A 57,671-nucleotide genomic window follows, 5' to 3' on the forward strand; every position below is an offset into this window, starting at 1 on the left:
GATGCGGGAGCTGCGTTCGGCCTCGGACACCTTGCCGGCTCGGCGCAGGATCGTGCGCAGCCGGGCGATGACCTCTTCGAGGCTGAACGGTTTGGTGACGTAGTCGTCGGCGCCGAGCGTCAGGCCCACGACCTTGTCCTCCACCGCATCCTTCGCCGTCAGGAACAGCACGGGCGCGTCGATGCCGTCTGCGCGCAGGCGACGCAACATGCCCATGCCGTCCATCCCGGGCATCATCACGTCGAGGATCACCGCGTCGGGCCGGAAGCGACGCGCCTTGTCGAGTCCTTCGGCGCCGTCGCTCGCGGTCTCCACCTCGAAGCCCTGGAACTTCAGGCTCACGGACAGCAGTTCGACGATGCTCGGCTCGTCGTCGACGACGAGCACGCGCGCTTCGGGAATCCGGTCGGTCACGCATCGATTGTCGCGGGTGAGGCTGACGCTCCGCTCGAGGAAGCCTGGCAGTTTCCTGTGAGGCTCCCGATTGCCAGGAAACTGCCAGCAAACCTCCAAGGCTCCTCGAGGTGACGGGTGTGTGCTGTTCCGGTGACCAACGGCTTCCAACAGACCGCGAGCAAGCTGCACGCGTTCAACCGGTACGAGATCAAGTACTTCGTCGACGAGATGAAGGTGCCCGAGTTGCGGCACGAACTCGCTGCCCGGATGGACACCGATCCGTACTCACCACACGGTGGGTATCCGGTGACGTCGCTGTACTACGACACCCCGGATCTGCGGTTCTACTGGGAGAAGATCGAGGGCCTGAAGTTCCGCCGCAAGGTGCGCATGCGGCTGTACGGGGATCCGTCCGCGTGCACCGACGACACTCCCGTGCAGGTCGAGATCAAGCAGCGCGTCAACCGCGTGACGCAGAAGCGTCGCACTGCCCTCCCCTACAGCGTCGCCCTGCGGTGGTTGAACGGGCGCGAGGACATCGAGTGCGACGACTCGCAGCGGTCGTTCGTCAACGAGGTCTCCAGCCTCGTGGGGAATCTGGATCTGCGACCGATCGTGACCACCGGTTATCTACGCGAGGCGTTCGTCGGACGCGACGCCGATCTCGGCCTGCGCGTGACGATCGACCACAAGGTGCACGGCCGCGACCGCGACTTCCACTTCGCGTCCGGCGCCGAGAACCGCTTCATCATCCCGCCGAAGCTGGCCGTCGTGGAGCTCAAAGCGAACGAGCGGGTGCCCTACTGGGCGACGGATCTGACGGCACGGCTGGACATGTCGGTGATCCGGGTGTCGAAGTACTGCCAGTCGGTCGAGGCGTTCGGGCTCGCACCCCGGTCTCGTTTCGGCGCACCGGAACTGGTGCTGCCGGACGGGTTCGACGCGCGGGTGCCCGCCGACCTTCTTTCCACCGAACCGATTCCGGTTCGCTGACTTACTCGTTTCGAATCAAGGACGGATATGAATTTCGATTTCCAGGACCTCAGCGGCACGTTCACGACCTTCGACATCGTGGTGTCGCTGGCGTTGTCGTTCGTGCTGTCGAGCGTGATCGCGTGGGTCTACCGCTACACGCACAAGAACGTCTCCTACAGCCAGTCCTACGTGCAGACGCTGGTGCTGGTCGGCATGGTCATCGCACTCATCATGCTGGTGGTCGGATCGAACATCGCCCGGGCGTTCGCCCTCGTCGGCGCGCTGTCGGTGGTGCGATTCCGCAACGCCATCAAGGAAACCCGTGATGTCGGGTTCATCTTCCTGGTGATGGCCATCGGCATGACCACCGGTACCCGCTTCTACGTGCTCGCCATCGCGGCGACCGTCGCGATCTGCCTCGTACTGCTGATCATGAACAAGTTCAACTGGTTCAAGCTCGACGTGCAGCGTCAGGTGGTCAAGGTGCAGGTGCCGCCGGAGCCCGCCTACACCGCCACCGTCGAGGACGTTCTCATCAAGCACTGTAGTGAATACGAGTTGGTGTCCACCGAATCCGTCCGCGCCGGTGCCCTGGTGGAGCTGTACTACACGGCCCAATTGAAGAAGGGCATGAGCTCGAACGACCTGATCGCCGCGCTGAGCGCCGTCAACGCCGGCCAGCGGGTGAGCGTCCTGACCGGATACGACCAGACCGACCTGTGATGACGGCACCGACCCCACGGCGACGTCTGCGGCACCGGATACCGACATCGCTGCGTCGGCACTGGACACTGCCGGTGACGTTCATCGCGTTCGTCGCGATCGTGGCCACGGCCTTCGGAGCGACACGCGTGCGGCCCTACATCACGGGCGAACCGACGATCATCTCCTCGGAGATCACCGAGAACGTCGCCGGCACAGTCGATCTGTTCGACACCTCCGTCACGCACGAGTTGTCGCTCGAGATCGGCGACGCCGAGTACGACGACATGATCGCCGCATACGAGAAGGACGGTGACAAGGAGTGGGTGGTCGCCGATGTGGTCATCGACGGCACCCGCATCGACGACGTGGGCGTGCGTCTGAAGGGCAACTCGACGCTGCGCGGTCTGCAGGGTGAGAACGGTGAGGGGCCGGGCGGTTTCGGACCTCCGGAAGGATTCGAACTGCCCGAAGGTTTCGAGTTGCCCGAGGGTGTCGATCCGGCGCAGGGTCCGCCCGGGATGGACGGCATGGCGCAGGTGGACCCGGAGGATCCGACCTCGCTGCCCCTGTTGATCCGTTTCGACGAGTACGTCGACGGTCGCGCGTATCAGGGCATGACCGAACTGTCGGTGCGGCCCGGTTCGCCGGTGATCAACGAGGCGATGGCGTTGTCCCTCACCGCTGAGACCGATCAGCCCACCCAGCGGTACGCGTACACGGTCTATTCGGTCAACGACAGCGCCACCGCGACGCGACTGGTGCTCGAGCATCCCGACGAGCTGTACGCCAATTCGCTGTTCGACTCCCCCGGTTATCTCTACAAGGCCGATGCATCGTCGCGGTTCGAGTACGTCGGCGACGACCAGTCGGACTACGCCGACCAGTTCAAGGAGATCAATGCCGCCGATTCCGGGACACTGCAACCGATCATCGGCTTCCTGAAGTGGATGGACTCTGCCGACGACGCAGAGTTCGACGCCCATCTGGCCGATTGGGTCGACGTCGACTCCTTCGCCCGGTACGTCGCCACCCAGAACCTGCTCGTCAACTTCGACGACATGGCCGGGCCCGGTCAGAACTACTACCTCTGGTACGACCTCGACACGAAGAAACTGTCGGTGGTCTCGTGGGATCTGAACATGGCCATGCAGGGCGACACCACTGCCGGCCCGGACGACACCATCTCCATGATGGGCGGCATGGGACCGGGCGGTCCCCCACCGGGTATGCCGGGCGGCGCGCCACCGGAAGGGATGCCCCAGGGCATGCCACCGGGGATGCCGGGAGGTGACGGTGAAGGTCGTGGCGCGATGGGTAGCAACACGCTGAAGACCCGTTTCCTCGACTCCGCCGCCTTCACGGAGCTCTACCACCAGGCGTACCGGGAGCTGTCCGAGCAGATCTACGGCAACGGTCTGGCGCTCGAGGTCCTCGACGAGGTGGCAGCGTCGGTACCGATCTCCGACGGACTCACGGCCAAGGCGCTGCAGGAGAGCGTCGACTCGATGCGTTCGTGGATCGAGGAACGCACCCAGGCACAGCTTCAGTGGATCCAGCCTCGCTGAGCGGGGCCGGATCCACCGAAGTTACGGATACTGTCTGGCGATGACTTCCGAAGAGATCCTGCTCGTCGAGCAGCGCGATTCCGTCCGCATCCTCACCTTCAACCGCCCGGAGGCGCGGAACGCGCTGAGCTCGGCACTCATCGATGCTCTGCGCACCGAGATCGCCGCCGCAGAAGTGGACGACGAAACGAACGTCGTGGTCCTCACCGGCACCGACCCGGCCTTCTGCGCCGGACTCGACCTGCAGGAACTCGGAGAAAGTGGAGGCAACCTGTCGCTGGTGTCGGGCGCCGACCTCCCCGTCGGCCATCCGTGGAAGCCCATCTCCAAGCCGATCATCGGCGCGGTCAACGGGGCCGCCATCACCGGTGGCCTCGAGATGGCGCTCGCATGCGATTTCCTCATCGCATCCGAGCGCGCCCGTTTCGCCGACACCCACGCCCGCGTCGGCGTCCTACCGGGCTGGGGACTCACCCAGCGCCTGCCCGCGGCAGTGGGTCCGGGTTTCGCGCGTCGCATGAGCCTGTCCGGAAACTTCGTCGGAGCCGAGGAAGCACTGCGGGCGGGACTGGTGACGCAGGTCGTCGCGCACGACGAACTGCTCGACACGGCCCTGGAGGTTGCGCGGACGATCGCCGGCAACGACCAGCCGGGTGTGCGGGCGCTGCTCGCGTCGTACCGGCGCGCGGAGGAGCACGTCGTCGAACCGGCCCTGCAGGTGGAGCAGCAGACCTCGGAAGCGTGGATGCGGGAGTTCTCGCCGGCACGGGTTGCCGAGCGACGAGCCGCGGTGATCGAACGTGGAAAGTCCCAAAATGCCGTGAACCTCAAGTCCTGAAACGCCCACAATTAGGGGGCATTTCGGGCTAATCGGACAGTTTTATCACGGAACGATAACAACTAGTGACGGCAGGTAACAGGCTTTGGTGCCTTCGCGAAGTATGGGACGGAAGTGAACTTTCCCTTGCGGATTTTTCACTTCCCACGCTTGTTCGCAGGCGTGCCCATTCACAACAACATGGAGGTATTTCTATGCTGCTCGGATCTCTCGCACTGACCCTCGGTGGACTCCTCGCTGCCCTCGGCATCATTCTCTGATAGCAGGGCCGATCGACTCCGCGCCCGCACCACCCCCTGCGTGCGGGCGCGGTTCGGTCTATTCGGACGTATCCACTTCGGGGGTTCGGAAAACCGTTTCTTCACTGCGCTTTTCGGACATCCGCTTCTCGAGTTCGTCCTTCTCGCGTTGCGCCATCTCGGGGTCGACGTCCTCACCCGGCACAGGTCCGGGATCCGTAGCCGGCGCGCCCTGACCGGGATCGGCTGCGTCGATCTCGTTCGAGCCGGTGTGCTTGATCGGGAGAAACGGTTCCATACTTGCCATGAATTCGGATTCCCGACGCTCATGCGCGCAAACAACTACTCCGGCAACAGAATGTTCTGCAGCCGCAGCCGACCACGAGCGAGACCCTTGCCGGTCCGTTGAGGCCGAGTCAGTCGCAGACCCGGGCGGAACCGGCCGCGCGAAAACTCCCCGAGAGCACGAAAACATAACGAAGTGAATTTTCGATCCTCGGGAGTGTTTGACGCTGAGGCGACGGGTATTCCTGGCTCAGCGTCCCGGTGCGGACGCAGTCCTATAACCCGAATGACAGGAGGAATTCATATGCTCCTTGGATCTCTCGCGCTGACCCTCGGTGGACTGCTCCTAGCACTGGGCATCATCCTCTGAGCCTGCGCGCGCCGCGTCCGCATCCGTCACGGGTGCGGACGCGGTCGTATGTGCGATGAATTTTCCGGGTGGCTCGGGTCGGTATGGTCACCGACCCAGAAGGAGCCGACATGCCCGAACCCGTCACCCGCACGATCGACGTCCCCGGCGCGACTCTCGTCTACGACGTCCGCACCGTCCCCGGCGGCGCGACACCGCTTCTGCTCGCCGGATCCCCGATGGACGCGAGCGGCTTCACCAGTCTCGTCTCCTACCTCGACGACCGGACCGTGATCACCTACGACCCGCGCGGCACGGGCCGCGGCACGCGCACCGACACGTCGATGCAGTCCACCCCCGCCCTGCACGCCGACGACCTGCACCGGATCCTCGCCGAGCTCGACCTCGGTCCCGTCGATGTCTTCGCCAGCAGCGGTGGCGCGGTCAACGCGCTCGAACTCGTCTCGCGGCACCCCGAACAGGTGCGCACGCTGGTCGCGCACGAACCGCCGATCGTCGAGCTGTTGCCCGATCGCCTCGGAGCCGAAACGGTGCGCGACGACATCCACGACACCTACCAGCGCAGCGGGCTCGGACCGGCCATGGCCAGGTTCATCGCTCTGGTCAGCTTCGAAGGGGAGCTGACCTCCGACCATCTCGACCGGCCCGCTCCGAACCCGTCCGATTTCGGCCTGCCGGTCGAGGACGACGGGACCCGCGACGACGTGCTGCTGGGCCAGAACTGGATGTCGTGCACGGGCTACCACCCCGATCTCGACGCCCTGGCGAACGCGTCCACGCACATCGTCGTCGCCGGTGGTCGCGAGTCGGTACGCCAACTGTGCGGCCGCGCTGCGGCAGCGCTCGCCGACCGGCTCGGCACAACTCCGACGTTGTTCCCCGGCGATCACGGTGGCTTCATGGGGGCCGCGGAGGGCATGCCCGGCGATCCGGAAGCCTTCGCCTCCGTGCTCCGCGAGGTGCTCCAACCGAGCCGCGTGTAATCCGTCCGATCCTCCGGGAGGTCACCATGACCGAACCTCACTCCGGCCGTCCACCCGTCGTCGATCTCGCGACCTGGCAGGCCGCGCGCGACGAACTCCTCGTTCGGGAGAAAGCCCACACCAAGGAGGGCGACGCCATCGCCGCGGCCCGCCGACGACTCCCGATGGTGGAGTTCGACGGAACGGTCGAGGTGGTCGGGCCCGACGGCTCGGTCCCCTTCCTCGACCTCTTCCAGGGCCGCAACGAACTCATGGTCTACAAGCACATGTGGTACGACGGTGCACCCCCGCAAGGACAGTGCGAGGGATGCACCACCACGGCCTGGCACGTCCGCGACGCCGTCTACCTCAATGCTCGCGGGGTGTCGTTCGTGTTCGTCACCACCGGTCCGTGGGAGGAGGTCGCGGCGTTCGTCGAGTTCATGGGCTACACCCAGCCCTGGTATTCGGTGCGCAACGTCGACGAACCCGTGGGCGGGGCGATGGGTTATCTCACCTCCTACCTCCGCGACGGTGACCGGACCTTCCTCACCTACTCAACGACGGGTCGCGGCACCGAACGGGCCAACAGCTCGGCCGGCCAGCTCGACATGACCCCGTACGGGCGTGGCGAGAGGTGGGAGGACAAACCCGAGGGGTGGCCGGAGGGAGACGACCCGTGCTGGTTCTGGCGCGCCGACGCCGACGGCAATGCGACATGGGATGAGACGAGCCGCCCGGTGCCGCAGTGGACCCGGCCCGGCGCGACTCCCGTCGAGACCCTCGGCAGGCAGAGCAACTGGCACTGACCACCCGCAACCGGCACCGATCACACCGCCGGTGCCGCACGCCTACCGTGGAACGAGGTGTTCCCGACGAAGGAGGGTGCGTGGCGGAACGGTCCGGGTCGACTCGTCCCGAGTCCGAATGGAACGGCCGGGATTGGTACGTGAACTTCGGTGAGCGCAGCCCGTCACGCAATTGGGACGACGGTCGCCGCTACGGTTTCCTCGCCGCCGGCGGCGGCCGCTGGTATTCGGATTCCTTGCAGGAGTTGCCCGCCGGTGGCCGCGTCTTCGTCTACATCCCGAAGAGCGGGTACGTGGGCATCGGCGTCGTGACCGGTCCGGCGGCTCCGGCCGACGAGGCGACGCTCGTCGTCGACGGGCGGCCGGTGCCGTTCCGCAGCCTCGACCTGAAGGCACCGTACGTCCACGAGAGCGAGGGCACGAACCCGCACGAGGACCACCGCGAATGGATCGTGCCCGTGCAGTGGACGCACACCGTCGCGCGCGAGGATGCCTTCCGCATCCCGGGTCTGTTCGCGAATCAGAACTCGGCATGCCGCCTGCGTCACCGCTTCACCGTCGACACCGTGACATCGTTCTTCGAGAGCAATCAGGATCGGGACGGGTGACAGCAGTAGCTCTTTCGCTCGGTCACTCCGTGTCGCGCAGCGCGCTCCTGCGTTCGACGCGGCGACGATCTGCCAGGTGGGCGTCGCGCAGCGCTTCGAGGAGACGCGGCGTGGTCCGCTCCCCGGGTTCGACGACCGCCACCCATCCCAGTGAGCCGTAGACCGGGTGCGGGACGAACACGTCGGTCTCGGCGAAGTCGATCGTCGAAGGGTCGACGGACCGGGGCGGGCAGCCGAGCAACTCGGTGAACAGCTGCGATCCCGCATGGACGTTCACCCGCCATCGTCCCGGCTCGTCGAGGTGTGAATCCTCGTCGTCCGGATAGTTCTTCGTCACGATCGTCGCGTAGGGCTGCCGGTTGTGCGGGACCTCGCCGTCCGGGGCGTAGTAGAAGAAGTGGTCACCCCACGAGATCTCGGGATGCCCACTTCCCTCCTGTGGTGCGAGCTCGAGGACACCGTCGAAACTCCGGATCTCTGCAAGGATCTGTTCCATCGTCATACTTCGAGTGTCGCCTTGAAGTGCTTGTGGAGGGTTCGGCTGTGGAGCACACGATGACGACGGGGCGTCTGGCCGCTGCCGCCGGATACTCCGTGCAGCAGGTGCGCGATCTCGAACGTCTCGGGATGATCCCTCCCGCAGCACGAATGACCAACGGCTATCGCCGATTCGGACCCGAACACCTCACGGCGCTGCGCGCGTACCGCGCTCTGGCTGTCGCGGTCGGGCCCGTGGAGGCGCGCAGCGTCATGCACGATGTGCAGGTACTCCCCTACGACGAGGCGCTCGCCCGTGTCGCCGAACTCCACAGTGGGCTCGCGCGAGCCCGCGACGAGTGTCTCGCCGCGCTCCGCGCACTCGACGTGATCGTCGACGAGGCCGCCCACGATGCGCCTCCGCTGCCCGGCGACGCCATGAGCATCACCGAGCTGGCGAACGCCATCGGGGTGCGATCGTCCGCCCTCAGGTTCTGGGAGAAGGAGGGATTGGTCGCGCCCGAACGGATCGACCGCAACAATATTCGGAGCTACTCACCCGCCGCGGCGCGGAACGCGCGGATCGTCGCTGCACTGCGCGCAGGTGGCTATCGCATCCCAGCGGTCAGGGCCGTGATGGCATCCATCGGAACCGACGGCGAGACCGATACCGCTCGGGACGCACTTCACGAGCGGCTGCGCACCGTCGCCGTGCAGTCCGAGGCGTTGCTGCGGGCCGGTGCCGACATTGCGACCCTGATCGGGAACGTGGCTCCGCTCTCGACTATCTCGAATCCGACGAGTGCAGTCGCCACGGCACGCTTGTCACCATCACCCCGGGCTGGAACAACAGGCGGCTCTTGAGTCTGAGCGCGCTCTGGTTGTGGAGCAGGTTTTCCCACCAGTGACCCACGACGTACTCGGGGATGAAGACGGTGACCACATCGCGCGGCGAGTTGCCGCGCACCCGTCTGACGTAGTCGAGCACCGGTCGCGTGATCTCCCGGTACGGCGATTCCAGCACCTTCAGCGGAATCGTGATGTCGCTGGCCTCCCATTCGCGCACGAGTGCGCGGGTGTCCTCCTCGTCGACGTCGACGGTGATCGCTTCGAGGGTGTCGGGATGGGTGGCCGTGGCATACGCGAGCGCCCGACGTGTCGGGTGGTGCAGCTTGGCCACGAGCACGATCGAATACGTGCGGCTGGGCAACAGACCGTCCCAGCCACCGGGGTCGAGTTCGACCGCCACGCGTCGGTAGTGGTGGCCGACGGCGCGCATCGTCACGAAGACGGTCACCATGGCGAGGATCGCGATCCACGCGCCGGCAACGAATTTCGTGACGAGCACGATGATCAGGACTGTTCCCGTCATCGCCAGACCCACACCGTTGACGACGCGCGAGCGCTGCATCTTCCGGCGATGACGTGTGTCGGTCTCGGTGACGAGCAGGCGGGTCCAGTGCCGCACCATGCCGGTCTGGCTCAACGTGAAGGAGACGAACACCCCGACGATGTAGAGCTGGATGAGATGGGTGACCTCGGCGTCGAACAGCCAGACGAACACGATCGCCGCGAGGGCCAGGAAGACGATGCCGTTGCTGAACGCCAACCGATCACCTCGGGTGCGTAGCTGCGTCGGCAGGTGCTTGTCCTGCGCGAGCACCGACGCGAGGACCGGGAAACCGTTGAACGCGGTGTTCGCAGCGAGGACGAGGATCAATGCAGTCACGGCGGTGACGAGGTAGAAGCCGAGGGGGAAGTCGGTGAAGACCGTCTCGGCGACCTGCGCGACCAGCGTCTTCTGGTGATATCCCTCCGGTGCCCCGCGCAGTTGCGCTGCGGGGTCTGCGGCGACGACGACGCCCAGCCGCTCGGCGAGCACGATGATGCCCATCAGCAGCGTGATCGCGATGGCGCCCAGCATCAGCAGAGTGGTGGCTGCGTTGTGCGATTTCGGTTTCCGGAAGGCGGGCACCCCGTTGCTGATGGCCTCGACTCCCGTCAGGGCCGCACACCCCGACGAGAACGCGCGGGCGAGAAGGAACGCGAAAGCCAGTCCGGTCAGGTGGGATTGTTCGGCGGCGAGTTCGTAGTGCGAAGACTCGGCGCGGAGCGGGGCGTCGAACACGACGAGGCGCACGAAACCCCAGACGAGCATCACCCCGATGCAGAACATGAAGGCGTAGGTGGGGATGGCGAAAGCTGTGCCCGCCTCGCGGAGTCCGCGGAGATTCACTGCGGTGAGAAGGGTGATCGCGGCGATCGCGAACAGCACCTTGTGGTGTTCGACGAAGGGAATCGCCGACCCGATGTTCTGGGCGGCCGACGAGATCGACACGGCAACCGTCAGCACGTAGTCGACGATCAACGCGCTGCCCACCGTCAGGCCGGCCATCGCCCCGAGATTCTTCGTCGCCACTTCGTAGTCGCCACCCCCGGAGGGGTAGGCATGCACGTTCTGCCGGTAACTCGCGACCACCACGACGAGCACGCCGGCGACGGCGAGACCGATCCAGCCGGAGAACGCGTAGGCGGACAGGCCCGCCACCGACAGGACGAGGAAGATCTCCTCCGGGGCATAGGCGACGGACGACAGGGCGTCGGACGCGAACACCGGCAGGGCTACGCGTTTCGGTAACAGGGTGTGGCCGAGGGTGTCGCTGCGCAGCGGTCTTCCCAGCAACACTCGTTTGGTGACGTTGTCACGGCCCTTGTGGATGGTTACGGCCATGACCACCGCTCCTGTCCGGCGCATCCCTGCGCACGCAGAAGCGAACGTACGCTTGAATCACGAGGCTTGCCATAGGTGCAGATCGGGCAAATTCACCCCGCCCATCACCCTCCGGTGAGGTTGGCAGATGAAAGAATCGTCGGTAGCGTGGAGACGTTGTTGCTCCTCGCAACAAAGCGTGCCGTGTCTCCTCCCCTTTGACATGGCACGGACGGACCCCGTCGGCCCCTCCCCTCGTTAAGCCGACGGGGTTCTCTCATCTGTTCCCCTCTATGCGGTGGCTCACACGCTTTCGTACAGAACGGCCCGTTTTACGGATTTTGCGGTGATCCCGTACAGCGGCAACAGAACTTGACTCGTTCACCGTGTGCGCGGTCGACTATTTCTTTCACCACGCTCACGATCCGGAGAACCCTGATGACCGATTCCATCCTCGAGCTCTACGTCAACGACGGATTGTCCGACGAGGAAGTCGATCAGCAGAGGGACACCTACGGTCCGCTCACCGAGGACGTGCGCGAGCTGATCCAGCTCGCCCTGCAGACCCGCGTGGATGCCGACGACGTCGCGCGGGCGCGGGAACATCTCGCGGCTGCGCGCGAGATTCTCGAACGCGACCGGGAGGACGGCCCGTACGGCACCCGGTTCAACGATTCGGGCCGATTCCGCAACTGGGGCAACGCCGCAATCGGCCTGCGCAACGCCATCGCCCCGATCGGCGACATCCACGAGGACGACGACGGCCGCGTGTGGACGGACATCCACCTCGGCCCCGTCTACGAGGGGCCGGCCGGACACGTGCACGGCGGGGTCTCCGCCCTGTTGCTCGACCAGATCCTCGGCGACGCCGCGCGCATCTCGGGATATCCGGGGATGACGGGCACGCTCACCATCCGCTACCGCAAGCGCACTCCCCTCGGAGCTCTGCGCGTGGAGGCGAAACTCGACCGCGTCGAAGGACGTAAGGCGTTCGTCGTGGGGCACATCGCCGACTCGGAGGAGGTCTGCGTGGAAGCGGAAGGCATCTTCATCGCCCCGGTGTGGATGGTGCAGCAGCGCGACTCGTTCGCGGAGACACCGAGGCCCGAATAGGCTCACAACCGAGAAGTGAGGCTCACAACGCCCATGGTCGACCATCAGGGTTGTGAGCCTCACCTGTGCGTTGTGAACCTCCGAACGACGTAACCTTCCGTCGTCGACCACAGAATGGCAATATCACTCTCATGAGCGAGAATGGCATTTTTACCAGTCAGCGGCCGTCGGTGTCGATGAATCAGCGCACCTTCACCGCCGACTTCGGCCTGACGTCGCTCCAACTGAGCAAGGAGCGCGCCATCATGCGCGCCGACCTGCACGACAAGCTGCGCAACGACGCCGGCGCCGCAGCACTCGGGATGCTCACCACCGTGGTCGACATCGTCACGTCCACCCCACCGCTCGCCGTGTGCAGCCCGGACTGGGTGGCCACCCAGGACCTGTCCATCCACACCGCCGAACCGCTCACCGAGGGTCCGATCGTCGTCGACACCCACCTCGTGCGCGTCGGCAAGAAGACCGTGCACGTCGCCGCGCAGATCTTCGACGGGCGCGGCAGCAGCGGCCTCGAGGAACTCGTCGCCGCCCTCGACGACGGCGCGTTGCAACCGGCGGGGCGCGGTCTCGTCACCTTCGTGCGGCTTCCCCGTGCCGCAGCGGCCGGTTCGGGCTACTACAACCCCAGCGAGTGGGTGGGCGCCATCCACGAATTTCCCAGGGAACACATCGACGGATCGATCTACTCCCGGCTGGGGATGCGCACCCTCGACGCACGCGCCGGCGTCCTCGAACTCGACCTCACCCCGTTCGTGGCCAACATGATCGGCACCATCCAGGGTGGCGCCCAGGCGCTGCTCGCCGAGCACGCCGCGCACACCGTTCTCCCGGGTTTCGTGGCGACCGACTTCCAGGCCCACTATCTGTCGCAGGTGAAGGTGGGACCGGCCCGGTCCCACGTCACAGTTGTCCGTGAGACGAAGGACCATGCGATCGTCGACGTGCGTCTCGTGGACGCCGGAGCCGACGATCAGGTGCTCGCCCTGACGACGGTCACCCTGCGACGCCTGCCGTTCTCCTGATGCGCGTGTTGTCGGAGTCACCACATGCGACCCGGTAGGCCCGGCTCCTCCGCCAGTACAGTTGATCGAAATCCGGCAGGAGCGAGAGGAGTCGACCGTGCAGAACGCCGTGTTCTACTCGCTCGTCGCGATGTGTTCGTTGTTCGCCGCGTCGACGTGGTGCCTCTCGCGCCCCCACCTGCTGTCGAGCTCGGCCGCGTTCGTGGCCTCCGGACTCTGGGTGCTGATGAACGGCCCACTCGAAGGTCGCGTGCTGTACTCGGTGACGCCGAACCACGGATTGACCGAGGCCGACCTGCTCTCGGGAGTGGGCGTGTGCATCGCAGCCTGGGGGTTCTGGACGACGCGGAACCGCCGGCGCCGTCGGCGTTCGCAGCGGCCGGCGTCGTACCGCAGGCATCCCGACGGGTCCCGAGCCATGCCGACCCCCGTCTTTCCTGCGGGTAGCGACGTCGAAACAGGCCCCATCCGCCGCAAAGCAGGCTGAGCGTTCCGGTTCGACCCCGAGAAGATTTTTCAGGTCTCGTTTCAGTATCGGCTCTGGACGAGTGACCAGTCGTCACCTAAGCTCCAAAGCGGCCACGGCGTAGGTGGCCGTGTCTCCCTAGAGTCCTCCCCGACACAGGAGATACAGCGCGAGGCCCCGCCGGCTCCTCCCCTCGAATCGCTGGCGGGGCCCTTCCCTGTCTGCCTCCCCGACGACAGGGGCAGATCGAATGGTAATCAGGTCCCGATGTCCGATTCGTCCTACATTCGAACGAAACTCCGGGTAACCCTTGTGACCTTCGTCTCTGCGGCGCTGTTCACAGCATAGAGCAATCTGCTCACTCGCGTGCATAGATCTTTCTGGAGTTCACCGAAAGATCAACTGGCAGAGTGCGCGCAGTAGTCGACGGCAACCACCCGAACACACGAGCCCGCCCGCACCGATTCGGTGCGGGCGGGCTCGTAGGCGACGGAGCTATACCGGTTCGGGTTCCTTCACCTCGTGCGTCGCAGCTTCCTGCTGCGCGGCCTCGAGCTTCAGGCGCTGTCCGAGGACCGACTTGCGGCGGCCGTAGACGAAGTAGACCGCCACGCCCAGAACCATCCAGACCGCGAATCGGATCCAGGTCTCGACCGACAGATTGAGCATGAGCCAGCCGCAGGCGAGGACCGCGAGGATCGGGACCAGCGGCACGAGCGGCACCCGGAATCCGCGGGGCAGATCGGGGCGGGTGCGACGGAGCACCATCACGCCGACGCAGACCAGGACGAAGGCGAACAGGGTGCCGATGTTGACCATCTCCTCGAGCACACCCATCGGGAACACCGCGGCGAGGACGGCCACCACACCACCGACGATCAGGGTGATGCGCACGGGCACACCCTTGTGGTTCGTGACGGCGAGTTTGCGGGTGACGAGTCCGTCGCGGGACATCGCGAACAGCACGCGGGTCTGGCCGAGCATCATCACCATCACGACGGTGGTGAGGCCGGCGAGACCGCCGATGTTGATGGCCATCTGCGCCCAGGTGACACCGTGTGCTTCGAAGGCCGTGGCCAGCGTGGCGCTGCCGTCACCGACCAGTTCGCTGCCGGTGCGCAGATCGGTGTACTTGACCATGCCGGTGAGCACGAGGGTGACGCCGACGTAGAGGACGGTGACGATCGCCAGCGAACCGAAGATTCCGCGGGGCAGTGCCTTCTGGGGGTTCTTGGTCTCCTCGGCGGTGGTGGCGACCACGTCGAAGCCGATGAAGGCGAAGAAGACCAGGCTCGCCGCGGCGAGGAGGCCGTACCAGCCGTAGGTGCTGCCGCCCGCACCGGTAAGCGCCGAGAACAGCGACTGGTGCATGCCGGACGCGGTGCTCTGGGCCTCCTCGGCCGGCGGGACGTACGGGGAGTAGTTGGACTTGTCGATGTAGAAGATGCCGACGACGATGACGAGCAGGACCACCGCGACCTTGATGGCGGTCACGACGGCGGAGACCCGCGACGACATCTTGGTGCCGACGGCGAGGATGATCGTGATGGCGCCGACGATGAGCAGCGACCCCCAGTCGACCGTGATCGGTCCGAGGTCGATCGACGCATTGCCGCCGAACATGCCCCCGAGATACATCGACCATCCCTTGGCGACGACCGCGGAGGCGAGGGCGAACTCGAGGATCAGATCCCATCCGATGATCCAGGCGACGAATTCACCGAAGGTGGCATAGGAGAAGGTGTAGGCGCTGCCGGCGACCGGCACCGCGGAGGCGAACTCCGCGTAACACAGCGCGGCGAGACCGCACGCGATCGCGGCGAGGACGAACGCCAGCGAGATGGACGGTCCGGCGAGATTGCCGGCGGTGCGAGCGGTGAGGGTGAAGATTCCGGCTCCGACCACGACGGCGACGCCGAACACGGTCAGATCCTTGGCGGTCAGTTCTCGTCGTAGCCGCGAACCGGGTTCGTCGGTATCCGCGATCGACTGTTCGACGGATTTGGTCCGCCAGATGCCGACTCCGGGCATTGTGTGCTCCTCGGGGTGATTGCGGCGCCCGCCACGCCCGGTCCGGGCGAGGGGTAGGCATGTCGCTCACTTCGCGCGCATTACGTTGCAGCAAGCCGTGTTTGCGTGAGCATTTGATGCAGCAATCATGGCACTGGCTCGTGAAGTGTCAATATCTTTCTGATCAGTTGAGCATTATGCTCGAGTGGTGACGCGCATCACAACGGAAAGGGTGTCATCGTGTTCAGTCTCGACCGGCTCGACGCAGCTCTCCTCGGAGAGCTCACTCGCAATCCCCGGGCAGGAATCGTCGACCTGTCGGCGAAGCTCGGTGTCGCCCGCAACACCGTGCAGTCGCGCATCAGGAAACTCGAGGAGTCCGGTGCCGTCACCGGATACCGACCGGTCGTCGACCTGCCGAAGCTGGGTGTGCCGCTGCAGGCGTTCATCGGCGCCGAGCTCGTCCAGGCGCGGATGGGGCATGTGATCGCCCAATTGGGCCGATTCCCCGAGGTTTTGGAAGTACACGCGACGACGGGCCGGGAGGATCTCCTGATCCGGATGGCCGCGCAGTCCCAGGAGGACCTCCTGCTGGTCCTGGAGCGGCTCCACGCCATCGAGGGCGTCGCGCACACCACCACGACGCTCGCGCTCACCACGCCGATCGAGTACCGGACGCAGCCGCTCGTCGAGCACATCACCCGCGATGCGGGGCACGGGCGTTCGTCGTCGGCCGGAAATTCCTGAAGACACGAGAAGGGGAGGCACCTCGCGGTGCCTCCCCTTGTTCCCCTGTGCGGATCAGTTTCCCTGTGCGGACCAGTTCCCTTGTGCGGATCAGACGGTATCGATGCGCCGCTCGGCGATGCGGTTGGCGGCCGCGCCCGGCGTGACGCCGAGAGTGCTGGAGACGTCGAAGATCTCGGCGGTGCGGTCGAAGATCGACTCCACCCGCTCGCGGACGACGTCGGCGGCGGATCCGTCGACCTCACCGGCGACCTGGATCAGTCCGCCCGCGTTCGCGACATAGTCGGGCACCCAGACGATTCCGCGCTTGCCCAGCAGTCCCTCCACCTCGGGCTGCGCGAGCTGGTTGTTGGCCGCACCGCACACGAGACGTGCGTCGAGGTGGGCGGCGGTGGTCGAGGTCAACGTGCCGCCGAGGGCGCACGGGGCGTAGACGTCGGCGGACGAGGCGACGACGTTGTCGGTGACCTGCGCCGGGAACTCGTCGACCACGCGGGCGATCGCCGCGGGGTTCACGTCGGAGACGATCACCTCGGCACCGTCGGCGACGAGCAGCTTCACCAGCTCGTATCCGACCTTGCCGAGACCCTCGACACCGACCGTGCGACCCGCGAGAGTCGTTTGTCCCCAGACGGTCCGGGCGCCGGCACGCATGGCCTGGAAGACACCGAGCGCGGTCAGCGGCGAGCTGTCGCCGGAGCCGCCGGCGGCGACGGTGCGCCCCACGGCGTGGGCGGTGTGCCGGCCCACCACGTCGAGGTCCTCCGCGCGGGTTCCCACGTCGGCGGCGGTGATGTAGCGACCACCGAGCGACTCGACGAATCGTCCGTAGGCGGCGAGCAGTTCGTCGTTCTTGTCCGTCTTCGGATCACCGATGATGACGGCCTTGCCGCCACCGAGGTTCACACCCGACACCGCGGCCTTGTAGGTCATGCCCCACGACAGTCGCAGCACGTCCTCGAGCGCCGACATCTCGTCCGCATAGGGGTAGAAGCGGGTGCCACCGAGGGCGGGTCCGAGTGCGGTGGAGTGGATCGCGACGATGGCGCGCAATCCGGTGGCCGCGTCGTGGTGGAAGACGACCTGCTCGTGCGGGCGGTCGGTCAGGCGGGCCGAGCGGCCGAACACTCCGTCGGACGTGGTGAACTCGGGGAGGTCGAGGGCAGAGGTGGTCATCGGTGGGTTCCTTTGCAGCAGAGGGTGTACGTGCGTCAGAAGTCGGTGTCGATGCCGAGCTCGGCGAGGCGGGCCCGGTACTGCTCGACGGAGCGGAGCTTGACGTCCTCGTAGCCGCGCACCATGTCGGGCAGGGCCGCGATCTCGGCGGCGCGGTCGTAGGAGTCGACGTCCAGGTCGGCGGCGAGTCGCTGGACCGTGTCGGTGTAGTGGGCGAGCAGAGCACGCTCGACGCTGCGGACATGGGCGTAGCCGAAGGGATCGAGCTTCGTGCCACGCAGACGCTTCGCCTTGGCCAGAGCCTTCAGCGCGACATGCGATTTCGGTCCGAAGCCGACCTTCTTCTCACGGCCGAGTGCGCGCAGCGCCGGCGGGTGCAGGCGGTAGGTGAGCTTGTGGCCACCGGGAACCTGGCCCTGCACCTCGTCGAGGAAGGCCGGGTCGACGAGCATGCGGGCGACCTCGTACTCGTCCTTGTAGGCGGTGAACTTGAACAACCCGCGGGCGACGGCCTCGCTGAAGTCCGTGCGGTTCGTGACGCGACGCTCGGCCTCCCAGGCTGCCTGCACCTGCCCGATGTAGCGGGCGGCGAGGGCTTCGCTCTGGAAATCGATCAGCGACGCGGCGCGGATCCGCACGAGCCGCTCGACCTCACCGGTGAAGGTGGTGCCGGCGAACAGACGCTCGGGTGCGACGGTGGCGGCGCGCTCGGTGCGGGCCGGTTCGGTCGCGGCGGCGAAGGCCGCGGGATCCGCGACGGCCACCCGGCCCCAGCGGAAGGCGGCGATGTTGGTCGCGACGGCCACCCCGTTGATCTCGATGGCCTCCTCGATGGCGTCGGCGGGGATCTCGAGTCCGCCGAGCTGGTGGGCGGCGCCCACGACGAGGAAGTTCGCAGCCGAGGTCTCGCCGAACAGTGCCTGGGCTGCGGCGAGGGCGTCGAACGAGACGGTCGTGCGGGTCGCGGTGTCGAGGCGCGCGAGCAGGTCCTGCTCGTCGGGGTGCCGGACCGAGCGGTCGTAGACCATGTCGCCGGTGGGGACGCGGCTCGTCGACGCGACCGCCACGGTCTCCTCACGGTTCGCGTAGGCGAGGTTCTTCGGCTCGGTCGCGGTGAGCAGGTCGAGCGCGAGCAGAGCGGTGGCACCGCCCGGGCCGACGCGGTTGCCGGGCTCGAGTCCGTCGGCGGCGAAGCGCAGGTGGGAGACCACCGGGCCGGCCTTCTGGCTCATGCCGATCTGGTCGAGCGACTCGACCTCGAACCCGGCGCGCAGCGCGGCCGTAGCGAGCACCTGGTTGACGGTGACGATGCCGGTGCCGCCGATGCCCGCGAGGAAGACGTTGCGGGTGCCCTTCGGGGTGTCGATGGCGGCGTCCGGGATGCGCGGCGGGGTCGGAGCCTTGCGGCGCTTCGGCTTCTCCGGCGACGTCTCGACGGTCACGAAGGACGGGCAGTCGCCGTCGAGGCACGAGTAGTCGGTGTTGCAGGAGGTCTGGTCGATGCGGGTCTTCGAACCGAACTCGGTGTCGACCGGCTGCACCGACAGGCAGTTGCTCTTGACGCCGCAGTCGCCGCAGCCCTCGCACACCGCTTCGTTGATGACGACGCGGGTGGTGCGGGCGGGCAGGGTGCCGCGCTTACGCTGACGGCGCGCATCGGCGGCGCAGTGCTGGTCGTAGATGAGCACGGTGACGCCCTCGATCTCGCGCAGCAGCTTCTGCGCCTCGTCGAGCCGGTCGCGGTGCCAGACCTCGGTGCCGCGGGCGAGGGTGCGCTTGCGGAGGCGCTTCGGTTCGTCGGAGCAGATGATGATCTTGCGGACGCCCTCGGTGGTGAGCTTGTGGGTCAACGCCGGGATCTTCAGGGCGCCTTCGGCGTCCTGCGCGCCGGTCATCGCGACGACGTCGTTGTAGAGCAGCTTGAAGGTGATGTTCACGCCGGCGGCGACGCACGCCTGCACGGCGAGCTGGCCGGAGTGGAAATAGGTTCCGTCGCCGAGGTTCTGGAACATGTGGCCGATGTCGGTGAACGGCGCCTGGCCGATCCACTGCGCACCTTCGCCGCCCATCTGGGTCAGGCCGGTGACGGCGCTGTCCTTGCGGCCCGAGAGTGTGACGAGAGTGTGGCAGCCGATGCCGCCGCCGCCGATCGAACCCTCCGGCAGAGCGGTGGAGCGGTTGTGCGGGCAGCCGCTGCAGAAGTAGGGGGTGCGCTGGGTCGACAGCACCTCGAGCGACAGTTGCGGCAGGGGCGCGGGGCCGAGTTCGACGTGGTCGCGGAGCACGCGACGCAGCGGGCCGCGCAGGCGACCGGCGGTGAGCTCACCGTCGACAGGCACGAGCGGGCGGCCGTCGGCGTCCTTCTTGCCGACGATCTGCGGGGCGTTCGCGGTGCCGTAGAGGATCTCGCGGATCTGGGTCTCGACGAAGGCGGTCTTGTCCTCGACCACGATCAGTTCGTCGAGGCCGCGGGCGAATTCGCGGACGATCTCGGGACCGATGGGGTACGGCATGCCGATGCGCAGCAGGCGGATGCCGGCGCGGTGCAGCGCGGCGTCGTCGACACCGAGGTCGAGCAGGGCCTGGCGCAGGGCGTCGAAGGTGGTGCCGGTGGCGGCGAGGCCGACGCGGGCCTGCGGCGGGTCGACCTCGATCACGTCGAGGCCGTTGAGGCGGCCGTATTCCTGGACGATCTTCCAGCGCGGGCCGTAGAGGTCGGCCTCGGCGATGACGCTGTCGCCGGGCGCGGCCATGGGACGCTGCTTGTAGACGAATGGCCGTCCTTCCCATTCGATCTCGGGGACCGTGATGGGCAGGTCGGAGATGGAGCCGTCGACGGACCAGGCGCCGTCGGCGACGTCCGCGACGATCTTGAGGGCGACGAGGCATCCCGAGGCGCGCGACAGCGCGACGCCGTGCAGGCCCATCGTGACGATCTCGGCGGCGTTGCGCGGGAACAGGACCGGGATGCCGAGGGCGGCGAGGGATCGCTCGCTGACGGCGGGCACGGTCGACGACTTCGACGCGGGGTCGTCGCCCACCATGAGCAGCACGCCACCGTTCGGGTTCACCCCGTACATGTTGGCGTGACGCAGCGCGTCGGTGGCGCGGTCGAGTCCGGGGCCCTTGCCGTACCAGACGCCGACGACGCCGTCGTGGGTCGGTGTGCCGGCGCCGAGCTGTCCCTGGCTGCCCCACACGGCGGTGGCGGCGAGTTCCTCGTTGAATCCGGGCACGAAGGTGATGTCGTGCTCGGCGAGGACCTTCGGCATGCCGTGGAGCATCTTGTCGAGACCGCCGAGGGGGCTGCCCTGGTATCCGGAGACGAAGGTCGCCACCCGGCGACCGTCCCGCATGGCCCGCACCTGCTGCTCGACGAACAGGCGGGCGATGGCCTGCACGCCGGTGAGGAGCACGGTGCCGGAGCCCGAGCGATATCGGTCGTCGAGGTCGTAGGGAAGTCGTTCGCTCTCCCGGATTACGGTCTCGGTCATTGCGTACCACCCGTTCTTCGTCGCGGCGTTCGATTGTGTCTGCGCCACTTCGATCGCGTCATTTGGTACAGCAATGGTTGATTGAGCTAGGCGATCTCGTCAACAAAAGATTTTCGAGCGCATCATTTCGCTCAAATGTGACGCACCGCACACACCTGAAGTGTGCACGGTGCTCAGAATCACCACCCGCCGCGAGCACGGGTGGTTCCACCTCTCCCCCGGTTCACGGACCCGCCGGAGGCGCGGACCGGGTTGCCGTCGCCGCCGGGAGGGTAGCCCTCGGTAGCCGGTATCGGTGTCCGGACGCCGCACCCGGTGAGGTGCTGCCGGTTCAGACACAGAGCCGGCAGCACCGTCCGGGCCCCTTCATTCCGGGTTACTGCATCCGGGGTTACTGCGCCGTCAACGCGAACGGTTCATCATCCCGGTCCCCATCGCGGCCGTGGCCAGACCGAGAACACACACGACCACGCCCACGATGATGTGGGACCAGATCATGGATGTACTGGTCTCGACGCCACTGACCAACCACGGCGAGAAGATCAGCCACAGACCGAGCAGCGGCGCGACGAACGCCAGGCCGTGGGTGCGGCCGTAGGCCGAACCGAGCGCCATGGCGAGCAGTGCGACCGCGAGGCCGCAGATCAGATTGGTGGTGGCGAGTGCGGTCTGATCGGCGAATCCGATGATCCAGGCGGATGCCGCCGCGTACAGACCGGCAACCATCATCAATCCGTCGGTGACCTGGACTGTGGGCTGTTCGCCCATCCGGTCGTAACGTTCGCGCATCTCGACGATGTCGGGATGGGTGTGCATTGCAGAATGAGCCGATGATGTCGACATTGTCCTCATCTCCTCGTGGGTGAGAAGTCCGAGGGGCCCTCCTGGGTCCGACACCATTATCGTCGTCCTGGGCGGGATGTTGCCGTAGGGCAGAAAGTCCCTACTTGGTGATCTCGGGCATGATCGACGGCGTCAGTCGGGTGTCGCGTCGGGGACGAGGACGGCAGCGCCGCGCACGCGGTCGCCGGCGAGATCCGCCAGCGCGCGGTCGGCGTCGTCCAGCCCGTATCGCATGGTCGCGACCCTGATGCGGTGCTGCCCGGCGAACGCGAGGAACTCCCGGGAGTCCTCTCGGGTATTGGCGGTCACCGACCGGATCTCGCGCTCGTAGAACAGGTGCCGCTGATAGTTCAGCTGTGGGACGTCGGTCAGGTGGATGCCGGCGATCGAGAGGATGCCGCCGCGGTCGAGCGCTTCGAGCGCGGGCGGCACGAGGTTGCCGACGGGCGCGAAGAGAATGGCGGCGTCGAGGGGCACCGGCGGTGCGTCCGCGGCGCCCTGCACCGACGCGGCCCCGAGTTCGCGGGCAAGATCGCGCGCGTCCTCGCTCCTCGTCATGACGTGCACCTCGGCACCTCGCGCCAGGGCGACCTGCGCCGCGATGTGGGCGCTGCCACCGAAGCCGTAGATGCCGAGCCTGCCGCCGTCGGGGACCGAGGCGCGCTTCAACGCGCGGTAGCCGATGATGCCGGCGCAGAGCAGCGGGGCGAGTTCGACGTCGTCGTATCCGTCGGGCAGCGACAGGGCGAAGGCCGCCGGTACGGCGACGAACTCGGCGTACCCGCCGTCCTCGTCCCATCCGGTGTATCTCGAATTCGGACAGAGGTTCTCGTCGCCCCGGCGACAGTAGCGGCACTGCCCGCAGGTCGAGCGCAGCCAGGCCACGCCCACGCGGTCGCCGACGGCAAAGCCCTCGACCGCCTCCCCCGCCCGATGGACCACACCGACCACCTCGTGCCCCGGGACGACACCCACCCGGTGGACGGGGAGATCACCCTCCGTGACGTGCAGGTCGGTGCGGCACACACCGCACGCCAGCACGCGCACCAGCAGATCGTTCGGTCCGATCTCCGGCAGCGGAACGGATTCGAATCGCAGGGGGTGGCCGGCGACGGGGCCGGGTTCCACCACTCGCCACGCTCGCATCGATCGGGGTTCGTCCACGGCTCTCGCCTCCCGTGTGTTTGCCGATCTCGACACCGGTGAACCCCTTCTTACATGAGCAGCACAGAAGGTTCCGCCGATTCGCACGACACCGCTCAGGATGTCGTCACCATTCTCACCGAGGACCATCGGGAGATGCTCGAACTTCTGGGCCGAGCGGAGACCACCCTCGACGCCGAGGAACGCCGCGATCTCACCGACTCCGCGATCGCCGAGGTGATGAGGCACTCGGTCGCCGAGGAGATGTTCGTCTATCCGGAGATGGAGAAACATCTGCCCGGGGGCACCGAAGCCGTCGAACACGACAAGAAGGAGCACGACGAGATCGTGCAGGTGATGAAGCAACTCGAGGGAGCGGACGCATCGAGTGCGGAGTTCACGACGTTGGTGAAGAAGTTGCAGGATCTTCTGCGCCACCACGCGGACGACGAAGAGTCGGAACAGTTCCCGGAGTTGAGGGCGCATCTCGGGCAGGAGACCCTCGTGGAGGTCGGCACCAAGGTGCAGGCCGCCAAGAAGCTGGCACCGACCCGACCGCATCCGTCCGCACCGCATTCCGAACTGTTCCACAAGACCGTCGGTCCGGGGGTCGGCATGGTGGACCGACTGCGCGACGCACTGACCGGCCGCAGTACCTGAGCGTGAGGACGGCGCGTCACCCCGTCACCCCGGCTCCGGTTCCTCCGGCGCGCCGTCCTGAGCTCTCGTCCGAACGAAGAAGGAGATCTTCCCGTTCGTCTCGAGCACCGCGAGGTCGATGTCGGCGAACCGGCGGATGCCCTGTTGACGCGCGGCGGCCATGAGGTCGTCGAGGGACAGACGTTCCCGTTTCAGGTTCCGCAGGTCGGGTTCGCCGTCCCGGACGATCACGACGGGGACACCATGGGTGATCCCACGCATCCGCGGAGAACGAGCGTTGATCAGCGAGAGCGCCAACGTCAGCACCGCGAAGACACCGATGGTGAGGACCGCGCCCGTCATGGACACGTCGTCCTGCGTGATCCCCTGCTGTACGAGATCACCCATCACCACGAAAAGCACGAGTTGGAAGGTGCTCAGTTCGCCGACGCTCGACCGGCCGACGAGACGGGTGATCCCCCACAGGAACAGGAACAGGACGATCGCGCGGATCACGATTTCCATCAGGGCACCAGCCAGGTATCGAAATAGATCGTCACTGCCGATTTCTCGCCGTCCATCACCGAGACGGAGCCCGATTCGCCCCATTGCCTCCCGGCCTGGATCCGTACATCGAGCGCGAAGGTGAACTCGTCGCCGGGCGGCGGATCGAAGGTCAGGTACGCCAGTCCGTCCCCGGCGGTCTCCGCGGACGGTTCGGGCAGCCGGCCCCGCATCTCGAGGATCTCGAAGTAGGACGTGTCGATCGCCAGGACGATCTCTCCGTCGAAGCCATCCTCCCGGTGCACCGTCACCTTCCAGGGGACGTCGAGGCCGGCGCGTGCGATACGCGGGTAGGTCAGGTCGAGTTCGTACCCGCCGCCCTGCGCGGTGGCCGTCGAACTCCGTACACCGAGGAAGCCCAGTATTCCGGCCACCAGCACGAGCACGAGCAGGGCCGCTGCGGTTGTCCGCAATCGCGCCACGCCCTTGCTGCGAGCCACCTCCCCGACGTCGTCGAGCGTGGAATCCGGCCTGTTCTCCATCTCTCCACGTTGACACAGCACCGGTGACAAAAGGTGGATATCGACAGGGTGTTTGAGCTGCTCGAGCACGGGTAGTCGCACGTAGCACCACGGGCCAACCGAGGCGGCGTCGAGACCAGGCGCCACGGGTGTCTTCACGGGCGCGTCTTCACGCGCGACGCGTCCTCGCACGACAATCGGCATTCGAGGGAGCAACATGTTTCGTCACACAGACCATCTGCAGTTCGACGTCAAGCCGGAGAAGCCCGATCCCGTCTACGCCCGCAAGCTCCAGGAGCTGATCGGCGGTGCGTACGGCGAGATGACCGTGACCATGCAGTACCTGTTCCAGGGCTGGAATTGTCGAATGCCCGGCAAGTACAAGGACATGATCATGGACGTCGCCACCGAGGAGATCGGGCACGTCGAAATGATCGCCACCATGGTGGCGCGTCTCCTCGAAGGCGCACCTGCCACGGAGTCGACCAAGAACGCCGCCGCCGACCCGGTGGTCGCAGCCGTACTCGGCGGCATGGATCCGCAACAGGCCATCGTCTCCGGTGGCGGGGCGACTCTCTCCGACAGCAACGGTGTGCCGTGGAACGGTCGGTTCATCATCGCCAGCGGTAACCTCCTCGCCGACTTCCAGGCCAACGTCGCCGCCGAAGCGCAGGGCAGGGTCCAGACCGCCCGGTTGTACAACATGACGGACGATCCGGGCGTCAAGGACATGCTCCGGTTCAACCTCGCCCGCGACACCTACCACCAGAACCTGTGGCTCGCCGCCATCGAGGAACTGAAGGCCGACGGCATCGAACCCGGACCGATCGCACCGAACGCACTGTTCGACGAGGAGCACTCCGAGCACGCGTCCAGCCTGTGGCACCTGTCCGACGGCGCCGCCGCCGATCAGGGTCGCTGGGCGCACGGCACCGGCCCCGACGGCACGACACCCATGTCGTTCCTCGCCGACCCGGTCCCGCTGGGCGACGTGGCGAGCGCACCGCCGCCGGACCCCAAGCTGTACGCGACCTACGACGGGTCGCAGGGCAAGCCCCGTTCTGCCGCAATGGGAACGGAGAAGGGACTCGTGGGCAAGGTGAAGGACGCTCTCGACCCCGACACCCCCTGATCCATCCTCGAGGCGACCGCCCCGGCTCCCCGCGAGCCGGGGCGGTTGCGCGTGAAAGTACCTTCCCTGCGGTTTGTTTCGTTACCGGATTGTTTTGTGCCGTAGGGAAGCGGGAAGGCTTCACACATGAGCACCAACATCTTCGTCCTCGGACTCACCGACATCCAGCGCAAGGAACTGGAGACCGTACGCGGCGCCGACCAGCTGAGCTTCCACGGCCTCCTCGACTACGAAACACTGGTGGAGCCCGACGAATACGTGTTCGACGATCTTCTCGACGCCTGCCGGCGCGAACTCGACGACTTCCCCGGCAGCGTGGACGGGATCATCGCCCACTGGGACTTCCCCACCAGCGTGCTCGCTCCGATCCTCGCCGCCGAACGGAACATCCCCTCGCCGTCGCTGCGCAGCATCGTGGCCACCGAGCACAAGTACTGGAGCCGCCTCGCGCAGAAGGAATCGGTTCCCGAGTGCGTCCCGCAGTTCAACTCGTTCGATCCCTTCGACGACAACGCCCTCGACAGCATCGACCTCGAATTCCCCTTCTGGGTCAAGCCCGTGAAGTCGCATTCGTCGCAGCTCGGATTCGAGATCCACAACGAGCAGGAGTTCGCCGACGCCCTCGTCGAGATCCGCGAGAAGATCGGACTTGTCGGTAACGCCTTCGACGAGGTCCTGCGCCGCGTCGACCTCCCCGAGGAGATCGGGAAGAGCTCGGGCACCACCTGCCTCGCCGAGCAGGTTGTCAGCGGTATCCAAGCCGCCCCCGAGGGCACGATGTTCCAGGGGCAGTTCAACGTCCACGGTGTCTTCGACATGCGCAAGGACGCCGCCGGGCACAGCTTCGAACGTCTCGACTACCCGGCGAGCACCGTGCCCGAGGAGGTTCAGGCACGCATGATCGACATCACCGAGCGCTACCTGCGCCACGTCGGCTTCGACAACGGCTGCTTCAACTCGGAGTTCATGTGGGACGAAGAGAACGACAAGCTCTGGCTGATCGAGGTCAACACACGGATCTCCCAGTCGCACAGCGAATTGTTCGCCAAGGTCGACGGCAGCTCCAACCACGAGGTGGCCATCGACATCGCCCTCGGCCGGCAGCCCCGGATGCCGCATCGCCAGGGCGAATACGCCGTGGCGGCGAAGTGCATCATCCCGCACTACGAGGACGGCATCGTGACCTCGGTGCCCTCGGACGCCGACGTCGCCCGTCTCCGCGAACGGATCCCCGGTGCCCTGGTGTGCATCGACGTCGCTCCCGGTGACCGGCTCGCCGATCTGCCCAACCAGGACGCCTACCGCTACGAACTGGGCACGATGTACATCGGCGCCGACAGTGTCGAACAGCTCGAGCAGCGCTATCGCGAAGGCCTGAAGGCACTTCCGTTCGCCTTCGATCCGGCGCCCGAGGACTAGGAGGAGCACTACATGCGCACGATCACAGACCTCCCCCATGAGGTCCGTGTCATCGAGAACGTCTTCATCACGATGCGCGACGGCGTTCGGCTCGCGGCGCGGATCTGGCTGCCCGTCGACGCCGAAGCACATCCGGTACCTGCTGTGCTGGAATACATTCCGTATCGGAAGCGGGATTCCACGCGCGGACGTGACGCGCTGAACCATCCCTACATGGCCGGCCACGGTTACGCCTGCGTGCGGGTGGACATGCGTGGCAGCGGCGATTCCGACGGCGTGCTGCGCGACGAGTACCTTGCCGACGAGCACGACGACGCCTGCGAGGTCATCGAATGGATTGCGGCGCAGCCGTGGTGCGACGGTTCGGTCGGCATGATGGGCATCTCGTGGGGTGGCTTCAACAGCCTGCAGGTCGCGGCACGCCGGCCGCCCGCCCTGAAGGCCATCGTCAGTGCTTCCGCGACCGAGGATCTGTACGTCGACAACATGCACTACATGGGTGGATGTCTGTTGTCCGACAACCTGTCCGAAGCGACGGTGATGTTCGCCTTCAACAGCCTGCCTCCCGATCCCGCCATCGTCGGCGACCGCTGGCGCGAGATGTGGCACGAGCGTCTCGAGGGCAGCGGCCTGTGGATCGAGAAGTGGCTCGAACACCAGCACCGCGACGACTACTGGAAGCGCGCCTCCGTCAACGAGGACTACTCCTCCGTGCAGTGCCCGGTCCTCGCCGTGGGCGGCTGGGCCGACGGCTACACCAACGCCATCTTCCGGCTGATGGAACATCTCGACGTGCCCCGCAAGGGACTGATCGGACCGTGGGGCCACAAGTACCCGCATCTGGGGGTCCCCGGCCCGGAGATCGGCTTCCTGCAGGAGGTCGTGCGGTGGTGGGACCATTGGCTCAAGGGCGTCGACACCGGGGTGATGGACGAACCGATGGTGCGTGCCTGGATGCAGGACTCCATCGCGCCGAACCCGTCCTATTCCGAACGCCCGGGTCGCTGGGTGGCCGAACCCTCGTGGCCGTCGCCGAACATCGAGAACCGTCGCTACACCTTCGACCGGTACGCGCTGCATCCCGACGACGACGGCACCCTCACCGTCGACGAACGGCCCCTCGCTCTGCAATCCCCCTTGAGTGTCGGCATGTTCGCCGGCAAATGGGCGTCGTATGCCGCGACTCCCGACCTGCCGTCGGACCAACGCGAGGAGGACGGCGGTGCGCTCGTCTTCGAGACCGAGGCACTCGACACGACGACAGAGGTCCTCGGCCGACCCGAGTTGGAGCTTGAGGTCTCGTCGGACAGGCCGGTGGCGATGCTCGCCGCCCGGTTGTCCGACGTCGCGCCCAACGGTGAGGCGACACGCGTGACCTACGGGTTGCTCAATCTTACGCACCGCGACAGCAGCGAGAAGCCGGAAGCCCTCGAGCCGGGACGGCGCTACCGTATCCGGATCGAGCTCAACGGCATGGCGCACGTCTTCCCCGCGGGGCATCGTCTGCGGCTCTCGCTGTCCACCTCCTACTTCCCACTGGCGTGGCCGTCGCCGACACCCGCCGAGGTCACGGTGTACACCGGCGGTGGGCTGCATCTGCCGGTGCGCCCGCCCCGACCCGAGGACGCGCACCTGCGCGAGTTCGGCGAACCGGAGGCCGCCCCGGAACTCGGCATCACCCTGCTGAAGCCGGGGGAACACCACTGGCGGACCACCCGCGACCTCGCGACCGGTGTGTCGACCCTCGACATCCTCGACGACCAGGGGTCGTTCCGGATCGACGAGACCGGCACGGTCATCCGACGTCGCACCCAGGAGTGGTTCAGTTTCGGAGGCAACGATCCCAATTCCGTGCGCGGCGAGACGCAGACCCTGCGCCGCTACGAGCGGGACGACTGGCGCACCGAGGTCCGTACCCGCACGATCCTCACGTCCACCCCGGAGGAGTTCGTGATCAACGCGGAGCTCGACGCCTTCGAGCTCGACGACGACCACGGAGATCGACGGGTCCACTCGGAGAGCTGGCAGCGCCGGATCCCGCGTGACCTGGTCTGACGGAATCACGATGGAAGCCCACCCCGCGACGTGGCGGGGTGGGGTGGGGTTCCTGCGTTCTGCGCGAACGGTGTTCAGGCGCTCCTGCGCGAATCACCGCCGACGTCGAAGTGCTCCTCGTACCACCTCTCGGCCTCGTCGAGCACATTCCTGCCGAGCCGGGCATGGGGCCGGACGTCGACGAGCAACGGTTCGTGGCCGGGACCGCGCCCGACCATCCTGCCCGTGAGGATCCAGACGAACCGACCGTCCTCCTCACCGGACCCGGTGCACGTGCAGACACGGCGGGCGACCCAGTCCTTGACGGGCCGGCGCCACCACGGCTCCGGAGCGAGGGTGGTGGCGACGAGCCCGGGCAGGGTCACGTTCGCCTCGCGATCGCGACTCGGCCCGTCCTCGGCGTCCGCCGCCGGACCCTTCGAATACCGCAGGTAGAGCAACGGATCCGTCGCGACGTCGGCGAGCTGGTCGAGGGAGGTGATCAGCGGGATGTCGTCGGGGTCGGGTTGGAAACCCCGCACGGATGTGTTCACCTTCGACTCCTCCTGCAGATCCCAGGGCGAAGTCGAAGGGTTCCCTGCCCACCGGCTACGAAACCCCGCACTGCGGTGGGGTCAGTAGGCGCCGTCGCTCGCGAGCACCGCCCGCACCGTCTTCACGACGATGAGCAGATCCTGCACCATCGACCAGTTCGCCACATAGAACAGATCGAGGCGGATGCGGTCGGCCTCGGACAGATCGGATCGGCCGGAGACCTGCCACAATCCCGTCATGCCGGGTCGCACGAGGATGCGGCGCGGAACGAAGCCCGGAATCTTCTCGCCTTCACCCACCGCGAGGGGACGCGGCCCCACGAGACTCATGTCGCGGGCGAGGACGTTGAACAGCTGCGGCAGTTCGTCGATGCTCGTGCGGCGGATGAACCGTCCCACCGGCGTGATTCGCGGGTCGCGGGCGGACTTGTAGAAGGTCGCGTCCTCCTGACCGGTCTGCGCGCGGACCGTATCGACCATCCGGTCGGCATCGACGACCATGGACCGGAACTTCCACATCCGGAAGACGGTGCCGCCCAGGCCGACGCGTTCCTGCCGGTAGAAGACGGGGCCGCCGTCCTGAAGCTTGATCAGCGCGGCGACCACGAACATGGCCGGCGCCGCGATCGTGAGGGCGAGGACCGCGCACACGAGGTCGAAGGTCGTCTTGGCGATCCGATGCGACCCGCGGTACTGCGGCTCCTCGACGTGCACGAACGGCAGCCCGCCCACGGGGTGCATCGACAGTCGCGGCAGGGCGATGTCGGTGACGCCGGGAGCCACCACGAGATCGACGCGATACGGCTCGAGTTCCCACGCGAGCTCGCCGATATCTCCGTTGCCCCAATGGGTTCCGGCAGCGATCGCGACGGTGTCGGCCCCGGAGAGCTTGACGGCGTTGATCACGTCGGTCTCCGCGCCGAGTACCGGGATCTCCTGACCGGCGACGGTGATGGTGCGCCCGCTCTCCCCCGTGTATCCGGTGGTGCACACACCGACGACGCGGTATCCGGCCGAGGTGTCGCGGACGAACGATCCGACCATCGCGTCCACCGCGCGTTCGGAGCCGACGACGAGCACCGAGGTCCGGAACTCACCCCGTACGCGACGTCGTTCGATCGAACGACGGCACCAGCGGCGTCCGAGCGGCAGGACGACCAGGCCGACCGGCATGGCCAGCAACAGGTAGACCCGGATCGTGTCGAGGTCGGTGGCGAACGAGTCGACGAGGAACGAGGCGATCGCGAGCAGACCGAAGGTCTGCAGGGTCGCCCTCGTGACGAGCCGGTACTCCTCCTCGCCGCTGCCCACGATCGGCTTCTTGCGAGTTCCGTTGAGCGCCAGAATCGCAAGCCACAGGCCGGCCACCACGATCGCCGAGGCGAGTCCCTGGGTCACCGAGGACCCCGGGTCGACCGGTCCACCGATCATCGTCCCGGCCCCCTGCGCCAGGACGACGGTCGTGACGACGATCGTCGTGTCGGTGATCGCCAGCGACCGGAGATAGGTGCGCTGCCATTGTCTGCGCGGGACACTTCCGTGACCATCGCTCGTGTCGTGGGTCGGCGCGTTGCGGCGCGCCAACTCGGGTCCGATCCCCATGCTTCTCCTGCTTGCCTACTCCACGCGAAGTGGCCCCGACAGCCAGATGAACGATTCGGTGATTATGTCCGTTTTTTCCAAGGAACGCGAATCCTGTTCCAGTGCAACGGATCACAGTGACGTGGGCGATTCCGCCCCTGAAGCGAAGAAGCTACGCGTAACTCGAATTACTTGTGCGCGTAGTTACTTCAGCAAAGAACACATTCATGAAGCGGCGACGAACGCAGCTCGGTCGGCGGCAGTGAGCCATGACGATCCCCCATCGAACCCCATCAACCCCATCAGCAGGCTCCCGACCCGGGAGAAAGGTACAACAGGGACGAACCGGCGACAAGAGTTCGTCTACTCGTCGGTAGTATGACGTGAGTCACGCCGTTCCGATCCCCTCCCCGACCCAGTCGCGGATGCGCTGCCGGAAGTTCTCCGAGGACAGCGCGGCGACGGCCTCGTTACGCCCCTTCGGCACACCGTCGATCGCGGCGATGCACTCGGCGACCGCCTCCACCCTGTCCTCGCGGAAACACAACCCGTCGACCCCCTCGGCAACCGTCTCACCAGCACCTCCGAGCGCGTTGACGACCACACGCGCCCCTGCCGCGCGCGCCTCGACGGGCATGATCCCGAAGTCCTCCACCGCAGGAAAGACGTAGACGTGGGCCTGCTGGTAGAGCGCGTAGAGCAGGGCGTCCGACGGCCGCGCGAGCACATGGACCGGTACCGTCGCCTCGTCGGCGAGCTGCCGCAGCCGGCTCTCCTCCGGTCCGGATCCCGCGATCACCGCCGGCACCCCGGCGAGGTCGGCGGCACGGATCACCCAATCCAGTCGCTTGTACGGTACGAACCTCGACGCCCCCAGCACGAAGGTCTCCGGAAGTCCCTCCAGCAGGGCGGATTCGGCTGCGGACAGTTCGTCACGCCAGTCGGGCACCGACGAGATGCGGGCCGTCTCGACGGGAGGGAAGATCACACGCGCCTCGACATCCCAGGCCCGCTCGATGCGACGACGCACGAAATCGCTGTTCGCGGCGAAGTGTGCACCCTCCCGCGCGCGACGCCGATCGAGGGCCCGCAACGGAGGTGCCGCGCACCGCACCGCGAGCGAGGCACCCCGATCGTCGAGCTCCGGATTCCACAGGTAGCGCGCCGGAGTGTGTACGTAGACGAACTTCTCGAACCCGCTCGGTGCGCCCCGGAAGGTCACGTGGTGGGCGAAACAATGCGAGCTGACCAGGGCGAAGTCGTACGAACCGGGTCGGCGACGCCAGACGTACGGCATGGCCGACAATGCCAGCGCCTTGCTCCTGCGCAGAGGTGTGCGCGCCAGACCGCTCTCGTGCACCGTCCGCCCCGGATACCGGTCGGCGTCGTCCCACAGGCACAGCACGTCGGCCTCGGGAAAGGTGCGGACGAACTCGTCGAGAACCTTCTCCGAACCTCCGTCGCGCGCGATCCATTCGTGCACCAAGATTCCAGGCACAGCCATCCCTCCGAAGACCCCGAGCCGATCGGGAGGGTACTTTATGACCCTGCCGACGCCGAGAGGTAACGGGTCGGCACAATCCCTCGATACGAATGCGTCCGAACGGCAAGAAGATTCAGGGTCCGAGACGGGGTCGGGAAATCACCCCCTCTTTCACCCCCTCGACAGTGGAGGTCACGGAGTGGATGTGCGACACGCGTCGTGGTTCGGCGACCCTGCGTCCCCGATCCTCGGGCACGTCCACCTTCCCGCCGACCGCCGCGCGCGCGGCGCGGTGGTGCTGTGCCCACCCCTCGGCAAGGAACACCTCGACACCTATCGAGGCGTCAAGGCTCTCGCCGAGCAACTCGCCGAGCGCGGACTGGCGGCAGTGCGCTTCGACTACACGGGCACCGGAGACTCGGCCGGCGATCAGGATTCGCCCGACGCGGTCGCGGCATGGCAGCGCAGCGTCGTCACCGCAGTGGAGACGGCCCGCGCGAGCGGCGCCGAGCACATCACCGTCGTCGGACTGCGCGCCGGCGCACTGATCGCGGCGACGGCACTGCCGGAGTGCGGACCGGTCGACGCCGTCGTGCTGTGGGATCCCGTCGTCTCGGGCCGGGCGATGTTGCGCGAACAACGCGCCCTCTACCGTCTCGCCCTCGGCGCCGACGATCCCGAAGACCCCCGGGTCTCGATCGTCGGCGGCGTTCTCGCCCCCGAAGCCGCCGACGCACTCCGCGCCCTGAAGATCGATCCGAGGTCGCTGAACGGCACACGAACCCTGCTCGCGACCCGGCCCACAGCCCGCGAGACCGCCGCGGTGTCGGCGCTCGCCACCGCACTCGGCGGTGACGAGCTCTCCCTCGACGCCCACGAATCCTTCGTCACTCCCAGCACACTCCACTCCGCGATCCCGACCGAGCAGCTCACCCGGATCTCCGATTGGGTAGCCGCGGGCGCGCCGGCCGCCACCCGCGAGGTCCACTTCCCCGAGCGCGACCGCGCGGTCGTCGCGACCACCGACTCCGGGCTACCGATCCACGAGAGCGTCGAATATCTCGGCCCGAACGAGATGTTCGCGCTGCGCACGCACGGTGTCGACCCCGAACGGTTCGACACCGAGGGGTTCGGCGCCCCGCGCCGGTCCACCCCGACGGTGTTGTTCTTCGGCACCGCCTACGAGCACCGGCTCGGCCCGAGTCGTCTCTGGGTCGAGCTCGCGCGCGAGTTCGCCTCGCACGGCATCTCCACGATCCGGTTCGACCGGACCGGGGTGGGTGATACCGGCACGGCGCACGGGGCGACCCCCACCCCGCTGTACTCCGACGACTCCGACCGCGACGCCCTCGATGCTGTCGCCGCCCTCGGCATCGATCCGCAGGACCTCGTGGTGATCGGCCTGTGTTCGGGTGCGTGGTACTCGTCGTGGGTCGCCCTCCGGGGTGCAGCACATTCCGCCGTGCTCGTGAACGTGATCCTGTGGTGCACCCACCGCCGGAAGTCGTTGCGCGCCGATCTCGGTCCGAACGCACCCGACGTTCCGGCGATCGCAGCTCCGGCGGAACCGCAGACGATCTCTTTGCGTGCCCGCATCAAGCCGTGGGCGCAGAAGTACCTGCCCTATCCGTTGTGGCTGTTGCTCGGCCGACTCGGCGTGACCCAGGTTCCCGAGGTCGGGTTGGAGGCACTGCGTCGCGCGGGTGTGTCGGCCACGGTCGTTCTGTCCGCCGAGGACCACCGGTGGTTCCTGACCCAGCGCGGAGAAGAAGGACTTCGCCGGGTACGCCGACGTGGCTTCACCGGGGACATCCTCACCAGCGAGGTCGGTGAGCACAGCGGTCGGCAGCGGGACGGGCGCGAGTTCCTCCGCACGGCGGTCACCTCGACCGTGCTCTCCCGTTTCGGGTCCCACACCGCGGATCCCGCTGCAGGCGAGTACGTCTCATGACTCCCCTGTTGATGCTCGCCGTTCCGGTCGTGCTCGTGCTGGGAGTGCTGCTCTGGCGGCGACCCCAACGCGGGTTGCTGGCGATCGCCGCGCTCACTCCGTTCCACGGCCTGCTCGCGATCGTCCCCGGCGGTGAATCACTGTCGCCGTGGAAGGAGGGGCTGCTGCTCCTCACCCTCGGCGCGACCTTCGTCAGCCCCTACCGACGGCGGCTGCCGGCACCGTCCTATCCGTGGTGGCCGGCCGTGGTCGCGTGGGTGGCGATCGGAGTCCTGTCGGCGTTGCTCGTCTCGGGGCTCGCCGGCATCATCGCCATCAAGATCACCTACTTCTACCTCGTCATCCCGGTGATCCTGTGGCGTGCACCGTTCGACGCCCGCGACCGCGACCACCTGGTGTCGATCCTCATGGGCACGACGGCCGTCACCGCCGTCGTCGGACTCGCGCAACAGGTGATCGGCGGTGAGCGACTCGCCGAACTCGGTTACCGCTGGGACGAGCATCTGCGCATCAGCGGCGGAATCCTGCGCAGTTTCAGCACGTTCACGACACCCTTCGCCTTCGGCCTGTTCGTGATGATCGGACTGATCGTGGGGTGCTCGGTCTCCTTCGCCGATCCGCACCGGCTCCGCAACAAACTGTTCCTGTGCGCGACACCGATCATGGTGCTCGGCATGGGTGTGACGATCGTGCGCGCCAGCTACATCGGTCTCGCCGTCGCACTGTTGTGGCTGGCGGTCCACCGCTACCGCGCCCTGTTCCTCGGCTTCGGCGCCGCCGCGGCGCTCGCACCGCTCGTCCTCTTCGCCGTGCCGAGTTCGATACTCGCTCCGTTGTTCTCCTCGTCGAGCCTCGGTGAGCGCGGGGATGGCTGGTCGCAGACCCTGTCGTCGCTGTGGGTGCACCCGTTCGGTCAGGGTCTCGGTGCAACCGGCTCGGCTGCCGCCGACACGGTGGCCCAGAGCAACCCGATGCTGTCCGAACTGTCGTACACGGCGTCCGTGCAGTTCGGGTTCATGCCCTATCAGCCCGACAACTACTACATGAAGCTCGCCGTGGAACTCGGCCCGATCGGCGTGTGGCTGTTCGTCCTCGTACTCGTCTGCGCCGCGGTTTCGACGCTGCGTGCGTCGCGGGTGCTGAGTGGACAGGACGCCGCACTCGCACTCGGGGTGAGCGGCACGATCGTCGCGGCGGCGGTCGCCTCCACGGTGGCGACCTATCTCGAGATCTTCCCTCTCGACGTCTATTTCTGGTTACTGTTAGGAACTGTCGGATGCGCACTGACGCAACACTGGTCACCTCGCCGAAGCTCGCTCACCGCATCGGGTTCGGCGCCCTCGCACTCCGACCGTCCGGCAGTGGAGTCCAGACCTACGTCCGCGAGCTGCTGACCGCGCTCGACCCCCTGCTCCCCTCGGCGGCGTTGCGGGCAACCGTGCAGTGCGACGCCACGGGAGAACTGCCCCCTCGCGTGACCCCGTCGGTACGACCGGTCGCCGACGGGGTGCGGCGGATGCTGTACGCGAAGGTGCCCGTCCGCGGGGTCGACCTGTTCCACAGCCTCGACGTCGACCTGCCCGTCCTGTGTTCCGGTGTCACCGTCTCGACGTTCCACGATCTCGCCGTCTTCGACACCCCGTGGGCGTTCAGCAGGCACCGGGCCGCCGGTGAGCGTGCACTGCTGCGCGATGCCATGCGACGGGCCGACGTACTCGTCGCGGTCTCCAACTTCACCGCCGAACGTCTCCTGGCGCTGTGCGGCCGAGAGGCCGTGGTCACTCCGCTCGCGCCCGCGGTGTGGGCGAAACCTCCGGCCCCCGAGGAGATGCGGGACATCCGCAGGGCGTACCGGCTGCCCGAACGGTTCGTCCTGCAGGTCGGCACCGTCGAACCCCGCAAGGACGTCGCGCTCGTCGCCGACGCGTGCCGTCTCCTCGACATCCCGCTGGTGCTGGCCGGAGCCGGATCCACCGGACCCCACGCACCGGCCGGTTCGATCGGTCTCGGTTACGTTCCCACCGCCCACCTCCCCTCGTTGTACGCCGCGGCGACCGCCGTCGCGTACGCCTCGCGCTACGAGGGCTTCGGGTTGCCGCCGCTCGAGGCGATGGCGTGCGGCGGGGCGGTGGTGACGAGCGCCGTCGGTGCACTGCCCGATGTCGTCGACGACGGAGCCCTGCTCGTCACCGAACACACCGTGACGTCGTGGACAGCGGCCCTGCGCGTCGTCGTCCACGACCGCGACACCGCGGAGGCGCTGCGCACCCGAGCACGCGAGGTCGCCGCGACCTCGACATGGACGCGCACCGCCGAACTCACGCGCGAGGCTTACCGCACCGCGGGCCTGAGAATCTGACGAGGTCGTCGCGTGGGTAGACATTCGCTGGCCGACCGGATGGCCGAGACCGTCGTGATGGAGCGGATCGTCGCGGCGCACGACCCCGGCGGTACTCTCCACGAACCGCAGACCCCGGAGCTCGACGGGCGGGCCGCGCGACGCAACACCGTCGTGATGCTCGGCAGCCGGTTGGCCGTCGCCTCGATGGGCTGGGCCGGTTCGATGATCGTCGCCCGCGCGTTGGCACCGGACGACTTCGGCAAGTTCTCCTTCGTCTTCGGCCTGCTCGGGTTGCTGTCCGTCGTCACCGATCTCGGCGTGGGCCGAGTGGTGCTCGCGAAGCTCGTCGAGTGCAATCCGTGGGAGGTCTCCTACGTCACCACCGCGTTCATCGCGTTGCGCGCTGTGCTCGGTCTGCTCGGGTACGCGCTGGCCGTCGGGTACGTGCTGCTGCTCGGATACTCGTCCGATGTCGTCTGGGCGACAGTGATCGCCGGTCTCGTCGTGGTGATCGCAACGCCCAACAACGCCCTGTCGGTGATGTACCAGAGTCGATTGCGCATGGCATCGGTCGCGGTCGCCGAGACCTTCGGCCAGCTCGCGCAGCTGATCGCCACCATCGCCGCGGTGCTGTGGAATCCGGTGCTGCTCGTGCTCGTCGTGCCGGCGGTGATCAACGAGATCGTCGGCGCGGGCATCCTCGTGCGCGGCGTGCGAGCGGGCAGGGCCGGGCCCCTGCCCGCCGCGCGCGCCCAATTGTGGCGGTGGCGGGAGATACTCGTCGAGGCCATCCCCCTCAGCATCGGCTTCGCCCTGCTCACCCTGCTGTCGAAGATCGACGTGCTGATGCTCGGGCGGATGGACACCTTCGACTCGGTGGGTCTCTACACCGTCGGTTACAAGTTCGCCGACCTGCTGTCGATGGTGTCGTCGACCGTCGTCGGACCGGTGACCACGCTGCTGGTCGCGACCTGGCCGGCGCAGAGCGAGATGTTCCGGCAACGCACACGGGAAGCGGCGATGCTCCTCGCGGTGCTGGGCGCGACCGCCACCGCGGCCTTCTGGTCGTCGGCGGACGGTGTGCTGGCCCTCCTTTACGGCGAGCGGTTCGCCGAGGCGGCCGGTGCTTCGCGCATGCTGGTGCTCGGCAGCGCGCTGTCGATGCTCACCGAACTCGGTCTCATGGTGCTCATCGCGACCGGGCGCCACCGCGTCTATCCGTGGGTGGCGCTGGCCGCACTCGCCGGGAACATCGGTGCGAACCTCGTCCTCATCCCCCGTCTGTCGTTCGACGGGGCGGCGCTGGCGACGGTGCTCACCGAGGCTGCGATGCTCGTCGCGATCTGGATCGTGGTGGCCCGGAGCGTCCGGATCGGGGGCCTGTTCCCCTTCACCCAGACCGCCGCGATCGCGATGCTGGGTGTTGCGGTGGCCGTGTGGATGTCGCTCTTCGCGGAGCGCTACGATCTTCCCTGGCCCGTCACCGCTGTCCTCTCGGCTGTCTGTGTTCTGGCCGGAACCCATGTCCTTCCCATCACCGGCGGGCTCGGCCTCGTCGGTCTCGTCAAGTCTCGTTGAGGTTGCAGTGTCCCTTTCGCGGTCGATGCCGCGTCGCGTGTCGCGGTCCATGCCGCTCCGCGCCGTTCTCACCCTTGTCGGTGTGTTCGCTCTGTCGTGCACCCAGAGCACCGAGCCACGCGACTGCCGAACAGATCTGACCGCCGACAGTCTCGGGGTCGCGACGGGAGCCGGCCTCGACTCCCTCGACTCCGCTGACCTCGACGCATACATGTCGACGGTCGCCGACAGCGGCGCCGGCTGGATCCGGTTCGACGTGGACTGGTCGACCATCGAACCCGCGCGTGGCCGCTTCGACTGGAGGGGCACCGATCGGGTCGTCGCCGCAGCCGACGCGCACGACCTGCAGGTGCTGGGCCTGCTCACCCACACTCCGCACTGGGCGCGGACGTCGGAGGCCGACCCCGGCGACCCGCACGGGATGCCCGCCGACCCGGACGAATTCGGTCGCTTCGCAGGCGACGTCGCCGATCGCTATTCCGACAGCGTCACGCACTGGGAGATCTGGAACGAGCCGAACCTGACGGCCTTCTTCACCCCGCAACCCGACGTCGGCGCGTACGCCGACCTGCTCGTGGCGGCGTCGGACGCGATCCACAACGTCGACCCCGGGGCAGTGGTCGTCACCGGTGGCCTGTCCCCCGGCACCGACAACGGATCGGACATCGCCCCGACGACCTTCCTCACCGAGTTGTACGACGAGGGCGTGTCGTGGGCCTTCGACGTCGTGGGCATGCATCCCTACAGCTACCCGGCCCTGCCGTCCGATGCGTCGACGTCCGAGTGGAATTCCTTCTACCGCATGCGCGAGATGCGCACCGTCATGGTCGAGCGGGGGGATTCCGACAAGCCCATCTGGGCAACGGAGTTCGGGGCACCGACGGGCACGGACACCGACGCGGTGGGGCCCACGGAGCAGGCCGACATCCTGCGCGACGGGATCACCGAGCAGCGCGCGTTGGGATTCGTCGACAAGCTGTTCGTCTACAGCCTCCTCGACCGCGGCACCGATGTGTCCGATCGCGAGCAGAACTTCGGGGTCCTCGCGCACGACGGGACAGCCAAGCCTGCCTGGGACGTGCTGCGCACGGCGGCGGTCACTTCCGGTTGTCTCTGATCAGCAGCGGCTCGAGGTGAGGGCGTCGCGCGCCGCCAGGCGCAGGGGACGGACGAGGTCGGCTCCGAGATCTGCGGCGCGGAGGGTCCACCGGTGGTGCGGTCGCGAGGCGGGGACGGCGATGATCCGCCCCACCCGGTAGTCACCGTTCGCCCACTGCTCCTTGAATTTCGTTGTGCCGAGGAGGTAGTCGAAGCGGCCGATGCCCAGCTCGTCGTGCCGGTCGGCGAGGTGGCGCTGCAACAACTGGCCGGGCTGGTAGCGGCGCGCCTCGGGATGGAAGCGGCTCAACCACATCTCGGCCGTGGTCCCGGTGCGGAACATGATCTCGTGGGCCGTCCACCGGTCGCCGACGAGCAGACCCACGACGAGCAACCGACCGGCACGGGCCTCGGCGGCGAGCAGCGGCCGGGTGAACGCGGTGAACGGCGGCGCACAGAAGTTGTCGCGCCCGCTGTGTGCGTCGGCGGCCGCAGCGACCGCGGCGATATCGCGCCACCTCTGCGCGAGATGGTCCGGATCGCGCACCACTTCGACGGAGACCGGGGTGCCTTCGCGTTCCAGCGAGCGTTCGAGCCGGGACAGTGTTCTCAGTGTGCGTCGACCACGCAGCGATTCGGCGCCGGCACCGGTGGCGACATCGACGGTCAGGCACCGCTCGGTTCCGGCGATGTCGATGCTCCAGCGAGGCGAGGCATGCAGCATCTCGACGAGAGGGTCGGTGAGATCGACGTGGTCGAGCTGCAGTGCCATGTTCCGATCGGCGATGCCGTCGAGCAGGTCGGCGAGCGCGGCCTCGTCGGTCGCGAGGAAGGTTCCTATCGTGGCGAGGCCGTGAGCCGGGAGTCGTAGAGCGGTGACCCCGAGACGGGTGCGGGCGTGCAGGGGCGCGAGTCCGACGAGGCGCCCGTCGCGCCGGACGGTGCACACGGCCGATCGGCCGCGCCCCATCCGATTCCAGGCCAGTGCGTAGGAGGGGCGGGTCGCGACGCGCCGACCCACCTCCTGGGCGAGGTCGTCCCATTCCGCGGAGAGCCGGACTGCGGATGTCTCGTCGTGGATCTCGAAATTCACGGTGCGCATGCACCGGAACCTTCGGTCCACGAATCCCACATCTTCCGGCCCCCTGCTCGTTACAGTGAATTCGCGGCGTCGGTCTGCCGCTCGCTCCACCGCAAGAATCGCAGGTCGGCGGCGCAGCGTTACGACCGATGTCTGAATTGTCCGAATGATACATCAGGAGAGTCGATGGGTCGTCTCGCACGCGTCGCACTGGCCACAGCCCTCTCGTGCTCCCTCGCCGCACTCGCAGCGTGCGCCCCACCGCCACAACCCCCTCCGCCGACCACCTGCGCGACCGACGACATCGGAATCGCGGCCGGCGCACCGCTGATGTACCTGTCGGACTCCGAACTCGACCGCGAACTCGACGCGATCCGGGCCGTCGGCGCCCGGTGGCTGCGCGTGGACATCGACTGGTCGGTGATCGAACCGAACCGCGGGCAACAGAACTGGTCGGTGCCCGACCGTGTGGTGGATCGCGCTCGGGTCCGCGGACTCGAGGTGGTCGGCATCGTCGCGTACACCCCGGCCTGGGCGCGCGTCGCGGGCGGCGGCGACACTCACGGATACCCCGCCGACCCGGCAGCCTTCGCCGGTTTCGCCCGGCAGGCGGCACAGCGCTATTCGACCCGCGTGACGCACTGGGAGATCTGGAACGAACCGAACCTGACCAACTTCTTCCGGCCCCGTCCCGACGTCGGCAAGTACGTCGAGCTGCTCGCCGCGGCCGCTCCGGCCGTCAAGTCCGTGCAACCGAATGCCCGGATCCTCAACGGCGGACTCGCACCCGCGGTGGACAACGGTTCCGACATCTCCCCCGTCACCTACGTGCAGCAGCTCTACGCGCGCGGGGCGCACCAGTACTTCGACATCCTCTCCGTCCACCCCTACAGTTATCCGGCACTGCCGTCCGATGCGAGCACGCAGAGCTGGAACACCTTCTACCGCATGCGTCTGATGCGCGACACCATGGTGCAGTACGGCGACGCCGCGACACCGGTGTGGGCCACCGAGTTCGGCGCCCCCACCGGAACCGCCTCGAACGCGGTGAGCACGCAACGGCAGGCCGACATCATCGCCGACGGCATCGCGGAGGCCCGCCGGCTCGGCTGGGTACAGAAGGTCTTCGTCTACTCGATGCGCGACCGCGGGACGAACCAGGCCGACGTCGAGCAGAACTTCGGGCTGCTCTACCAGAACTTCTCGGCCAAATCCTCACGCGCCGTGGTCGCTTCGGCGACCTCGGGATGCGCGGCCGCGAACGACACGCTCGAGTCCACGAACACCCCGGTCGACGCGGTGTGGTGACAGTGGGTGTGCCGACGATCAGGCGCCGAGCGCGTCGGTGATCCCGTCGAGGATCCGATCGAGGATCGGCCCCGACGTCGCGAAGTTGATGCGCAGGAAGTTGCGTGCGCCCGACCCGAACCGCACCCCACCGTCGGCGAGGACACGTCCCCGCTCGCGGACGGTCGACACCGGATCGTCGATGCCGAGCGGCCCGGTGTTCAACCACGTCAGGTAGGTGCCCTGCGGCAGGTGGTGCCGTAGGTCCGGGATCCGTTCGCGCAGAACCTCGTCCACCCGTCGACGGTTCCGGTCGAGGACCTGCAGCAGGTCGCGCTGCCACGCATCGCCCTCCCGCCACGCGGCGAGCGTCGCGACCACTCCCGGCACCGACACCGTCCCGTACAGGTCGAACGGCTCCGCGTCCCGGCGCTTCAACAGGGTCTCGGAGCCGTAGTGCACCACCGCGCACCGCATCCCCGCAAGGTTGAACGCCTTGCTGGCGGAGGTGAGCGTCACCGTGCGGGCAGCGGTCTCCGGCCCGAGCGAGGCGAACGGGATGTGCCGGTGCGGTTCGTAGATCAGCTCGGCATGGATCTCGTCGCTGACGACGAGCATGTCGAACCGTTCGGCGAGATCGGCGATCCGTTCGAGTTCCTCACGCGTGAGCACCCGTCCGGTGGGGTTGTGCGGGTTGACGAGCACCAGCACCCGCGGGCGACGCCGTGCCACCAACGGCTCGAACGTGTCGAAGTCGAGCACCCACCCGTCGCCTCGGTCGACGAACGGAAAGTCGATCTGCTGCAGACCCATCCGTCGCAGTGATGCCAGGAACGGCGGGTAGTTCGGTGTCTGGATCGCCACCGCATCCCCGCGCGTGGTGCTCAGGTGCAGCACGAGTTGCAGGGCCTGGATGAGATCCGTCTGCTCGCGGACGGCTCCGGGATCGGGTTCCCATCCGTAGCGCGTGTGCATGCGTTGCGCGAACTCCTCGCGCAGCGGCGTGCCGTCGAACCAGTCGGGATAGCCGAGATCGCTACGGTCGACCAGTTCGTGCAGCGCACGTGCGATCGGCGGTGCGACCGGGAAATCCATGTCGGCGACCCACGCGGGTGCCAGCCCGTCGGCGGCCGCCCGTGCCCACTTGGCACCGGACCGCGCCGACAGGGCGTCGAAGTCGAGGTCGTCGAACCCGGGCACCCCAGGACCGCCGACCGAGAGGCGCTCGTCGCTGGTCATGAGGATGAGAATCGCACGGTTCGCGGCGCTCCGCGCGCCGAAGTCAGGCGGCCGGTCGCTGGCCCGTGACGAAGAAGATCAACCGATCGGCGACGTCGACGGCCTGGTCGCCGAAACGCCCGTAGAAACGCGCGAGGAGTGCGGTGTCGACCGCGGTCCGGATGTCGCCGTCCCATTCGGGGCTCTCGAGCAGGGTGAGCAGTCGCGAGTGCACCGCATCGAGTTCGGTCTCGATGGCGTGCGTGCCCTTGATCGTCTCGAGGTCGAAGTCGGTGAACGCGTCGCGCAGGATCGCGACGATCTGCGCGGCGAGTTCGGCCATCCGGCGAAGATCGTCGCGCAGGAGATCGGACACCAGCGACTCGGGATGGCGACGCCGTACGACCCGCGCGATGTGCAGGCTCAGTTCGCCCATCCTGGTGAGATCGCCCGTGATACGAACCGCGGAGAAGACCAACCGCAGGTCGGCGGCCACGGGACCCTGCAGGGCGAGGATCCGTACCGCTCGCTCGGAACAGTCGGTGTCGAGTTCGGCGATCCGTGCATCGAGATCGAGGGCGGCCTGGGCTGCGTCGAGATCGGTGTCGAACAGGGCGCGAGTGGCCAGGTCGAGCCCTTCGGCTGCGACCGCCGCGAGCTCACCGAGACGTTCGACCAGGTCGTCGAGCTGTCCTCGGAACAACTCCCTCATGTCTCGCTCCCTCCGTCGCCCGGTTCACGGCACGTGTACCCGGCTGGTCCTCTTTGCAGTCCTGGAGAGGAGCCTAACGGCGCGCGTCGACGACACTCTCGGTGGCGACGTCCTCGGAGGGCGATGCGGAGCCCGCACCGTCGTCCATGCGGGCGAGATGAGCCTTGATCCATTCGGTGCTTCCCGGCGTCGCGGTGCTGTGCTGCGGTGTGCCGGCAATGCAGATAGACAAATTGTTTTCCTCGTCGTGACGCCGATGTGCTCGGCTGCGCAGGCCACACCCATCCCCTGGAGTGACCGCCATCACTATAGCCTGTCGGCGCGAAGCTTCAACTCGGGCGGGAACGCGGTCAGTAGCGCAACGTCTCCCGAGGTTCGCCGTAACCGTTCTGCTCGGGATGAGCGTGCCCGTCCCGGTAGCCCTGCTGGTCGGCGTATCCGTAGTCGTGCCCCTCGTCGTAGCGGTACTGCCGGTAGGCCGAATCCTGGGGCGGGACGAACAGCGACTCGGGTTGCGACGGCACCGGCTGCGACGGCACCGGCTGCGGAGCCCGGTGACGGTCGTCGGGCACCGGTCGCGGCGCAGGCGCCGCGGGTGCAGGTGCAGGTGCAGGTGCGGCGGCCGGGACGGGAGCCGGGGGTTCGGGAGCCGCCTCCACGGCCGTTTCGCGGCGCCGGGCCGGAAGCACGGGCACCAACTCGCGTCCTGCACCGAGCACGACGAGACGCGTGGGCACCTCGACCTCGGCCAGGGCACGCAATGTGTCCTCCGCCTGCGCTCGCTCCTCGGCCCCGGCCTGCAGCACGATCACGGCGAGCGCGAGCCCCTCGGTCTTCGCGCGGGTCCACCACTGCTCCCCGACTCCGCAGCACACGATCCGGTCGCGGGCATCGCCGAAGGCGTCGGTCTCGACGGTCACGCCCTCGCCGGTGAGGAGGAGGATGTGGTCGCCGAGGGAGGCGCGCTGCCCGAGCATGACGATCGTGTCGAGAGGAAGCGTCTCCCGATCGTCGCGCTCGATCTGCACAGCTGTCCGGTGGCGACGCGCGACCCGCCGGGCCCAGGCCGGGCTGTTCGACGCTCCGAAGCGTCCGTTCAGCGCGACCAGCAACTCCGCGACGAGGACGAACACGGCGAGGAAGGCGACCGCGGCCTCGGCACGCGGCATCGGGGACACCTTCGTCCCGGTACCGGCGGGCATCGACAGCACCTGGAGGTATTCGAGGCTCGCACCCGAACGCGCCTGCCGGAGCTGCTCGAGCCGCGCATCGAGTTCGGTCTGCACCACAGGGTCGGCTGCGCCCTCCTCGTCGGCCGCGATACTCGCGGCGAGGTCGGCACGCAGACCGGCGACGACGGCGTCGAGTTCGGCGATGCGCGCGTCGAGGGCGACGCGATTGCGTTCGGTCTGCGCGCGGTCGAGCTGCGTGACGACCGTCTGCGCGAGCCGGTCGGCGTCGGCCTGCGAATCGTCGCGGGCGGTCACGGTGAGCAGGGTGGGCGACGAGCCGTAGCCGACGTCGATCCTCGACGGCAGCTTCGCGGGGTCCTCGTTCGTCTCGGCTGCGATCGCGGCCACGACCGCCGAGTCCTGTGACAGCGCGACATAGGGGGCGATGAGCTGCCCGAGGGTCGCGTCGTTGCCGGACACGGATGCCGACGAGCGGATCTCCGCGACGAGCGACGACTCGTACACCCCGGGGCCGCTGTCGCGGACGAAGAAGACCGCGACCGCGGCGAGCGCGGCGACGAGTGCGGCGGGCACGGCCACGCGAGCGAGATCGCGGGCATGCCCCACAAGGTCGACGGTGGGAGGAACACCGAGCTCACGACGCAGTTCGGCGTCGCGGATGCTTCGTTCGGACACGATGCACAGGCCTTTCGCTGTCGCCCCGGGGAGTGGGCACGTCGCCAGTGTGTCGCGACGAATCGGGCAAATGTTACCGACCCGTACGTCCGTCAGCTGCCGAGCAGCCAGCGCGGACGGGACCACATCTGCCAGGTCTCGGCGACGCGCGCTCCGGCCGCGAGATAGAGCGGGGTGACACGCGGCCTGGTGAGTCCGCACATCGCGACCGGGCCGCGCTGCGTGTGGGTGTGGGCGGCGCCGGCCCGGATCAGCCGGTTCGCGTATCCGCGACGTTGCCGGCCGGTGCGGGTGCCGAGCGACCACACCGTCCGGATCGGTCCGCTGTCGACGAGCAGGGTGCAGGACTGCAGAGTTGCAGTCCCGCCGTCCGCATCCGCGTCGTCGAAGATCCCGATCACCTCGACGCCGGGGGTGCGGGCGACGACGTCGGCGTAGGCGACCGCGGCGGTCCCCGGGGCGATCCCGAAGGTCGCGGCGGCGAGTTCTCGGGCATGCACCATGCCGTCCTCGTCGAGAACCCGGAAGCCCGGATCGATCGGAGCGTCGTGGGCGACGAGGTAGGTCAGGTCCAGCGAACCCGCACATACCCAGCCGTGGTCGGCGAGAACCTGGGCGGCGCCGAGGCCGTCCCCGGCGAGCAGGACGATCGACGGGTGACCGGCCTCCGTCAGCGTCTCGTAGACATGGTGGGCGTGGGCGGTCACGTCGCCGCCGTGGACGAGGGCGAGGTTGTAGTCGGGGTCGGGGGCTGCGGTGATGCCGATCCACCAGCCGTCACCCTCGGACCAGTGGCCCCCGGACGTCAGCGGCCGCATGCTCGCGCCGTACGCACGTCGCAGTTGCGGCGACGATGCGAGACCCGTCGCGATCGAGGCGGCGTCCACCCCTTCTCCTTCCACTGCCGCAGGAATTGTCCCCGGACCACATCTACAGGGCCGGCACGAAAACGGCATCGGCGGCACCCACTGGGGGTGCCGCCGATGTCGTCACGTGCGGATCGGAGTGTGGACTCCGATCAGAGGTAGGCGCCGATCAGGTCGCGCAGGAACTTGATCACGAACTGGAGCGGGTCGACCGGCTCCGGCTGCGACTGGGGTGCCGGCGGAACACTGTCGGCCTGGGGCGCGGCCTGACCCTGCGGTGCGGGCGCGGACTCGGCCTGCGGCGCGAACTGTGCCTGCGGAGCCGACTCGCCCTGCGGTGCGGACTCGCCGCCGCCGACCGTCACGGAGATGCCACCGGTGAAGGGGCGGCCGGACGCGTCGAAGATGTTCTCGTACTGCGTACCCGAGGCGTCCTGGCATCCCCAGAAGACGTTGTAGGTGCCGTCGGTGATCGCCTCCGGACCGGCCTGCGAGGGTGCGCCGTCCTTGATGTACAGCGCGCTCGAGGTGCTCGTGTTGGTCACCGAGAAGCTCGTGCCGGCGGGCTGCGCGTCGATGCGGCCCGACGGATCGGCCGTGTCGACGGTGCCCGGCTTCAGGACGTAGGTGACGCAGGTGACGCCGCGGTCGACGTCGGCGCGCGTCAGATCGAAGTCGACGACGATGGCGCCGTTCTCCGCCTGTGCCGAGACGCTCGGACCCGCAGCGGACGAGACGCCCGGAACGACCAGTGCCAGCAGTGCGGCACCGGAGGCCGCGACTGCAGCCTTCTTCGCAACAGAATTCATCGATTTTCCTCCCCGTATTCGATGTCGGCGACCACTTTCGCGAGCGGCACGCCGTCGACCGTGCCCGACGCGCGTAGAACGCGGGCACATATGCGAGAACGTTACCGCTATATGTCGTTGCTGTCGCGACGAGGTGGAGCGTCGGCCCGGGCGGTCCGATCCGCATGCCCGAGATCACGATCCGGCTCCACAAGATCACGCACTCGCTGCTTGAGCACGACGATCTCGGGAAAACCCTTGTCCTCCTTGCGGTCCCACACGACCGTGTCGTCGACGACGATGCAGAACACTCCACCCGTCCCGGGAACGAGCGCGACCTCGCCGAGGGTGGTACCGAAGGTGTTCAGCAGTTCCTGCGCCATCCATCCGGCGCGCAGCAGCCATTTGCACTGCGTGCAGTAGGTGATCGCGACGCGGGGAGCCTGCTCGGTCATGAGCGACAGGATATCTCCGCCGGAAACAGGCCCGGGAATAGGTGAAGCCCCGGCAATCGTGGTGGTGGATCGGCCGGGGCTTCTGCACGGACCGGTGATGGGGGGTAACCGACCCGTGCGGCCGTCCTCACATGGGGGGACAGGAGGACGACGCGGAACCGAGTCTAGACACGAGAAATTGTTACTCGCGAGTATCGCACAGGCGGACGTCCGGCGTGTCAGGAAGCGACGGGAGGATTCGCAGAATCGCGCTGCTCCCGCTGCATCTCGACGAGTTGTTCCTCCCTCTCGGAGACGAACAGGAACCGACCGACCGCGAGCGCGCCGAGAGCCGAGAGGCCCAGCCACGCCGCCAGCGCCGATGCGATCCACACCCACATGGCTCACAGTGTGCGCGAATCCGCCGAGAACACCAAACATCGGAGATCACAACATGGTTGCAAAAGCAATACTCGAGGACGCCTCACAATGTGACGCCCGTCGCCCACAAGGCGTTCACCATGGCCGGCAACGTGACTTCGATGTCGTGGCGCTCCTCCACCCGGCGACGCGCAGTGACGGCGAGGTCGTTCCGCAGGTCGGGATCGGACATCAGTCGCCGCAACGCCTCTGCCAGAGCCTTCGCATCGCCGGGTGGAACGAGCAGTCCCGCGCCGTCGGCCAGGTGCTCGGCGGTCCCTCCGTGATCGGTGCCGACGACGGGCACACCGTGCGCCATCGCCTCCAGTGCGACCAGCGGCCCCGCCTCCGGTGAGGTGCTCGCGGAGACCATCACGTCCCACACCGCGAAGACCTCGGCGGGATCGACCCGGCCCAGGAACGACACCCGTCCGCGCAGGTCGGGGGCCTCTGCCCGACGCCGCAGTTCGTCGAGGAAGGCTTCGTCGCCGGGGAACGGCTCCCCCGCCACATCGAGACGGATCCCGGGCACCTCCGCCACCGCCTCGAGAAGGACGCGGTGTCCCTTCCATTCCGTCACCGACGCGAGGATGCCCACCCGCACGGTCGAGGCATCGGGAGTCGAGCCCTCGGGAGATGTCGACCGGGACGGAACAGGCGGGATCGGGACGCCGTGCGATGCGACGACCACCGGATATCCGCATTCACGGACCGGCACGGCCGAGGCCCGCGAGACGGCGACCGCTCCACCCACGGCGGCTCTGCCCATCCGGGCGACGATGCGCTGCTTACGGGAGGACAGAGTGTCGTGCACCAGCCACCCGGCACGTTCACGGTGGGACGTGCCGAGCACGGCGAGCCGCAGGGACGGCAGTGCGAACAACGAGTTGCACACGACCCGCGGCCGCTCCGCGGCGAGCACGCGACGGAGCCTGCGCGCTCCCACCAGCCACCGCACCGGAAGACCCGCCAGGCCCGCGATCCGCCCGACTCCCCTCTGCCCCCACATGCCCAGCCGGGGCAACCGGACACGGACGCATCCGGCCGGGAGGGCTTCGGCGAGCGGCCCGTCGGGGCACGCCACCACGACCCGACGCCCCTGCGCGAGGGCGACGTCGACGAGCATCAGCATGACCTTCTCGGCACCCGACCGCTCTCCGGTGTGCGCGACGAACAACAGCGGATCGCTCACGGCTTCCGCCACGGGGCCTCCTGATTCGTCCGTTTCGGGGTCGTCGGCTGAAATCGGGCCCGGTCGTCGTTCCGTTACACCAGCGCAACATCACACCGAATTATCGTCGCATCTGCAATATTCGCGTGACCGGACGCAATACGCTCTTCGAGTGACATCCCCCCGAACCGGTCGCCGGTCCCGTCGTGCCCTCATGCTGGCCCTCGCTACCTCGATGACGTTGTGCGCGAACCCGATTACCGCCGCAGCGCAGGATCTCGAGGCGACGGAACCGACACCTCCGGGCGAGGTCGCATTCCCGACCCGCAATCTCGGGCTCGGGCCGAACATCGAATTCCGCGGCAATTCCGATGTCGTCACGCTCACATTTCCGGTCCCCGCCGGAAATACTCCCGCTTTCCTCGACACCACCGCAGAACTGCCCACGAACGTCGCGCGCGGATGGATCGACGTCGTCTCCGACGGGCGCCTGCTCACCCGCCTGGAACTGCCGGCCGGTGGGGACATCGTGCCGCTGTCGATCCCGCTCACCGGAGCGAAGGTGGAGAACGACGCCGCGGTGATCTCGCTCGATCTGCATCTGGTCGCCGTCGACAACATCTGCCCCGAGGACTGGACACTGGGTTCGGTACGTCTGCGCGACGGTGTGGTCCGGTACGCCGGCACACCCGCGGCGCCGCAGACCGTCGCCGACTACCTCCCGCCGATCCTCGATCGCCTCGAGTTGTATCTGGCCGAAGACCCCACGGACGCCGAAGCGAGCGTCACCCTCGACCTCGCGGCAACCGTGAGCGCCCGGTACTCCGGACGGCAGGTGCCCGTGGATGTCCGTGAGCTCCCGGCGAACGGCGTTCCCCCCGCCGCCGACACCCCGTTCGTCCGGCAGATCGTCGTCAGCGAGGCCGATGTGACGGGCGCGGAGGTCGTGCCGGTGCCCGATGGGCCGCCCGCCCTGTACGTCCGCGGCGACGCGGAGACCCTGCTCGACCAGGGGCGCCTGATCACCAGCGCCCTGTCCGGCTTCGCCATCGGTTCCGACGTCGCCGTCGGCGCGTTCGAGACCCGGCCGATCCTTCCGTCCGACTCGGCCACCCTGTACGACCTGCGGGTGTCCGACCTCGAGACGAGCGGCCTCGGCATCGCCGACGTGCACCTCTTCCTCGACCAGACCGAATTCGGGCGGCCGGTGCGCGACGTGAGCATCGACCTGCAGGGCTCCTACACCCCGCTCCCCGCCACCCAGGGCGGGTCGATCACCGTCTCCGTCGGCGACGTCATGCTCGATTCGTGGGCGGCCGACGGGAGCGGCGTCATCGACCGTGTCGTCACGGTTCCGAACTCGGCCCTCGGGCGCCTCACCGACGTCACCGTCGAGCTTCGCACCACCGGCGCCCAGGAACAGTGTGGTCTCCAACAACCGGTCACCCTGCGCATCGACGGCGACAGCCGTGTCTTCAGCACGCTCGCGGATCCGCCGCTCCCCGTCGGCTTCCCGTCGCTGCCCCAGACGCTGATGCCGAAGGTCGACGTCGCGACCTCCGATCGCAGCCTCGTCGATGTCTCCCGTGCCGTCGAACTCATTGCCGGACTCCAGTCGCTCACCAGCCGCCCGCTCGACCCCGAATGGGTGACGATCGACGAAGCGCTCGCCTCGTCGGGGCCGGCAGTGATCGTGGACGCGAACGGACTCCTCCCCGAAGCTCTGCAGTCGCAGCTGCCTCTCGTCCGCACCGAGGACCGTCGGTTCGAGGTCCGCAACGCCGACGGCGAGAGCACCAGCCTCACCTTCGGCACCGAGGTGGACTTCGCCTCGCTGCAGGTCGTGCGGGACGACGGACGCACCGTGCTGGTCGCCACGTCGACCGGCACTCCGGAGGAACTCGATCGGACGCTCGACTGGCTCTCCGCCGAGCCCGGTCGCTGGTTCGAACTCGAAGGCAGCGTGCTGTTCACCGCACCCGACCGCGAACCGATCTCCCTCGTCGATCCCCGGAGCCAGGACGACGACCTCGACGCGCCGTCGTCGGGATCGGACAGCACGGTGACCGCGGTGGTCGTCGCGGGTGTCGTCCTGCTCGTCGTCGGCGCGGCCGGCGCGGTGGTGTGGTCGCGGACCCGGCGCCGCCCGCAGTCACGGTGAAAACCATGACCGTGACAGTGGAGCAACCGTCGTTCACCGAACGGTTCTTCACGCGCGCGTTGCGGCACACCACCCGCCGGTGGATCGTGATCGTCGCCGCGACCGTGATCGCCTTCCACTCCACCTGGCTGCAGCTGATCGACGAGATCCGCGCGGGCACCACCGGCGGCTACGTCCTCATCGTGCCGCCGCTCGTCGCGATCGTCGCGATCGGCATCACGCGGCAACGCAGGAACGAGTTGCCGATCCACGACCGGCAGACCGACATCATCACGGCGGTGCTCCTGCTGCTGATCGCGCTCGCGATCAAGGGACTGCTGATGCCGCGCTACGCGACGAACTATCAGGTGATGCACCTCGACGTGCTCGCCGCGTGGGTGTTCGTGTGCGGGGCGTGCGTCGCGATGTTCGGCCTGCGCGTGACCGCGGCGTACTGGCAGGCGTGGGCGATGCTCTTCCTGAGCTCGCCCGTGCTCTACCGGATCGTGCTCGTCGAGGCCGGGGGCACGAAGCTCGCCGCGGGACAGGTCACGCTCGTGCTCGCCGCCACGGCCATCGGACTCGCGACGCGGCGCACCCGCGCCCGCGGATTCTTCTACGGCTCTGCGACATTCGTGACCGGACTTTTCGTGCTCATCCTGATCGATCAGCGGTGGCCGGACGCATCCATCGCCGTGTCCCAGTACGTGCCGGCGGTGATCGCGACGCTGGTCGTCGGTGCCGGCGCATATCTGTGGACCTACCGCGGGCTCGCCCCGCGCACGCTGCCGCCGAATCCGGTGTCGATTCCCCAGGCTGTGCGGGGCGCCCTGTGCATCGTGGTGGCCGCACTGCTCGCGGCGCTCGTGCCGCTGCCCGACCAGCGACTGACCCCTGTGTCGGAGGGACCGCCCTATTCGGGCACCGCCACACAGATCGTCCCACCCGGATGGGTGCAGTTGTCGTCCGTCGACTACGACTGGCCCCGTGCCTATTTCCGCCAGGGATCGGTCCTGCGCCGGCAGATGATCCGTGCGGAGGAACCGAATCCCGACTGGGACCGTCTGCTGCGCCCACGCACCGTCGCCGTACAGACCCTGCAGGTCCGCAGCCCGAACGCATTCGCGGTCTACCCCACCGAGTCGATGTACGAACTCGGCATGTCGCGCGTGAGCCCAAAGGAGTACGTCGAGCTGGGGCACGGGGTGACCGCCGAATACTTCACCGTCGTCGACGACAACCTGCTCCTGACGTGGAGCCTGCTCAGCTTCGTGTGGGTCCGCAGCGACACCGTCGCCCAGCGGGTGAGCCTGTTGACGGTGGACAACCACGAACTCGACGCGCCGTTCCCGCAACCCGAACCGAACACCGTCACCAATGCGCGCACACTGCTGCGGGTGCTGTTGCGCGGCAACGGCACCGTCGAGGACACCGAACCCGAGTACAAGGACCGTTCCATGCTGATCGAAGTGGGTCGCGAACTCGTGGAGGCACAATGGCAGGGCGAGTGAACGTCGGCTCCGGGCACGATGTTCCACCCGAGGGCACCGCGGAGTTCGACGCCTACCGGACCGCGGCCCTGCACGAGGCGGTGCACGGACTCCGCGAACGCAGCCCCGTCTCGTCGGCGTCGGTCGCGTTCGTCCCGTGGCAGAAGTATCTCGGATTCGCGCTCGCCGCAGCCTTCGTGCTCTCGCTCGTCGTAGCGACGAAACCGACCCTGATCGTCTTCACCGTGCTGTGTACCTTCGGGTACATCGCGACCCTCGCCGACCGGCTGCTGCTGTTCACCCGCGGCATGGCGCGCGACGCGCAGTTCATCGTCGACGACGAGGAAGCCCTGGCCCTCACCGACGATCAACTGCCGCCGTACACGGTGCTCGTCCCCGCTTACAACGAACCCGAGGTGGTCGGCGACCTGCTCGCCGCGATGGCCGCGCTCGACTATCCGGCCGACAAACTCCAGGTGCTGTTGCTGCTCGAGGAGGACGACACCGTCACGATCGAGGCCGCGGAGAAGGCCGGGCTCGGAGAGAGTGTCGAGATCCTGCTCGTCCCGGCCGCCGACCCGCGCACGAAACCGAAGGCGTGCAACTACGGCCTGCACTTCACGACCGGTGAGATCGTCACGATCTTCGACGCCGAGGATCTGCCCGAGCCTCTGCAGTTGCGCCGGGTGGTCGTCGTCTTCGACCGTCTCGGCGACGACGTGGCATGTGTGCAGGCGAAACTGGCCTTCCACAACGGAACCCAGAATCTGCTGACCGGCTGGTTCACCGCCGACTATGCACTGTGGTTCAACTTCATCCTGCCCGGACTGATGAAGTCGCACTCGCCGATCCCGTTGGGCGGCACGTCGAACCACATCCGCCGGTCGGTCTTCGACGACATCGGCGCGTGGGATCCGTACAACGTCACCGAGGACGCCGATCTCGGCGTGCGCATCGCCGAATCCGGCTACTCCACCGCGGTTCTCGACTCGACCACGCTCGAAGAGGCGAACAGCGATCCGATCAACTGGGTGCGGCAGCGATCCCGTTGGTACAAGGGCTATCTGCAGACCTGGTTGGTCCACATGCGCCGGCCCGTCCGGTTGTGGCGGGTGATCGGCACCGCGGGGATGCTGCGTTTCACGACCCTGCTCGCGGGCACGCCGATCATCGCGTGCCTGAACATGGTGTTCTGGATGACGACGCTGGCGTGGCTGCTCGGGCAGGCGGAACTGATCGAGGAGATCTTCCCCTGGTACGCCTATTTCCCCGCGCTGATCTCGCTCGTGTTCGGCAACGTCGCCGTGATGTACATGAACTTCGTGGCGTGCCGCGAGACGGGCCACTCGAACCTGTGGTGGCCGTGCCTGACCGTGCCGTTCTACTGGGTCCTCATGTCGATCGCGGCGATCAAGGGCACCTATCAGCTCATCCGTAACCCTTCCTACTGGGAGAAGACCTTCCACGGGTTGTCGTCGTGAGGGCCCGCAGCACGTGGGTGTTCTGGACCGCCTGCCTGATCTATCTGGTGGTGGGACTGTGGCTCGCGCTGGACGTGCAGTACTACCAGGGTGATTCGCTCAGCCGTGTCAGCGCTGCGCGGTCGGTGCTGCTCAGCCGCGACCCGCACCTCGCCGCCATCGGTTTCGTGTTCACACCCCTCACCGCGCTCGTCCAGGTGCCCCTCACGGGATTGTCGGCGTGGTTCCCGGGACTGTCGGCCTATGCGGTGACGGCCGTGCTCATGTCGGCGCCGTTCATGGCCGGCGCGGCGGTGCAGATCCACCGCATCGCGTGCGATCGCGGTTGCGCGCCGTGGTTCGTGTGGACGGTGACGGCGGTGTTCGCCCTGAACCCGATGATCGTCTACTACGGTGCGAACGGGATGAGCGAGGCGCCGTTCCTGTTCGCCTTGTGTTGGGCCGCGCGTCGTCTGATCCGCTGGTGCAGCACCGACGACATCCACGACCTGGCGCTGGCCGGAATCGCCCTGGCACTGGCGTATCTCGCGCGGTACGACGCGCTGGCCGTCGGTGGGGCGGTGACGGTCTTCGTCGCACTGCTCGTCCGGTACCGGTCGCGCCGATACGCTCCCGGCTCGGGATGGCAGCCGGCGATCATGGACGCGATCCTCGTCGCCGCTCCCCTCGCCCTGGCCTTCGTCGCGTTCGTCGTGACGAGCTGGCTCGTCACCGGTGAATGGCTCGCGCAGTTCACCTCGGCCTACGGCAACGCCGCCATCCTCGAGCAGAGCGGTGGCGGGTCGTCGGGCGGGCTCGGTGCGATCGCCTTCTCGCTCGCCGAGACCGTCGTGCTCGGACCGGCGCTTCCGCTGCTGATCCCGGTCGTGGCGGTGCTCGCATGGCGACGACGCGATCTCGAACCGCTCGTACCGTTCGTCGTCTTCGGCGCGGTACTGGGCTTCGCGGCCCTGTCCTATGCGCGCGGAATGACCTTCCCGTTCCTGCGCTTCTACATCTGCGCGATCCCGCTGCTCGCGGTGTGGGTCGTGCAACTGGCTCCGCGACGTGGACTGCTCACGGCGCGACGCCCCGGGCCGCATGCCGTTCCGAGGGCGGAGGACCCCAGCGGCGCAGCACCGCTGGGTGCGGTGCTCCTGGTGTGCAGCCTGCCCGTCACGTTCCTCGCGATGGGCTCGCCCACCCTGTCGCAGGAACAGCACGCGCTGCGCACGGTCCTGTTCCCGGACGACGGCGATCCGTCCGAGGTGCGTGAGCATCAGCGGCAGGTGATCGCGACGTTCTCCACGGAACGACGCACCGCCGAATATCTCGACGCGATGGACCTGCCGCCGGGCTCGGTGCTGATGGACACGGTCTACGGGTTCGCTATCTTCTCGGCCACCGAACGCCCCGAGACGTTCGTCATCCCTTCGGACTCCGACTTCACCGCCGTGCTCAACCGCCCCTCCGCCTCCGGGATCGAGTACATCTTGACCGTCCCCAACGAGGGCCGCGGAACGTCGGACGCCGTCAACCGCCGCTACCCCACCATCTACGAGACCGGCAGCGACATCGCGGTACTCGAACTCGAGATCCCCAACGACGGTGCCGACCAACCCGAGTGGCGCCTCTTCCGGGTACTCGACCGGACGTCACCCTGAGCGGTGGTGACGCCGTAGGACGTAGTGGACCGGGTCGTCCGGACCGATGTCGTAGGTGCACTCGTCCGGTCGCGGGTCGGGGACGAACGACCACATCAGTGCGCCGTCGGCCCCGAGATCGCGGTACTGCGTGAGCGTGTGGTCGACGATGTCGGCGCGTTCGCTCACCGCGCGGCACGAACCGGCCCGGACACCGAGTTCGGCGACGAGCATCGGCTTCGACAATCCGTCGAGTCGCCGTTCGAGGAACTGCGCGTCGTCGTAGTCGTGGTACTGCACCACGTCGAGGTGCTCGGCGTCGGTGACGGTCGCGAAATCGTCGCCGGCGGAACCGCACTGGTCGCCTCCGATGGTGCCGACGGTGACGAGCCGGTCCGGGTCGTGCTCGCGGACTATGCCGGCTGCTTCGTCGATCCAGCTGCGGAGCAGCCGAGCACCGCCGGGCAGGCACTCGCGTCGTTCGAGGGTGCACTCGTCGTCGGTGCAGGTCGCGGTCTCGGGTTCGCCGATCAACTCCCACATCGCGACCGTCGGCGACGAACCCCACCGTTCGACGGCGGTCGCGACCCAGTCGTCGTAGGCGAGCACATGACCCGGCAGCGGGTCGTGCCAACCGGCGTCGTACCAGTCCGCCTGCTTGTATCCACCCGCGTCGCAATCACTGTCCTGCGGGGCGAGCACCGGGATCAGGTACACCCTGTGCCGCTCGGCGGCATCGAAGACGGCATCGAGCGCCGTGAAGTCGAGCGTGCCGCCGATCCGGTGCACGGCGTGGGACTGGAAGGCGTCGAAACGTACGATCGAACGCGGCGCCAGCGTGCCGAAGAAGTCGTCGAGGTCCACCTCGGCACCGCATCCGTGGTTGACCTCCCAGCGGGTACCGAGCTGGTATGCGTTGAGTCCGGCGGGCCACCACGTCCGGCCGTCGAGGACGAGCCGGTCACCGTCGGCACGCACTACCGGGAGATCCTCGGGAGGCGAGGGGCGCGACGAGGTGTCCTGCGCGCAGGCCGCGAGCAGGAGCAGCAGTGTGGTGGCGACCGCAGCGACGCGCACGTGCAGAGATTAACCCGGGCGAGAGGGTGCCCGACCCGCACGGACGAGATTCACCCCCGGAGTTCGTCTGCGACGTGCGCAGGACCAACTAGCTGGGGCGCGCGTCGGGATGCTTGTGCACGAAGTTCAGGTACGCCTTCGACGGGGTGGGCCCGCGCTGGCCCTGGTACTTCGACCCGACCTTCGCGCTGCCGTAGGGGTGCTCGGCGGGGCTCGTCAGCCGGAACA

At 67.6% G+C, this 57,671-nt stretch carries 52 protein-coding genes (2 of these 52 running past the window's edge); 26 read left to right on the forward strand and 26 right to left on the reverse strand.

What is annotated here, in order from left to right; genetic code table 11:
* Positions 1-414, reverse strand: the 5' portion of a protein-coding gene (locus U9J23_RS20085) for a response regulator transcription factor (protein ID WP_106201284.1). The gene continues 294 nt to the left of window position 1, outside the view; only the first 414 of its 708 coding nucleotides appear in the window; the start codon lies at positions 412-414; the stop codon falls past the left edge of the window.
* A 132-nt stretch (positions 415-546) separates the two neighbouring features.
* On the opposite strand from U9J23_RS20085, the gene U9J23_RS20090 reads away from it, so the two are divergent.
* Genes U9J23_RS20090 through U9J23_RS20105 form a run of 4 tightly spaced genes read left to right on the forward strand, consistent with a single transcriptional unit; the run spans position 547 to position 4,479 of the window.
* Positions 547-1,389 carry a polyphosphate polymerase domain-containing protein gene (locus U9J23_RS20090; RefSeq protein ID WP_326600045.1) on the forward strand — a complete coding sequence of 281 codons (843 nt, stop codon included), beginning with the start codon at positions 547-549 and terminating at the stop codon, positions 1,387-1,389.
* A 27-nt stretch (positions 1,390-1,416) separates the two neighbouring features.
* Positions 1,417-2,094 carry a DUF4956 domain-containing protein gene (locus U9J23_RS20095; RefSeq protein ID WP_326600047.1) on the forward strand — a complete coding sequence of 226 codons (678 nt, stop codon included), beginning with the start codon at positions 1,417-1,419 and terminating at the stop codon, positions 2,092-2,094.
* Positions 2,094-3,641: a CotH kinase family protein gene (locus U9J23_RS20100; protein ID WP_326600050.1), complete on the forward strand. Its 1,548-nt coding sequence runs from the start codon at positions 2,094-2,096 to the stop codon at positions 3,639-3,641. The genes U9J23_RS20095 and U9J23_RS20100 overlap by 1 nt, the downstream gene beginning before the upstream one ends.
* Positions 3,642-3,681: 40 nt before the next feature.
* Positions 3,682-4,479 (forward strand): enoyl-CoA hydratase, encoded by a 798-nt coding sequence (locus U9J23_RS20105; protein WP_326600052.1) that lies wholly within the window; start codon positions 3,682-3,684, stop codon positions 4,477-4,479.
* A gap of 318 nt (positions 4,480-4,797) precedes the next feature.
* On the opposite strand, the gene U9J23_RS20110 is transcribed toward U9J23_RS20105, so the two are convergent.
* On the reverse strand, positions 4,798-5,025 hold the full coding sequence (locus tag U9J23_RS20110; RefSeq protein ID WP_064059804.1) for a hypothetical protein: 228 nt from the start codon (positions 5,023-5,025) through the stop codon (positions 4,798-4,800).
* A 458-nt stretch (positions 5,026-5,483) separates the two neighbouring features.
* Between U9J23_RS20110 and U9J23_RS20115 the strand changes: the two genes are divergently transcribed.
* The 3 genes from U9J23_RS20115 to U9J23_RS20125 all read left to right on the forward strand — a co-directional run bounded on the left by U9J23_RS20115 (position 5,484) and on the right by U9J23_RS20125 (position 7,752).
* Complete coding sequence (locus U9J23_RS20115) at positions 5,484-6,356, forward strand: alpha/beta fold hydrolase (RefSeq protein WP_085469820.1); 873 nt, start codon at positions 5,484-5,486, stop codon at positions 6,354-6,356.
* Positions 6,357-6,382: 26 nt separating this feature from the next.
* Entirely contained in the window at positions 6,383-7,144 is a 762-nt protein-coding gene (locus tag U9J23_RS20120) for a DUF899 family protein (protein ID WP_085469780.1), read from the forward strand.
* Positions 7,145-7,224: 80 nt separating this feature from the next.
* Positions 7,225-7,752 (forward strand): hypothetical protein, encoded by a 528-nt coding sequence (locus tag U9J23_RS20125; protein ID WP_226949990.1) that lies wholly within the window; start codon positions 7,225-7,227, stop codon positions 7,750-7,752.
* Between the two features lie 22 nt (positions 7,753-7,774).
* Here the strand turns inward: U9J23_RS20125 and U9J23_RS20130 are convergent, their stop codons facing one another.
* Complete coding sequence (locus tag U9J23_RS20130; protein WP_059383850.1) at positions 7,775-8,254, reverse strand: DUF6194 family protein; 480 nt, start codon at positions 8,252-8,254, stop codon at positions 7,775-7,777.
* A gap of 53 nt (positions 8,255-8,307) precedes the next feature.
* On the opposite strand from U9J23_RS20130, the gene U9J23_RS20135 reads away from it, so the two are divergent.
* On the forward strand, positions 8,308-9,093 hold the full coding sequence (locus U9J23_RS20135; protein WP_272268121.1) for a MerR family transcriptional regulator: 786 nt from the start codon (positions 8,308-8,310) through the stop codon (positions 9,091-9,093).
* Here U9J23_RS20135 and U9J23_RS20140 read toward each other — a convergent pair.
* Entirely contained in the window at positions 9,014-10,960 is a 1,947-nt protein-coding gene (locus tag U9J23_RS20140) for an APC family permease (protein WP_059383849.1), read from the reverse strand. The two genes, U9J23_RS20135 and U9J23_RS20140, sit on opposite strands and share 80 nt — an antisense overlap.
* Before the next feature lie 417 nt (positions 10,961-11,377).
* Here U9J23_RS20140 and U9J23_RS20145 point away from each other — a divergent pair, with 417 nt between their 5' ends.
* The 3 genes from U9J23_RS20145 to U9J23_RS20155 all read left to right on the forward strand — a co-directional run bounded on the left by U9J23_RS20145 (position 11,378) and on the right by U9J23_RS20155 (position 13,561).
* Positions 11,378-12,052 carry a PaaI family thioesterase gene (locus U9J23_RS20145; RefSeq protein WP_272268118.1) on the forward strand — a complete coding sequence of 225 codons (675 nt, stop codon included), beginning with the start codon at positions 11,378-11,380 and terminating at the stop codon, positions 12,050-12,052.
* Between the two features lie 131 nt (positions 12,053-12,183).
* Entirely contained in the window at positions 12,184-13,074 is an 891-nt protein-coding gene (locus U9J23_RS20150; protein WP_228525757.1) for a PaaI family thioesterase, read from the forward strand.
* A 97-nt stretch (positions 13,075-13,171) separates the two neighbouring features.
* Positions 13,172-13,561: a hypothetical protein gene (locus U9J23_RS20155; RefSeq protein WP_059383846.1), complete on the forward strand. Its 390-nt coding sequence runs from the start codon at positions 13,172-13,174 to the stop codon at positions 13,559-13,561.
* Positions 13,562-14,035: 474 nt separating this feature from the next.
* Here the strand turns inward: U9J23_RS20155 and U9J23_RS20160 are convergent, their stop codons facing one another.
* Positions 14,036-15,571: an amino acid permease gene (locus U9J23_RS20160; RefSeq protein ID WP_106201277.1), complete on the reverse strand. Its 1,536-nt coding sequence runs from the start codon at positions 15,569-15,571 to the stop codon at positions 14,036-14,038.
* A gap of 219 nt (positions 15,572-15,790) precedes the next feature.
* Between U9J23_RS20160 and U9J23_RS20165 the strand changes: the two genes are divergently transcribed.
* On the forward strand, positions 15,791-16,297 hold the full coding sequence (locus U9J23_RS20165; protein ID WP_059383845.1) for an Lrp/AsnC family transcriptional regulator: 507 nt from the start codon (positions 15,791-15,793) through the stop codon (positions 16,295-16,297).
* Between the two features lie 90 nt (positions 16,298-16,387).
* On the opposite strand, the gene U9J23_RS20170 is transcribed toward U9J23_RS20165, so the two are convergent.
* The 4 genes from U9J23_RS20170 to U9J23_RS20185 all read right to left on the reverse strand — a co-directional run bounded on the left by U9J23_RS20170 (position 16,388) and on the right by U9J23_RS20185 (position 22,956).
* Positions 16,388-17,473 (reverse strand): Glu/Leu/Phe/Val family dehydrogenase, encoded by a 1,086-nt coding sequence (locus tag U9J23_RS20170; protein WP_160874044.1) that lies wholly within the window; start codon positions 17,471-17,473, stop codon positions 16,388-16,390.
* Between the two features lie 35 nt (positions 17,474-17,508).
* The gene (locus U9J23_RS20175) at positions 17,509-20,967 is read right to left on the reverse strand and encodes an indolepyruvate ferredoxin oxidoreductase family protein (protein WP_272268113.1); all 3,459 of its coding nucleotides are present in this window, start codon (positions 20,965-20,967) and stop codon (positions 17,509-17,511) included.
* Positions 20,968-21,369: 402 nt separating this feature from the next.
* Positions 21,370-21,783 carry an SPW repeat protein gene (locus U9J23_RS20180; RefSeq protein WP_059383842.1) on the reverse strand — a complete coding sequence of 138 codons (414 nt, stop codon included), beginning with the start codon at positions 21,781-21,783 and terminating at the stop codon, positions 21,370-21,372.
* Positions 21,784-21,942: 159 nt separating this feature from the next.
* Complete coding sequence (locus tag U9J23_RS20185) at positions 21,943-22,956, reverse strand: zinc-binding alcohol dehydrogenase family protein (RefSeq protein ID WP_059383872.1); 1,014 nt, start codon at positions 22,954-22,956, stop codon at positions 21,943-21,945.
* Positions 22,957-23,028: 72 nt separating this feature from the next.
* Here U9J23_RS20185 and U9J23_RS20190 point away from each other — a divergent pair, with 72 nt between their 5' ends.
* Positions 23,029-23,613, forward strand: coding sequence for a hemerythrin domain-containing protein (locus tag U9J23_RS20190; RefSeq protein WP_272268111.1), 585 nt, complete (start codon positions 23,029-23,031; stop codon positions 23,611-23,613).
* A gap of 24 nt (positions 23,614-23,637) precedes the next feature.
* Here U9J23_RS20190 and U9J23_RS20195 read toward each other — a convergent pair whose 3' ends face one another.
* Positions 23,638-24,117: a DUF421 domain-containing protein gene (locus U9J23_RS20195; RefSeq protein ID WP_229565712.1), complete on the reverse strand. Its 480-nt coding sequence runs from the start codon at positions 24,115-24,117 to the stop codon at positions 23,638-23,640.
* Complete coding sequence (locus tag U9J23_RS20200) at positions 24,117-24,638, reverse strand: hypothetical protein (protein WP_145692244.1); 522 nt, start codon at positions 24,636-24,638, stop codon at positions 24,117-24,119. Before U9J23_RS20200 ends, U9J23_RS20195 begins: the two co-directional genes overlap by 1 nt.
* A 196-nt stretch (positions 24,639-24,834) precedes the next feature.
* Here U9J23_RS20200 and U9J23_RS20205 point away from each other — a divergent pair, with 196 nt between their 5' ends.
* The 3 genes from U9J23_RS20205 (at position 24,835) to U9J23_RS20215 (ending at position 29,223) form a co-directional block, all read left to right on the forward strand.
* Complete coding sequence (locus tag U9J23_RS20205) at positions 24,835-25,749, forward strand: manganese catalase family protein (RefSeq protein ID WP_016696193.1); 915 nt, start codon at positions 24,835-24,837, stop codon at positions 25,747-25,749.
* 126 nt (positions 25,750-25,875) lie between these two features.
* A complete protein-coding gene (locus U9J23_RS20210; protein WP_088897924.1) occupies positions 25,876-27,168 on the forward strand; it encodes an ATP-grasp domain-containing protein in 1,293 nt (430 codons plus the stop codon).
* Positions 27,169-27,180: 12 nt separating this feature from the next.
* A complete protein-coding gene (locus U9J23_RS20215; RefSeq protein WP_088897923.1) occupies positions 27,181-29,223 on the forward strand; it encodes a CocE/NonD family hydrolase in 2,043 nt (680 codons plus the stop codon).
* Between the two features lie 74 nt (positions 29,224-29,297).
* Here U9J23_RS20215 and U9J23_RS20220 read toward each other — a convergent pair whose 3' ends face one another.
* The 3 genes from U9J23_RS20220 to U9J23_RS20230 all read right to left on the reverse strand — a co-directional run bounded on the left by U9J23_RS20220 (position 29,298) and on the right by U9J23_RS20230 (position 32,841).
* Positions 29,298-29,756 (reverse strand): DUF6098 family protein, encoded by a 459-nt coding sequence (locus U9J23_RS20220; RefSeq protein ID WP_085469769.1) that lies wholly within the window; start codon positions 29,754-29,756, stop codon positions 29,298-29,300.
* A gap of 81 nt (positions 29,757-29,837) precedes the next feature.
* On the reverse strand, positions 29,838-31,358 hold the full coding sequence (locus tag U9J23_RS20225) for a sugar transferase (RefSeq protein ID WP_272268103.1): 1,521 nt from the start codon (positions 31,356-31,358) through the stop codon (positions 29,838-29,840).
* A 367-nt stretch (positions 31,359-31,725) separates the two neighbouring features.
* Positions 31,726-32,841: a glycosyltransferase gene (locus U9J23_RS20230; RefSeq protein WP_326600082.1), complete on the reverse strand. Its 1,116-nt coding sequence runs from the start codon at positions 32,839-32,841 to the stop codon at positions 31,726-31,728.
* Positions 32,842-33,019: 178 nt separating this feature from the next.
* Here U9J23_RS20230 and U9J23_RS20235 point away from each other — a divergent pair, with 178 nt between their 5' ends.
* The 5 genes from U9J23_RS20235 (at position 33,020) to U9J23_RS20255 (ending at position 39,807) form a co-directional block, all read left to right on the forward strand.
* A complete protein-coding gene (locus U9J23_RS20235) occupies positions 33,020-34,771 on the forward strand; it encodes an alpha/beta fold hydrolase (RefSeq protein WP_272268099.1) in 1,752 nt (583 codons plus the stop codon).
* Positions 34,768-36,165, forward strand: coding sequence for an O-antigen ligase family protein (locus tag U9J23_RS20240; protein WP_080968365.1), 1,398 nt, complete (start codon positions 34,768-34,770; stop codon positions 36,163-36,165). Before U9J23_RS20235 ends, U9J23_RS20240 begins: the two co-directional genes overlap by 4 nt.
* The gene (locus U9J23_RS20245; RefSeq protein WP_059383832.1) at positions 36,048-37,130 is read left to right on the forward strand and encodes a glycosyltransferase family 4 protein; all 1,083 of its coding nucleotides are present in this window, start codon (positions 36,048-36,050) and stop codon (positions 37,128-37,130) included. The genes U9J23_RS20240 and U9J23_RS20245 overlap by 118 nt, the downstream gene beginning before the upstream one ends.
* 12 nt (positions 37,131-37,142) lie before the next feature.
* Positions 37,143-38,690, forward strand: coding sequence for a flippase (locus tag U9J23_RS20250; protein ID WP_326600088.1), 1,548 nt, complete (start codon positions 37,143-37,145; stop codon positions 38,688-38,690).
* Between the two features lie 82 nt (positions 38,691-38,772).
* Complete coding sequence (locus tag U9J23_RS20255; RefSeq protein ID WP_229582789.1) at positions 38,773-39,807, forward strand: glycoside hydrolase family 5 protein; 1,035 nt, start codon at positions 38,773-38,775, stop codon at positions 39,805-39,807.
* Here the strand turns inward: U9J23_RS20255 and U9J23_RS20260 are convergent, their stop codons facing one another.
* On the reverse strand, positions 39,808-40,890 hold the full coding sequence (locus U9J23_RS20260) for a GNAT family N-acetyltransferase (protein ID WP_059383829.1): 1,083 nt from the start codon (positions 40,888-40,890) through the stop codon (positions 39,808-39,810).
* Between the two features lie 165 nt (positions 40,891-41,055).
* On the opposite strand from U9J23_RS20260, the gene U9J23_RS20265 reads away from it, so the two are divergent.
* A complete protein-coding gene (locus tag U9J23_RS20265) occupies positions 41,056-42,177 on the forward strand; it encodes a GH39 family glycosyl hydrolase (protein ID WP_059383828.1) in 1,122 nt (373 codons plus the stop codon).
* A gap of 18 nt (positions 42,178-42,195) precedes the next feature.
* Here U9J23_RS20265 and U9J23_RS20270 read toward each other — a convergent pair whose 3' ends face one another.
* The 9 genes from U9J23_RS20270 to U9J23_RS20310 all read right to left on the reverse strand — a co-directional run bounded on the left by U9J23_RS20270 (position 42,196) and on the right by U9J23_RS20310 (position 49,654).
* A complete protein-coding gene (locus U9J23_RS20270; RefSeq protein ID WP_059383827.1) occupies positions 42,196-43,395 on the reverse strand; it encodes a MalY/PatB family protein in 1,200 nt (399 codons plus the stop codon).
* A gap of 43 nt (positions 43,396-43,438) precedes the next feature.
* On the reverse strand, positions 43,439-44,086 hold the full coding sequence (locus U9J23_RS20275; RefSeq protein WP_059383826.1) for a phosphate signaling complex PhoU family protein: 648 nt from the start codon (positions 44,084-44,086) through the stop codon (positions 43,439-43,441).
* Between the two features lie 73 nt (positions 44,087-44,159).
* Entirely contained in the window at positions 44,160-44,318 is a 159-nt protein-coding gene (locus U9J23_RS20280) for a hypothetical protein (RefSeq protein WP_153811627.1), read from the reverse strand.
* 118 nt (positions 44,319-44,436) lie between these two features.
* Positions 44,437-45,954, reverse strand: coding sequence for a hypothetical protein (locus U9J23_RS20285; protein ID WP_272268094.1), 1,518 nt, complete (start codon positions 45,952-45,954; stop codon positions 44,437-44,439).
* 92 nt (positions 45,955-46,046) lie between these two features.
* Positions 46,047-46,841 carry a hypothetical protein gene (locus U9J23_RS20290; protein ID WP_059383824.1) on the reverse strand — a complete coding sequence of 265 codons (795 nt, stop codon included), beginning with the start codon at positions 46,839-46,841 and terminating at the stop codon, positions 46,047-46,049.
* A 131-nt stretch (positions 46,842-46,972) separates the two neighbouring features.
* Positions 46,973-47,629, reverse strand: a complete 657-nt coding sequence (locus U9J23_RS20295; protein WP_326600099.1) for a hypothetical protein — start codon at positions 47,627-47,629, stop codon at positions 46,973-46,975.
* Between the two features lie 107 nt (positions 47,630-47,736).
* Positions 47,737-48,063 carry a SelT/SelW/SelH family protein gene (locus U9J23_RS20300; RefSeq protein ID WP_326600101.1) on the reverse strand — a complete coding sequence of 109 codons (327 nt, stop codon included), beginning with the start codon at positions 48,061-48,063 and terminating at the stop codon, positions 47,737-47,739.
* A gap of 218 nt (positions 48,064-48,281) precedes the next feature.
* Complete coding sequence (locus U9J23_RS20305; RefSeq protein ID WP_016696211.1) at positions 48,282-48,443, reverse strand: hypothetical protein; 162 nt, start codon at positions 48,441-48,443, stop codon at positions 48,282-48,284.
* A gap of 83 nt (positions 48,444-48,526) precedes the next feature.
* Positions 48,527-49,654, reverse strand: coding sequence for a glycosyltransferase family 4 protein (locus tag U9J23_RS20310; protein WP_106201660.1), 1,128 nt, complete (start codon positions 49,652-49,654; stop codon positions 48,527-48,529).
* 151 nt (positions 49,655-49,805) lie between these two features.
* Between U9J23_RS20310 and U9J23_RS20315 the strand changes: the two genes are divergently transcribed.
* Genes U9J23_RS20315 through U9J23_RS20330 form a run of 4 tightly spaced genes read left to right on the forward strand, consistent with a single transcriptional unit; the run spans position 49,806 to position 56,387 of the window.
* Positions 49,806-51,794, forward strand: coding sequence for a hypothetical protein (locus tag U9J23_RS20315; RefSeq protein ID WP_326600105.1), 1,989 nt, complete (start codon positions 49,806-49,808; stop codon positions 51,792-51,794).
* 5 nt (positions 51,795-51,799) lie between these two features.
* On the forward strand, positions 51,800-53,284 hold the full coding sequence (locus tag U9J23_RS20320; RefSeq protein WP_326600107.1) for an archaeosortase/exosortase family protein: 1,485 nt from the start codon (positions 51,800-51,802) through the stop codon (positions 53,282-53,284).
* Positions 53,269-54,744: a glycosyltransferase gene (locus U9J23_RS20325; protein WP_326600109.1), complete on the forward strand. Its 1,476-nt coding sequence runs from the start codon at positions 53,269-53,271 to the stop codon at positions 54,742-54,744. Before U9J23_RS20320 ends, U9J23_RS20325 begins: the two co-directional genes overlap by 16 nt.
* The gene (locus tag U9J23_RS20330) at positions 54,741-56,387 is read left to right on the forward strand and encodes an ABC transporter (protein ID WP_326600111.1); all 1,647 of its coding nucleotides are present in this window, start codon (positions 54,741-54,743) and stop codon (positions 56,385-56,387) included. Before U9J23_RS20325 ends, U9J23_RS20330 begins: the two co-directional genes overlap by 4 nt.
* Here U9J23_RS20330 and U9J23_RS20335 read toward each other — a convergent pair.
* Positions 56,379-57,443, reverse strand: coding sequence for a beta-mannosidase (locus U9J23_RS20335; protein WP_326600113.1), 1,065 nt, complete (start codon positions 57,441-57,443; stop codon positions 56,379-56,381). The genes U9J23_RS20330 and U9J23_RS20335 overlap by 9 nt on opposite strands.
* An 88-nt stretch (positions 57,444-57,531) precedes the next feature.
* A protein-coding gene (gene dcd, locus U9J23_RS20340) for a dCTP deaminase (RefSeq protein ID WP_059383816.1) crosses the window boundary here: on the reverse strand, positions 57,532-57,671 show its 3' portion. 451 nt of this gene lie beyond the right edge of the window; 140 of the gene's 591 nt are visible here — the last part of the coding sequence; its start codon lies off the right edge, out of view — the gene reads right to left on this strand; it ends in the stop codon at positions 57,532-57,534.

This window comes from Rhodococcus sp. PD04 (assembly GCF_035918275.1).
Taxonomy (GTDB): domain Bacteria; phylum Actinomycetota; class Actinomycetes; order Mycobacteriales; family Mycobacteriaceae; genus Rhodococcus; species Rhodococcus rhodochrous.

What these genes read in the sequence shown, in the direction of transcription:
- U9J23_RS20195 (WP_229565712.1), bottom strand. Translation starts at nt 24,117, where the DNA reads ATGGAAATCGTGATCCGCGCGATCGTCCTGTTCCTGTTCCTGTGGGGG.
- U9J23_RS20325 (WP_326600109.1), top strand. Translation starts at nt 53,269, where the DNA reads ATGGCAGGGCGAGTGAACGTCGGCTCCGGGCACGATGTTCCACCCGAG.
- U9J23_RS20190 (WP_272268111.1), top strand. Translation starts at nt 23,029, where the DNA reads ATGAGCAGCACAGAAGGTTCCGCCGATTCGCACGACACCGCTCAGGAT.
- U9J23_RS20260 (WP_059383829.1), bottom strand. Translation starts at nt 40,890, where the DNA reads ATGCGCACCGTGAATTTCGAGATCCACGACGAGACATCCGCAGTCCGG.
- U9J23_RS20160 (WP_106201277.1), bottom strand. Translation starts at nt 15,571, where the DNA reads ATGCCCGGAGTCGGCATCTGGCGGACCAAATCCGTCGAACAGTCGATC.
- U9J23_RS20300 (WP_326600101.1), bottom strand. Translation starts at nt 48,063, where the DNA reads ATGACCGAGCAGGCTCCCCGCGTCGCGATCACCTACTGCACGCAGTGC.
- U9J23_RS20180 (WP_059383842.1), bottom strand. Translation starts at nt 21,783, where the DNA reads ATGCACACCCATCCCGACATCGTCGAGATGCGCGAACGTTACGACCGG.
- U9J23_RS20225 (WP_272268103.1), bottom strand. Translation starts at nt 31,358, where the DNA reads ATGGGGATCGGACCCGAGTTGGCGCGCCGCAACGCGCCGACCCACGAC.
- U9J23_RS20135 (WP_272268121.1), top strand. Translation starts at nt 8,308, where the DNA reads ATGACGACGGGGCGTCTGGCCGCTGCCGCCGGATACTCCGTGCAGCAG.
- U9J23_RS20205 (WP_016696193.1), top strand. Translation starts at nt 24,835, where the DNA reads ATGTTTCGTCACACAGACCATCTGCAGTTCGACGTCAAGCCGGAGAAG.
- U9J23_RS20150 (WP_228525757.1), top strand. Translation starts at nt 12,184, where the DNA reads ATGAGCGAGAATGGCATTTTTACCAGTCAGCGGCCGTCGGTGTCGATG.
- U9J23_RS20270 (WP_059383827.1), bottom strand. Translation starts at nt 43,395, where the DNA reads ATGACCAGCGACGAGCGCCTCTCGGTCGGCGGTCCTGGGGTGCCCGGG.
- U9J23_RS20170 (WP_160874044.1), bottom strand. Translation starts at nt 17,473, where the DNA reads ATGACCACCTCTGCCCTCGACCTCCCCGAGTTCACCACGTCCGACGGA.
- U9J23_RS20215 (WP_088897923.1), top strand. Translation starts at nt 27,181, where the DNA reads ATGCGCACGATCACAGACCTCCCCCATGAGGTCCGTGTCATCGAGAAC.
- U9J23_RS20245 (WP_059383832.1), top strand. Translation starts at nt 36,048, where the DNA reads ATGCGCACTGACGCAACACTGGTCACCTCGCCGAAGCTCGCTCACCGC.
- U9J23_RS20110 (WP_064059804.1), bottom strand. Translation starts at nt 5,025, where the DNA reads ATGGCAAGTATGGAACCGTTTCTCCCGATCAAGCACACCGGCTCGAAC.
- U9J23_RS20320 (WP_326600107.1), top strand. Translation starts at nt 51,800, where the DNA reads ATGACCGTGACAGTGGAGCAACCGTCGTTCACCGAACGGTTCTTCACG.
- U9J23_RS20140 (WP_059383849.1), bottom strand. Translation starts at nt 10,960, where the DNA reads ATGGCCGTAACCATCCACAAGGGCCGTGACAACGTCACCAAACGAGTG.
- U9J23_RS20175 (WP_272268113.1), bottom strand. Translation starts at nt 20,967, where the DNA reads ATGACCGAGACCGTAATCCGGGAGAGCGAACGACTTCCCTACGACCTC.
- U9J23_RS20100 (WP_326600050.1), top strand. Translation starts at nt 2,094, where the DNA reads ATGACGGCACCGACCCCACGGCGACGTCTGCGGCACCGGATACCGACA.
- U9J23_RS20095 (WP_326600047.1), top strand. Translation starts at nt 1,417, where the DNA reads ATGAATTTCGATTTCCAGGACCTCAGCGGCACGTTCACGACCTTCGAC.
- U9J23_RS20295 (WP_326600099.1), bottom strand. Translation starts at nt 47,629, where the DNA reads ATGAATTCTGTTGCGAAGAAGGCTGCAGTCGCGGCCTCCGGTGCCGCA.
- U9J23_RS20105 (WP_326600052.1), top strand. Translation starts at nt 3,682, where the DNA reads ATGACTTCCGAAGAGATCCTGCTCGTCGAGCAGCGCGATTCCGTCCGC.
- U9J23_RS20305 (WP_016696211.1), bottom strand. Translation starts at nt 48,443, where the DNA reads ATGTGGGTGTGGATCGCATCGGCGCTGGCGGCGTGGCTGGGCCTCTCG.
- U9J23_RS20230 (WP_326600082.1), bottom strand. Translation starts at nt 32,841, where the DNA reads ATGGCTGTGCCTGGAATCTTGGTGCACGAATGGATCGCGCGCGACGGA.
- U9J23_RS20130 (WP_059383850.1), bottom strand. Translation starts at nt 8,254, where the DNA reads ATGACGATGGAACAGATCCTTGCAGAGATCCGGAGTTTCGACGGTGTC.
- U9J23_RS20265 (WP_059383828.1), top strand. Translation starts at nt 41,056, where the DNA reads ATGGGTCGTCTCGCACGCGTCGCACTGGCCACAGCCCTCTCGTGCTCC.
- U9J23_RS20240 (WP_080968365.1), top strand. Translation starts at nt 34,768, where the DNA reads ATGACTCCCCTGTTGATGCTCGCCGTTCCGGTCGTGCTCGTGCTGGGA.
- U9J23_RS20115 (WP_085469820.1), top strand. Translation starts at nt 5,484, where the DNA reads ATGCCCGAACCCGTCACCCGCACGATCGACGTCCCCGGCGCGACTCTC.
- U9J23_RS20200 (WP_145692244.1), bottom strand. Translation starts at nt 24,638, where the DNA reads ATGGAGAACAGGCCGGATTCCACGCTCGACGACGTCGGGGAGGTGGCT.
- U9J23_RS20275 (WP_059383826.1), bottom strand. Translation starts at nt 44,086, where the DNA reads ATGAGGGAGTTGTTCCGAGGACAGCTCGACGACCTGGTCGAACGTCTC.
- U9J23_RS20185 (WP_059383872.1), bottom strand. Translation starts at nt 22,956, where the DNA reads ATGCGAGCGTGGCGAGTGGTGGAACCCGGCCCCGTCGCCGGCCACCCC.
- U9J23_RS20120 (WP_085469780.1), top strand. Translation starts at nt 6,383, where the DNA reads ATGACCGAACCTCACTCCGGCCGTCCACCCGTCGTCGATCTCGCGACC.
- U9J23_RS20210 (WP_088897924.1), top strand. Translation starts at nt 25,876, where the DNA reads ATGAGCACCAACATCTTCGTCCTCGGACTCACCGACATCCAGCGCAAG.
- U9J23_RS20145 (WP_272268118.1), top strand. Translation starts at nt 11,378, where the DNA reads ATGACCGATTCCATCCTCGAGCTCTACGTCAACGACGGATTGTCCGAC.